The organism is Pseudoalteromonas sp. BZK2, from assembly GCF_014349195.1.
Lineage (GTDB): Bacteria > Pseudomonadota > Gammaproteobacteria > Enterobacterales > Alteromonadaceae > Pseudoalteromonas > Pseudoalteromonas simplex.
Genome location: NZ_JACSOG010000009.1, coordinates 57,672 through 114,784, shown reverse-complemented (window position 1 = coordinate 114,784; position 57,113 = coordinate 57,672). Strand labels below are relative to the sequence as shown.

General features: G+C 40.6%; 56 protein-coding genes (2 of these 56 cut by a window edge). 22 read left to right on the top strand and 34 right to left on the bottom strand.

The genetic code is table 11. From position 1 onward, the window contains the following. Positions 1-699 carry the 3' portion of a hypothetical protein gene (locus tag BIZ38_RS07345; RefSeq protein WP_187489977.1) on the top strand. The gene continues 24 nt to the left of window position 1, outside the view, so the window shows 699 of its 723 coding nt (coding positions 25-723); its start codon lies beyond the left edge, outside the window; its stop codon occupies positions 697-699. A gap of 69 nt (positions 700-768) precedes the next feature. Here BIZ38_RS07345 and BIZ38_RS07340 read toward each other — a convergent pair whose 3' ends face one another. Beyond that, complete coding sequence (locus tag BIZ38_RS07340) at positions 769-1,437, bottom strand: DUF1826 domain-containing protein (protein WP_187489976.1); 669 nt, start codon at positions 1,435-1,437, stop codon at positions 769-771. After that, positions 1,437-2,633, bottom strand: coding sequence for a zinc metallochaperone GTPase ZigA (zigA, locus tag BIZ38_RS07335; RefSeq protein WP_187489975.1), 1,197 nt, complete (start codon positions 2,631-2,633; stop codon positions 1,437-1,439). Before zigA ends, BIZ38_RS07340 begins: the two co-directional genes overlap by 1 nt. 172 nt (positions 2,634-2,805) lie before the next feature. Between zigA and BIZ38_RS07330 the strand changes: the two genes are divergently transcribed. Both BIZ38_RS07330 and BIZ38_RS07325 read left to right on the top strand, forming a co-directional pair. Then, positions 2,806-3,801 carry a Kelch repeat-containing protein gene (locus BIZ38_RS07330; protein ID WP_187489974.1) on the top strand — a complete coding sequence of 332 codons (996 nt, stop codon included), beginning with the start codon at positions 2,806-2,808 and terminating at the stop codon, positions 3,799-3,801. Between the two features lie 90 nt (positions 3,802-3,891). Beyond that, positions 3,892-4,893 (top strand): family 43 glycosylhydrolase, encoded by a 1,002-nt coding sequence (locus BIZ38_RS07325; RefSeq protein WP_138599876.1) that lies wholly within the window; start codon positions 3,892-3,894, stop codon positions 4,891-4,893. A 66-nt stretch (positions 4,894-4,959) separates the two neighbouring features. Here the strand turns inward: BIZ38_RS07325 and BIZ38_RS07320 are convergent, their stop codons facing one another. Continuing rightward, on the bottom strand, positions 4,960-5,769 hold the full coding sequence (locus tag BIZ38_RS07320; RefSeq protein ID WP_187489973.1) for a DUF2306 domain-containing protein: 810 nt from the start codon (positions 5,767-5,769) through the stop codon (positions 4,960-4,962). A 227-nt stretch (positions 5,770-5,996) separates the two neighbouring features. On the opposite strand from BIZ38_RS07320, the gene BIZ38_RS07315 reads away from it, so the two are divergent. Next, complete coding sequence (locus BIZ38_RS07315; protein ID WP_262387570.1) at positions 5,997-7,133, top strand: helix-turn-helix domain-containing protein; 1,137 nt, start codon at positions 5,997-5,999, stop codon at positions 7,131-7,133. A gap of 3 nt (positions 7,134-7,136) precedes the next feature. Here the strand turns inward: BIZ38_RS07315 and BIZ38_RS07310 are convergent, their stop codons facing one another. Both BIZ38_RS07310 and BIZ38_RS07305 read right to left on the bottom strand, forming a co-directional pair. After that, positions 7,137-8,864, bottom strand: coding sequence for a response regulator (locus BIZ38_RS07310; protein ID WP_187489972.1), 1,728 nt, complete (start codon positions 8,862-8,864; stop codon positions 7,137-7,139). Position 8,865: 1 nt separating this feature from the next. Next, positions 8,866-9,405 (bottom strand): heme NO-binding domain-containing protein, encoded by a 540-nt coding sequence (locus tag BIZ38_RS07305; protein WP_138599878.1) that lies wholly within the window; start codon positions 9,403-9,405, stop codon positions 8,866-8,868. A gap of 276 nt (positions 9,406-9,681) precedes the next feature. Between BIZ38_RS07305 and BIZ38_RS07300 the strand changes: the two genes are divergently transcribed. Then, positions 9,682-11,268, top strand: a complete 1,587-nt coding sequence (locus tag BIZ38_RS07300) for an RICIN domain-containing protein (protein ID WP_187489971.1) — start codon at positions 9,682-9,684, stop codon at positions 11,266-11,268. A gap of 57 nt (positions 11,269-11,325) precedes the next feature. Here BIZ38_RS07300 and BIZ38_RS07295 read toward each other — a convergent pair whose 3' ends face one another. After that, positions 11,326-12,474 carry a hypothetical protein gene (locus BIZ38_RS07295; RefSeq protein WP_187489970.1) on the bottom strand — a complete coding sequence of 383 codons (1,149 nt, stop codon included), beginning with the start codon at positions 12,472-12,474 and terminating at the stop codon, positions 11,326-11,328. A 264-nt stretch (positions 12,475-12,738) separates the two neighbouring features. Between BIZ38_RS07295 and BIZ38_RS07290 the strand changes: the two genes are divergently transcribed. Genes BIZ38_RS07290 through BIZ38_RS07280 form a run of 3 tightly spaced genes read left to right on the top strand, consistent with a single transcriptional unit; the run spans position 12,739 to position 14,353 of the window. Next, entirely contained in the window at positions 12,739-13,593 is an 855-nt protein-coding gene (locus BIZ38_RS07290) for an alpha/beta hydrolase (protein ID WP_222938019.1), read from the top strand. Then, on the top strand, positions 13,590-14,147 hold the full coding sequence (locus tag BIZ38_RS07285; protein WP_138599882.1) for a DUF2975 domain-containing protein: 558 nt from the start codon (positions 13,590-13,592) through the stop codon (positions 14,145-14,147). The genes BIZ38_RS07290 and BIZ38_RS07285 overlap by 4 nt, the downstream gene beginning before the upstream one ends. Then, positions 14,147-14,353 (top strand): helix-turn-helix domain-containing protein, encoded by a 207-nt coding sequence (locus BIZ38_RS07280; protein ID WP_054551900.1) that lies wholly within the window; start codon positions 14,147-14,149, stop codon positions 14,351-14,353. Before BIZ38_RS07285 ends, BIZ38_RS07280 begins: the two co-directional genes overlap by 1 nt. Here the strand turns inward: BIZ38_RS07280 and BIZ38_RS07275 are convergent. Both BIZ38_RS07275 and BIZ38_RS07270 read right to left on the bottom strand, forming a co-directional pair. Beyond that, a complete protein-coding gene (locus BIZ38_RS07275) occupies positions 14,350-15,120 on the bottom strand; it encodes an AraC family transcriptional regulator (protein ID WP_187489969.1) in 771 nt (256 codons plus the stop codon). The two genes, BIZ38_RS07280 and BIZ38_RS07275, sit on opposite strands and share 4 nt — an antisense overlap. Next, entirely contained in the window at positions 15,113-15,559 is a 447-nt protein-coding gene (locus tag BIZ38_RS07270) for a carboxymuconolactone decarboxylase family protein (RefSeq protein WP_138599883.1), read from the bottom strand. The genes BIZ38_RS07275 and BIZ38_RS07270 overlap by 8 nt, the downstream gene beginning before the upstream one ends. 157 nt (positions 15,560-15,716) lie before the next feature. On the opposite strand from BIZ38_RS07270, the gene BIZ38_RS07265 reads away from it, so the two are divergent. Then, a complete protein-coding gene (locus BIZ38_RS07265; RefSeq protein ID WP_054551897.1) occupies positions 15,717-15,965 on the top strand; it encodes a hypothetical protein in 249 nt (82 codons plus the stop codon). A 91-nt stretch (positions 15,966-16,056) separates the two neighbouring features. Next, positions 16,057-16,284 carry a hypothetical protein gene (locus BIZ38_RS07260; protein WP_187489968.1) on the top strand — a complete coding sequence of 76 codons (228 nt, stop codon included), beginning with the start codon at positions 16,057-16,059 and terminating at the stop codon, positions 16,282-16,284. Positions 16,285-16,489: 205 nt separating this feature from the next. Here BIZ38_RS07260 and BIZ38_RS07255 read toward each other — a convergent pair whose 3' ends face one another. The 6 genes from BIZ38_RS07255 to BIZ38_RS07230 all read right to left on the bottom strand — a co-directional run bounded on the left by BIZ38_RS07255 (position 16,490) and on the right by BIZ38_RS07230 (position 21,186). Beyond that, on the bottom strand, positions 16,490-17,140 hold the full coding sequence (locus BIZ38_RS07255; RefSeq protein ID WP_187489967.1) for a tellurite resistance TerB family protein: 651 nt from the start codon (positions 17,138-17,140) through the stop codon (positions 16,490-16,492). Positions 17,141-17,356: 216 nt separating this feature from the next. After that, positions 17,357-17,797, bottom strand: a complete 441-nt coding sequence (azu, locus tag BIZ38_RS07250; RefSeq protein WP_054551894.1) for an azurin — start codon at positions 17,795-17,797, stop codon at positions 17,357-17,359. Positions 17,798-17,821: 24 nt separating this feature from the next. Further along, positions 17,822-18,544: a HugZ family protein gene (locus tag BIZ38_RS07245; RefSeq protein WP_138599885.1), complete on the bottom strand. Its 723-nt coding sequence runs from the start codon at positions 18,542-18,544 to the stop codon at positions 17,822-17,824. After that, a complete protein-coding gene (locus tag BIZ38_RS07240) occupies positions 18,541-19,329 on the bottom strand; it encodes a heme ABC transporter ATP-binding protein (protein ID WP_138599886.1) in 789 nt (262 codons plus the stop codon). The genes BIZ38_RS07245 and BIZ38_RS07240 overlap by 4 nt, the downstream gene beginning before the upstream one ends. Further along, positions 19,322-20,380, bottom strand: coding sequence for a FecCD family ABC transporter permease (locus tag BIZ38_RS07235; RefSeq protein ID WP_138599887.1), 1,059 nt, complete (start codon positions 20,378-20,380; stop codon positions 19,322-19,324). The genes BIZ38_RS07240 and BIZ38_RS07235 overlap by 8 nt, the downstream gene beginning before the upstream one ends. Beyond that, entirely contained in the window at positions 20,377-21,186 is an 810-nt protein-coding gene (locus BIZ38_RS07230) for a hemin ABC transporter substrate-binding protein (protein ID WP_054551890.1), read from the bottom strand. The genes BIZ38_RS07235 and BIZ38_RS07230 overlap by 4 nt, the downstream gene beginning before the upstream one ends. A gap of 181 nt (positions 21,187-21,367) precedes the next feature. On the opposite strand from BIZ38_RS07230, the gene BIZ38_RS07225 reads away from it, so the two are divergent. Together BIZ38_RS07225 and corA are read left to right on the top strand one after the other, a co-directional pair. After that, complete coding sequence (locus BIZ38_RS07225) at positions 21,368-22,141, top strand: GGDEF domain-containing protein (RefSeq protein ID WP_138599888.1); 774 nt, start codon at positions 21,368-21,370, stop codon at positions 22,139-22,141. A gap of 86 nt (positions 22,142-22,227) precedes the next feature. Beyond that, entirely contained in the window at positions 22,228-23,184 is a 957-nt protein-coding gene (gene corA / locus BIZ38_RS07220) for a magnesium/cobalt transporter CorA (protein WP_054551888.1), read from the top strand. 60 nt (positions 23,185-23,244) lie between these two features. Here corA and dps read toward each other — a convergent pair whose 3' ends face one another. The 5 genes from dps to BIZ38_RS07195 all read right to left on the bottom strand — a co-directional run bounded on the left by dps (position 23,245) and on the right by BIZ38_RS07195 (position 26,233). Beyond that, positions 23,245-23,763 (bottom strand): DNA starvation/stationary phase protection protein Dps, encoded by a 519-nt coding sequence (gene dps, locus BIZ38_RS07215; protein WP_054551887.1) that lies wholly within the window; start codon positions 23,761-23,763, stop codon positions 23,245-23,247. Between the two features lie 227 nt (positions 23,764-23,990). After that, a complete protein-coding gene (locus BIZ38_RS07210) occupies positions 23,991-24,410 on the bottom strand; it encodes an HPP family protein (RefSeq protein WP_054551886.1) in 420 nt (139 codons plus the stop codon). Positions 24,411-24,576: 166 nt separating this feature from the next. Beyond that, positions 24,577-25,041: a CC0125/CC1285 family lipoprotein gene (locus BIZ38_RS07205; RefSeq protein WP_187489966.1), complete on the bottom strand. Its 465-nt coding sequence runs from the start codon at positions 25,039-25,041 to the stop codon at positions 24,577-24,579. An 11-nt stretch (positions 25,042-25,052) separates the two neighbouring features. Beyond that, positions 25,053-25,745 carry a hypothetical protein gene (locus BIZ38_RS07200; protein ID WP_187489965.1) on the bottom strand — a complete coding sequence of 231 codons (693 nt, stop codon included), beginning with the start codon at positions 25,743-25,745 and terminating at the stop codon, positions 25,053-25,055. Beyond that, on the bottom strand, positions 25,742-26,233 hold the full coding sequence (locus BIZ38_RS07195) for an RNA polymerase sigma factor (RefSeq protein ID WP_187489964.1): 492 nt from the start codon (positions 26,231-26,233) through the stop codon (positions 25,742-25,744). Before BIZ38_RS07195 ends, BIZ38_RS07200 begins: the two co-directional genes overlap by 4 nt. A 170-nt stretch (positions 26,234-26,403) precedes the next feature. On the opposite strand from BIZ38_RS07195, the gene BIZ38_RS07190 reads away from it, so the two are divergent. Beyond that, positions 26,404-27,690, top strand: coding sequence for a S8 family serine peptidase (locus BIZ38_RS07190; RefSeq protein WP_262387569.1), 1,287 nt, complete (start codon positions 26,404-26,406; stop codon positions 27,688-27,690). Here the strand turns inward: BIZ38_RS07190 and BIZ38_RS07185 are convergent. After that, a complete protein-coding gene (locus tag BIZ38_RS07185; protein ID WP_138599893.1) occupies positions 27,687-28,601 on the bottom strand; it encodes a surface lipoprotein assembly modifier in 915 nt (304 codons plus the stop codon). The two genes, BIZ38_RS07190 and BIZ38_RS07185, sit on opposite strands and share 4 nt — an antisense overlap. Positions 28,602-28,648: 47 nt before the next feature. After that, positions 28,649-29,392 (bottom strand): hypothetical protein, encoded by a 744-nt coding sequence (locus tag BIZ38_RS07180; RefSeq protein WP_138599894.1) that lies wholly within the window; start codon positions 29,390-29,392, stop codon positions 28,649-28,651. A gap of 176 nt (positions 29,393-29,568) precedes the next feature. On the opposite strand from BIZ38_RS07180, the gene BIZ38_RS07175 reads away from it, so the two are divergent. Together BIZ38_RS07175 and BIZ38_RS07170 are read left to right on the top strand one after the other, a co-directional pair. Further along, the gene (locus BIZ38_RS07175) at positions 29,569-30,240 is read left to right on the top strand and encodes a penicillin-insensitive murein endopeptidase (protein ID WP_187489962.1); all 672 of its coding nucleotides are present in this window, start codon (positions 29,569-29,571) and stop codon (positions 30,238-30,240) included. Positions 30,241-30,494: 254 nt separating this feature from the next. Beyond that, complete coding sequence (locus BIZ38_RS07170) at positions 30,495-31,676, top strand: hypothetical protein (RefSeq protein WP_187489961.1); 1,182 nt, start codon at positions 30,495-30,497, stop codon at positions 31,674-31,676. Between the two features lie 59 nt (positions 31,677-31,735). Here BIZ38_RS07170 and BIZ38_RS07165 read toward each other — a convergent pair whose 3' ends face one another. Further along, positions 31,736-32,326, bottom strand: coding sequence for a LysE family translocator (locus BIZ38_RS07165; protein ID WP_187489960.1), 591 nt, complete (start codon positions 32,324-32,326; stop codon positions 31,736-31,738). Positions 32,327-32,425: 99 nt separating this feature from the next. On the opposite strand from BIZ38_RS07165, the gene BIZ38_RS07160 reads away from it, so the two are divergent. Beyond that, a complete protein-coding gene (locus BIZ38_RS07160; protein ID WP_054551870.1) occupies positions 32,426-32,875 on the top strand; it encodes an Lrp/AsnC family transcriptional regulator in 450 nt (149 codons plus the stop codon). A 46-nt stretch (positions 32,876-32,921) separates the two neighbouring features. Here the strand turns inward: BIZ38_RS07160 and BIZ38_RS07155 are convergent, their stop codons facing one another. The 9 genes from BIZ38_RS07155 to BIZ38_RS07115 form a co-directional block, all read right to left on the bottom strand. Next, a complete protein-coding gene (locus BIZ38_RS07155; protein ID WP_187489959.1) occupies positions 32,922-33,623 on the bottom strand; it encodes a (2Fe-2S)-binding protein in 702 nt (233 codons plus the stop codon). Continuing rightward, positions 33,598-35,997 carry a GNAT family N-acetyltransferase gene (locus BIZ38_RS07150; RefSeq protein ID WP_187489958.1) on the bottom strand — a complete coding sequence of 800 codons (2,400 nt, stop codon included), beginning with the start codon at positions 35,995-35,997 and terminating at the stop codon, positions 33,598-33,600. The genes BIZ38_RS07155 and BIZ38_RS07150 overlap by 26 nt, the downstream gene beginning before the upstream one ends. A gap of 19 nt (positions 35,998-36,016) precedes the next feature. Beyond that, complete coding sequence (locus tag BIZ38_RS07145) at positions 36,017-37,204, bottom strand: MFS transporter (protein WP_187489957.1); 1,188 nt, start codon at positions 37,202-37,204, stop codon at positions 36,017-36,019. Next, a complete protein-coding gene (locus BIZ38_RS07140) occupies positions 37,201-38,493 on the bottom strand; it encodes a lysine N(6)-hydroxylase/L-ornithine N(5)-oxygenase family protein (RefSeq protein WP_187489956.1) in 1,293 nt (430 codons plus the stop codon). The genes BIZ38_RS07145 and BIZ38_RS07140 overlap by 4 nt, the downstream gene beginning before the upstream one ends. Continuing rightward, positions 38,486-40,030 carry a pyridoxal phosphate-dependent decarboxylase family protein gene (locus BIZ38_RS07135; protein WP_206004100.1) on the bottom strand — a complete coding sequence of 515 codons (1,545 nt, stop codon included), beginning with the start codon at positions 40,028-40,030 and terminating at the stop codon, positions 38,486-38,488. Before BIZ38_RS07135 ends, BIZ38_RS07140 begins: the two co-directional genes overlap by 8 nt. 464 nt (positions 40,031-40,494) lie before the next feature. After that, positions 40,495-41,064: a PepSY-associated TM helix domain-containing protein gene (locus tag BIZ38_RS07130; RefSeq protein WP_187489955.1), complete on the bottom strand. Its 570-nt coding sequence runs from the start codon at positions 41,062-41,064 to the stop codon at positions 40,495-40,497. After that, on the bottom strand, positions 41,057-41,527 hold the full coding sequence (locus BIZ38_RS07125; RefSeq protein ID WP_187489954.1) for a DUF4920 domain-containing protein: 471 nt from the start codon (positions 41,525-41,527) through the stop codon (positions 41,057-41,059). The genes BIZ38_RS07130 and BIZ38_RS07125 overlap by 8 nt, the downstream gene beginning before the upstream one ends. A gap of 89 nt (positions 41,528-41,616) precedes the next feature. After that, positions 41,617-42,252, bottom strand: coding sequence for a response regulator (locus BIZ38_RS07120; RefSeq protein ID WP_054551862.1), 636 nt, complete (start codon positions 42,250-42,252; stop codon positions 41,617-41,619). A gap of 3 nt (positions 42,253-42,255) precedes the next feature. Continuing rightward, the gene (locus tag BIZ38_RS07115) at positions 42,256-43,353 is read right to left on the bottom strand and encodes a sensor histidine kinase (protein WP_187489953.1); all 1,098 of its coding nucleotides are present in this window, start codon (positions 43,351-43,353) and stop codon (positions 42,256-42,258) included. Between the two features lie 203 nt (positions 43,354-43,556). On the opposite strand from BIZ38_RS07115, the gene BIZ38_RS07110 reads away from it, so the two are divergent. From BIZ38_RS07110 to BIZ38_RS07095, 4 genes are all read left to right on the top strand, one after another. Next, positions 43,557-44,369, top strand: coding sequence for a MipA/OmpV family protein (locus BIZ38_RS07110; protein WP_187489952.1), 813 nt, complete (start codon positions 43,557-43,559; stop codon positions 44,367-44,369). 15 nt (positions 44,370-44,384) lie between these two features. Beyond that, positions 44,385-45,038 carry a hypothetical protein gene (locus tag BIZ38_RS07105; RefSeq protein WP_187489951.1) on the top strand — a complete coding sequence of 218 codons (654 nt, stop codon included), beginning with the start codon at positions 44,385-44,387 and terminating at the stop codon, positions 45,036-45,038. 112 nt (positions 45,039-45,150) lie between these two features. After that, complete coding sequence (locus BIZ38_RS07100) at positions 45,151-46,518, top strand: alkaline phosphatase PhoX (RefSeq protein WP_187489950.1); 1,368 nt, start codon at positions 45,151-45,153, stop codon at positions 46,516-46,518. Positions 46,519-46,659: 141 nt separating this feature from the next. Next, positions 46,660-47,736: a hypothetical protein gene (locus BIZ38_RS07095; RefSeq protein WP_187489949.1), complete on the top strand. Its 1,077-nt coding sequence runs from the start codon at positions 46,660-46,662 to the stop codon at positions 47,734-47,736. Here the strand turns inward: BIZ38_RS07095 and BIZ38_RS07090 are convergent. From BIZ38_RS07090 to BIZ38_RS07080, 3 genes are all read right to left on the bottom strand, one after another. Beyond that, entirely contained in the window at positions 47,733-48,428 is a 696-nt protein-coding gene (locus BIZ38_RS07090; protein WP_187489948.1) for an ATP-dependent Clp protease proteolytic subunit, read from the bottom strand. The genes BIZ38_RS07095 and BIZ38_RS07090 overlap by 4 nt on opposite strands. Before the next feature lie 43 nt (positions 48,429-48,471). Next, entirely contained in the window at positions 48,472-49,392 is a 921-nt protein-coding gene (locus BIZ38_RS07085; protein ID WP_054551855.1) for an alpha/beta fold hydrolase, read from the bottom strand. Between the two features lie 170 nt (positions 49,393-49,562). Further along, a complete protein-coding gene (locus tag BIZ38_RS07080) occupies positions 49,563-51,932 on the bottom strand; it encodes a TonB-dependent receptor domain-containing protein (protein ID WP_054551854.1) in 2,370 nt (789 codons plus the stop codon). 251 nt (positions 51,933-52,183) lie between these two features. On the opposite strand from BIZ38_RS07080, the gene BIZ38_RS07075 reads away from it, so the two are divergent. Continuing rightward, positions 52,184-53,434: an MFS transporter gene (locus BIZ38_RS07075; RefSeq protein ID WP_138599911.1), complete on the top strand. Its 1,251-nt coding sequence runs from the start codon at positions 52,184-52,186 to the stop codon at positions 53,432-53,434. 144 nt (positions 53,435-53,578) lie between these two features. Continuing rightward, positions 53,579-57,113, top strand: the 5' portion of a protein-coding gene (locus BIZ38_RS07070; protein WP_187489947.1) for an ImpA family metalloprotease. 23 nt of this gene lie beyond the right edge of the window; the window shows 3,535 of its 3,558 coding nt (coding positions 1-3,535); it begins with the start codon at positions 53,579-53,581; its stop codon lies beyond the right edge, outside the window.

Genomic DNA, 57,113 nt, shown 5'->3' with positions numbered 1-57,113 from the left:
CTGGGACTGGATTTAAATGATAAAAAATGGTTTCGATATGCAGCCTTTAAAGGAAAGTCATCACTAACCGAAGATTCATTAACAGAACTAGAGTCTTTGCCAGGCTTAGCGACGTTATCAGGATGGGCCGAAGTGATTTTTGCGCTTATGGTATGCGCAATTTCACTATCTAGTTTTTATTTAGTAGATGCTGTTAAACCATGGTTGGCTTTTTTAATTTGCCTTACAAGCTTTTTATTGGTGTTTATTACCAAACGCATCATGACTTACAAGAAGTATGGCTTTGGTTCTAAATGGGCAATGAGCATAAGCAAGGATGAGCTTAAAGTTGATAAGTTGACGTTTAAAAAGCACCAAAATCGTCCCATCACAATTGCTAAAAATGAAATCGCAGAGGTGTTATTTCACTATACGATGGATCTAAAACGCAAACGAAAGTTTGGCGAACCCCGAGTTAGATTACCTACTTTGCATGTGTGTGAAATTCACTTAAAAAATGGTGATAGCCATGAAATTGACGGGATGCGGGTAGGGCTTTTTAACGTATTATATTTAATGGTTTTTCATGGCTATCCATTAAGCTTTAAAGGCACTTTTGCTGGTGGTGCAGGGAATGTCTTAATTTTGTTACTAAGGATGTTTGCTCTATCAGCAATTGCAAGTGCGCTTAGTATGCTTTTCGTTAATTTAAAGCCATGAGCAGTTGTTGTGTATTCTTGAATGAAATAGCGCCTATTAAAATCAATAGACGCAACAGGTACGCTCGAATTAAGCAATAAAGTCAAGGGTTACAAGTAGTCGTTTTTCGCCAGCAGCGAGTGCTGGTGAGCGGTGCACAAGGCCTTTGCCTTCGTTATCTTGCCAAGTTTCGCCTTTTAATAAGGCTACATCACCCACATTTAGAGAGTGAATTTTAGCATTTGCTGTCATTAATCCTGATTCTTCATCGCTTAATCCTTGATGACCAGCGCCAAGTTTGGTGCGATCAAGTCCTGCATTTTGCAACCACTGCGAACCACTACCATAATATGTGCTGACTAACCGGCAAGGGACTTTATCAACATGAAAACGTGGGCACATGGCACGTTCAAGTACTCTTAGGCGTAATCCGGAGCGCTTTAACTCAAATAAATAACAAAACATATCAACAAGCTGAGCGAGGTCGGCTTTAAGCTCTTTTGCTTGAGGTAGTTTTTCAAGGGCTTTATCAATGTCAGCCACAATGCTGTTTTGATTGATCACAGCGTTAATACTAAGTTCTGGGTTGGCTGTAATACTCTCAGCTACTTCTGATTGCAGCTGTTCAGTTAAGTTACGCTGCCAAATTGCAATGTTATGCTCAGGTTTATAAATTTGTGAAAACACCACAGGGCTTAGCGCTGTTGCTGCCGCTGATGGTAGGTTATCAGTGTCATGTTCTAATGCGTAGGCTGTCATTATGCTTCCTCCCAGACAGGAAATGGATCGGGCAGGGTTTGCCAAAGCGCTTTGCCTGCTAATAGTTCATCGTCGCTAAGTAAGCAGTTATCGAGAGCTTGAATGATCGCTGCTTGATTGAGGTTTTGACCAATAAAAACCAGCTCTTGGCGCATATCACCAAAGGGCTCTTGCCATACTTGGTTAATTGAATCTAAGTAGTCACTATCAGTTGGCCACTGATCTTGCGGTAAGGCTTTCCAAAAAATTCCGCCAAAACCATAGCGGGCTATGCCGCCAGCTTGATTCCATTGGCAAGCAAATTGTGGTCGAGAGGCTAACCAAAAGTAGCCTTTGGAACGAAGTAATTTGCCTTCGCGCTGATTGTTATGAATAAAGTTATAAAATTTTTCAGGGTGAAAAGGGCGGCGAGCTTGGTAAGTAAAGCTGCTAATACCGTATTCTTCGGTTTCTGGGGTATGTTCGCCGCGCAGTTCTTTTAGCCAGCCAGGTGCTTGCTGAGCTTTTTCAAAGTTAAACAGGCCCGTGCCCAAAATTGTATTGATATCAACTTGGCCATTTTCAATGGCAATCAGTTCTGCTGAGGTATTTAATGAGCTTAAAATGGCTTTTAAGCTCTTGAGTTCATCGGCACTAATTAGGTCTGTTTTACTAATTAAAATGACATCAGCAAACTCAACTTGATCAATAAGTAAGTCGGCTACGCTTCGCTCATCTTCATCACCTAAGTGTTCGTTGGTTTCTTGTAAGAATTTGGCTTCGTTAAAGTCGTTTAAAAAATTAACGGCATCAACGACCGTGACCATGGTATCAAGCCTTGCAACATCAGACAGTGACACGCCATCTTCATCGGCAAAGGTAAATGTTTCGGCAACATGAAGGGGCTCTGAAATACCGGTTGACTCAATAACCAAATAATCAAATTGGCCTGTTTGCGCTAAAGCGCGTACTTCAATGAGTAAGTCTTCACGCAGTGTGCAGCAGATACAGCCATTGCTCATTTCTACTAGTTTTTCTTCGCCGCGGCTAAGCGAAACATCGTTTTTAACTGTTGCTGCATCGATGTTTATTTCGCTCATATCATTGACGATTACAGCCACTTTTTTGTCTTCACGGTTATTTAAAATATGGCTGAGCACAGTGGTTTTACCTGCACCTAAAAAGCCAGAGAGCACGGTGACGGGGAGTTTGCTCATGGTAGTGACCCTTAATAAGATTAAACAAAATACGTTAAATGCTTTGTTATAATATATCAATTTCGTGTCGTTTAGGAATAGTAATCGTTGTTCGAGTAAGACTATTTGGCAGTGTACGAATAGGTACAGCTGGCTTAGTCTTTAGCTAATTAACTGCTTATTAAGGATTTATATGCGTTTAACCAAACTGTTGCCGCTTTTTATGGCGTGTTTGCCTTATACGTTATCGGCAAAAGAGCCGTTAGCACCAAAGCTCCCTGAGGCTATACAAGAAATCTACCCTACAGTCATGAATCAACAGATTTGGGTTGCAGGGGGTATCTCTAACGAGCTGCCAGGATCTGCGGGTAAGATGACCGCAAAAGTTCATTTTTGGTCGCCTGAGTATGCAAGTTGGCAATCGGCCCCGAGTTTGCCTGAAGGGCGTCATCACACGTATTTAATCGCAGTAGAAAACAGACTATTTGCCTTTGGTGGTTTTGTTAATAGCCAAGGCCAATGGACCAATAGCCGTGATGTGCTAATGCTAGATAAAGGTGCTAAAGCATGGCAAAAGGTGGCGAGTTTGCCTTTTGCATTAAGCGAAACGGTGGGCGCCGTGCTTAATGGTAAAGTGCATTTAGCTGGCGGTCGCAGCCCAAGCAGTGAGAAAAATGGACAATGGCAACATAGTTTAGATGTGAGTGCGCATTTAGTCTTTGATCCTAATAGCTTCACATTTACAGAAGCGGCTCCTCTACCTTCGGCTAGAAACAGTGCGGCGAGTGCTCAAGTAAACGGTCGTTGGTTTGTGCTAGGTGGCAGAACCGTTGGCGGTGAGCCTATCACTGACATGCTCGAATACTTACCCAATACAAACAGCTGGCAAGCACACGCAGCACTCCCTAAAGCACGAGCAGGGCATGCGGCAGCGGTTATTGATAATGCTATCACTGTGTTTGGCGGTGAACATAGCAAAGGAGTTGATCGTGAGGTTTTTAGCTATGATTTGTCTAAGCAGCAATGGCGCAAATCTTTCGAGTGGCAAACGCCACGCCACGGTTTAGGGGCTGTTACGTTAAACGGCCAAATTTGGCTAGTGGGTGGCGCCACAAAGGTAGGACTTTCTGAAACGAGCCGTGAAGTGAATAATGCAAATGTGCTGCTTGAAGGTATGAAAGGTTTATGATTACTGTCTGTTAAAAATAATGTTATATTTGTATTCTTACCAAAAAGTAATAAAATAATACAAATTAAAATTTAACGATCAGGTTTCAAGATGACATTACAAACAAATAGTCCGTTAGTAGAGCAGCGTGCCGATCCATTTGTGCATAAGCACAGCGATGGTTTTTATTATTTTACCGGTTCTGTACCAACTTATGATCGCATTGAACTTCGTAGGGCTGCGACATTAGAGGGCCTAAAAGACGCTGAAACCTTTGATATTTGGTTCAAACATGACAGCGGCCCGATGAGTCGTCATATCTGGGCACCTGAAATTCATTACCTCGATGGCAAATGGTACATCTACTTTGCAGCCAGTGAAGAAGATGATATCTGGGCATTACGCCCGTATGTGCTTGAGTGTAAAGGTCAAGATCCGTTAAATGATGAATGGGTTGAGCTTGGCATGATGCAAGCGGCTGAGGGCGATGAAAAGTCATTCACTGATTTTTCTCTAGATGCCACTATTTTTGAAAATAACGGTAAGCGTTACTTCTGCTGGGCAGAGAAAACCGGTGGTCAATTTGCGGCATCCAACCTGTATTTAGCTGAGATGGAATCTCCAATTAAGCTAAAAACAGCACAGTTTATGCTGACGACACCTGATTACGATTGGGAGCGTGTCGACTTTTGGGTAAACGAAGGCCCGGCAGTACTTAAAAATAACGGTAAAATTTTCATTGCTTTCTCTGCAAGTGCAACAGGCGCATGTTATTGCATGGGTTATATGGAAGCCGATGAAAACAGCGATTTACTTGATCGTAATTCGTGGACCAAAACACGTATGCCAGTACTTGAAACAAGTGTTGATAAGAAAATTTTTGGTCCAGGTCATAACTGTTTTACAGTAGCTGAAGATGGTGAAACACCACTGTGTATTTACCATGCCCGAGACTATGAGCACGCAGTTGGTGAACCAAGTGTGGTGCCAAAAACAGACACTCGTCCACTTGAGGAAATAGTAAAGGATCCACTTTACGATCCAAACCGCCACGCTCGTGTGATGGAAGTAAAATACGACGAAAATGGTCGTCCGCTATTTGAATTGTATTAATTTACAGTGATTCAAAATTCGCTTACAAAGCCACCTACTCAGGTGGCTTTATTGTATGAGGTTTAGTTAGCTAACAATAGCTGGGTACCAGTTTGCCATAGTCACCCCAAATAAGCCGATTAAGAACACGATTGATATTAGCGTCATCAAACAGGCGGTGCCGATAGTGATAAAGGTAATATTCGTTCGAGCTGCATAGCGGACAAGTTCGGCTATTAAAAGGGGGACTAAGTAAGAGCAAAGGCTAACAGCAAGCACGGCAGGCCCTGTGAATGTGGCGGTATCGACGCCTAAGGTGCCAAATACTAAAAACCATGCAAATATTAATAATCTAAAAAACAACACACCGTTAGCGGCAAGATATAAGCGTATAGCCCATACTTGATGGGCGTTAAAGTTACGAGCCCTTGCGGTTTTAACCGCAAATAGACTTGATACGATAACCACTAAGCCGCCAAACATTGTCAGCGCATGCATCAAGGTATTACCAACCGTTCCTCTTACTATCATTAAATACATGCCAGCAAATGAAATACAGCAAGCTAAAACAACAAATACACGACCATTGTAGCGATGAAATGCTCTGTATTTTGTTCTCAGTTTTTCAATCAGCTGTAAGCTTCCGCCAAGGATCATCACGACAGCAAATAATACATGCACTGCATACATCAAATTCCCCGTTGCATCATTGGCAACATAAGCGGTGTTATTAAGCTGGTTCCAACCAGAAAGACCTGTAGTTAACCCTGTCACTCCATAACCAAGAATGAGGTAAATCACAAAGCAAGTTTGCGCCATTATCAGGCTAATAAACCAAAGCTTTTTACTGTATTCGAGCGCCTTTAAAGGCGTGAGTTTGCTATTTTTGTTAAACATCATCAAATCCATTATATTTTTCTAATACCGCAAATATAAAGGGCTAGAGAAGAAACTCTTCTCAAATTCGAAATTTGATCAATAAAATATTGTGATTATTTATGAGAACTCACACAGGGTTTGACACATTCACTAACAAACTCTTTTTGCTATGTTGATTTTGAAAAAGTACACTTATCTGATTGGTAAAAAAATCATCAATCACCCAATTTAAGGCATGAAGAGTTATGCAAAATACATCCCCTTATTACTTACTCTTTTTCGTTTGTATGGGGCTCATGCTGCTAAATGGCATGAAAAAAGATAAGCAACTTATTCATTATCTGTTTGCTGTATTTTGTGGCTCGCTTTGCATGGTTGGGGTGCAAAAAATTAGTGCGCCCAGTATTGGTGTTTACAGTTATTTAATTGGCTTATTTACCTGCGCAACTTGTAATATGGCTTGGCTTATCTCACGGACTTTATTTCGAGAGCAAAAGCCTATTTCTAAGGTGCATATTGCAGTGGCAACTGTTATTGCGGGGTTAATTATGTTTAACCAGACGTGGCATTATTTGGTGAGTATTGATGTAAAGCTTTTCCCTGATAGCCAATTTATGTGGCGTTTAAAGCAGGGGATGGCCGAAATAACGGTGTTGCTATCGTCTAGTATTTTGGTGCTCTCTTTTTGGGAAGCATTACGGGGTTATAAAGGTAAAACACAAACGCAAAAGTTGCAGGCAAAGATTTTTGCTAGCTGCTACTTCTTAGCTGTATTTAATGCCAGCATTTTGCCTAAATTTTTATTCAGTGAGAGCGAGTTTCGACAATTTGAGCCGCTTATAATTACCTCATCTGCATTGTTGATTGTATTTGCCATGCAGCTAGTAATGTTCTTGCAAAAACGTGCCCACAACAGCGTGCCTGAAGCTGTTGATAGCAAAGTGGTGAACTCTGAAAAGGTAGTGAAAGCTACCAATCAGGCTGAACAATCTGAAAATAATGAGGTAGAGGCTGAGCTTATTACTGGCATAGAAGCACTCATCAATAAGCAGGTTTATTTGCAAACTAATTTGAAAATTTCTGATTTTGCCCAAGCATTAGCAGTACCTGAGTATAAGATCAGCAGGGCAATTCGTTACCACTTTAAAGCTACAAATTTTAATTTATTTATTAATCAGTACCGAATACAGCATGCGCAAGGGTTGTTACTAAAAGACGAAGCAAGTCATTGGAGTATACTTAGTATTGCAATGGAAAGTGGTTTTTCTTCGCTTGCAACCTTCAACCGTGTTTTTAAAAGCATCGTTGGGGTTAACCCTAACGAGTTTCGTAAGCAGAACAACTCAATAGGTGAACAAAAAATCATAGAGCTTACTGACTAAAAGTTACAGAGGCTTTTGCGTTAAATGCTCAGCAATGACCTCAAACATGGTTTGTACTTCTATTGGCTTGGCGATGTAGCCTTGCATTCCGGATTCTTTTGCTTTTGTTAGGTCGGCTTCCATGGTGTTGGCGGTCATGGCGATGATTGGAATATGCGCAAACTTTGATTGCTGTTTAATTTTATTCGCGGCGGTATAACCATCCATTCTTGGCATTTGACAGTCCATTAAAATGCAATCGAATGTGCCTTTTTCTACTGCTTCAATCGCTGCAACCCCGTCTTCGGCGATATCAACAATAAAGCCATTTGAACGCAATATTTGCGATGCGACTTGTTGGTTTAGCGGGTTGTCTTCAACGAGAAGTATTTTTGAGCCCGCGAGCGTTTTAAAACAGGTGTTATCTACTTTGTTTTCCTTTTTAGTAGCGATCCCCATCACATGCTCAAGGGTTTTTAGTAAGTTTCCTTTTATAATCGGCTTTAAAAGTATTTCTTCAACGGTTTTATCTAGCGTACTTAGCGTGTCTTTAACTTCTTGGTTTTCAAAAGAAGCGAGAATAATGGTTTTTTTAATATCGATAGAAAGCTGCTTTTTGAGGTTTTCTAAAATGTTATTTTGTTCACAGTTTAAGACGTGCCAATCTAAAAAAATAAAGTCGTAACTATGGCTAATATCGACCTCAGAGAGTTTTTCATCCATGCAATCAATAGTTTTTACATTGATGCTTAATGTGTTGAGCATGCTTTGGAGAATAGCTTCAGGTTGGCCGCTTTGCTCAATAATAAGAGCTCGCTTATGTTTGAAAATGTTTGTGTCGTGGCAGCTTTGCATACCCGATAGCGCAAATGACACATCAAAACTAAAGCAACTCCCTTTGTTTAATTGGCTTTTTACCTCAATGTGACCACCCATAAGCTCGATGATCTTTTTACTGATAACAAGACCTAGACCTGTACCGCCAAACTTACGTGTTGTTGAAACATCGGCTTGTGAAAAAGGCTTAAACACACTATTTACTTGCTCTTGAGACATACCAATGCCTTGGTCAATGACCTGAAATTTAATACAAAGAGAGGTATCGGTTTGTGACTCTTTTGTCATTTTTAGCGTGACATTTTGCTGGTTTGAAAACTTAATAGCATTGCTCAGTAAATTTAACAAAACTTGATTGAGCCTAAGTGCATCACCGATTAAAAATTCAGGAATATCATCGTCAATTTCAAAAATGACTTCGATGTTATTTTTCTCAATTAAGCTACTGGCTAAATTAGCTAGGTTAGCGAGAAAGTTGTTTAGATTAAAATCACTGTTTTCAAGTTCGAGCTTATTGGCTTCTATTTTAGAAAAGTCGAGAATGTCATTGATAATACCAAGCAGTGATTTGGCCGAGAGTTGGATTTTTTCAATGTAATCATATTGTTTGTCGGTTAATTCTGTATCAAGGGCGAGGTGGGCCATGCCTAGAATTGCATTCATTGGCGTGCGGATTTCGTGACTCATATTCGCTAAAAACATCGATTTAGCTTGGTTGGCGGCATCGGCTAACTCTTTGGCTTTATTTAAATCCTGGGTGCGAATGATAACTTCTTGTTCTAGATTTTCGGCGGCATGTTTTAGCGTCATATTGGCTTCATATAACTCTAAGGATTTTTGTTCTAAAAGCGCTTCGGCTTCTTTTCGAGCCTGGCGCTCTCGTTCTATTCTACGTTTGTAGAGTTCTTCATCCACATTAAGCTTCTTTTGTTAGAGTAAAAGTGGCAGATTGATAGTTATCCTCAATCTCGCTTTTAACGGTAATAACTTCATTGAAATGTTCGCATGCGCCCTCAATTAAGCCCTCAGCTAGACATGCAAATGGGTTACCAGAGCGATAAAACATTTGCATTTCGTTCTGGCTAATTCGTTTAGTTTCAAAGCTTGGTAATTCAGCGTCGTTGTAGAGCTTTTTAACTTCAATATGTACGTGTTGGTCAATGGTATCAAGGAATTCAAAAGTACTTTCGACACTATCAAAAAAGTGTGGAAATAAAACAAAAAAACGCTTTAACAAATACTTACCATAAGCATGAACTAGTTCATCAACGGGCTTATTTATGTGATTGCTTAATGAGCTGACCAACATTAACAGCTCTTTATTGTCGTAGTTTCCAACGCTGGTGTAAGCGCCGTTTGAAGTAAGTGAGTTTTCTTCAATGATTTTGTCTGCGACCTCATAAGAAAACTCATTTTCGACCATTTCTAAAAACTCGGTAAAGACGATACCTTTCATATAATTGGCCTAATGATTTTTCATACTTAAAGTTTAGATATAAACAAGAGTTTTACAATTTTTATGTATCAAACTTTAGTATGGCTAGCGATAAAATCAGCTATTAAGTTTTTTGCTTTAAATAACACAGACTTTGTCGGGAGTTGTAGCCATGTAGTTTTCAGATGGTTTACTAGTCTCTTTACAAAAAATAAACATTAATTGTGTTTTTGGGTACATGCAGGTAGTCTATCTTTATAGGTAATTTAATATTATAAATAGTTAAGGAAGATAGTCTTGAAGATTTACAGCTCAACTAAGTTGTTAGTGAAAACATTAATAGTACTTTTGTGCTTTACTCAACATACCTTGCAGGCACGAGAATGTAGTGCTATGCCAGAATCTGGCAATGTATACTCTGTAATTAATAGGGGGTCTGGCCTTGCACTTGATGTAAATACCAGTGATTCTAGCTCAGCCCCGAATATTATTAGCTACGAATACTGGGGTGGAAATAACCAAAAGTTTCAACTTATTCAAGAAGCAGATGGCTATTGGATTATTCGCTCTAAATTTAATAATAAAGTTCTTGATGTGTTGAACTCATCGCAATCAAATGGTGCAAATATAATTGCTTATGATGATTGGCAAGGAGCAAATCAACGTTGGTTGTTAAAAGCATCTTCATCGGGCGGCTTCAATATCGTTAATAAGTTAACCGGTAAATCTTTGACAGTTGCAGGCTCAAATAATACTGCAAATGTTTATCAAAATGATGATGCTGGGATCAGTTCACAAAGATGGTTTATTAATCCAGTAAATGGCGACTGTGGGACTACAGGAACCACTCCTAGTGACTTAATAGGCTTTGCATCTCAAGCAGGTCAAGATGGATTGAGCACAACGACCGGTGGTGGTAATAACACTGCCATCACAGTATATAACTGTGATGATTTAAGTACGGCGTTGAGTTCTAGTTCTGCTGCGGTTATTCAGGTTCCAGATAACACCGTGATTGATTGTAGAACCGCCAATAGAACGGTACCGGCTTGTCCACTTGATTGTGGCCAATGGGGAGATTACGGTAAAACGTGGTACAGAATTCCCGTTGGTAATCAAAGCTGTAGTGAGCTGGGGAGCAGCTCAAACTCAACCGTGAATGTTACCCGTAATGATAGACGTATCATTGTGCAATCAAATAAAACACTGCAAGGGTTGGGTAAAAATTCGAAAATAATTGGTGCCAGCCTCGTTATTAGCAAGCAGCGAAATATTATTATTAAGAACATTATGCTTGAGGATATTAACCCTGCGCTTGTTGAAGCTGGTGATGCTATTTCAATAGATGATAGTAGTCATGTATGGGTTGATCACATGGCATTTAATAAAATAAGTGATGGATATATTGATGTAGACAATAGTCAAAACGTTACTTTAAGTTGGAATCGTTTTTACGGGCATAACACGCAAGTTTGCGCTAACCAGCATTGGTATACTCATTTATTCAGAAACTCTCAAATAACAGCGCATCACAATTTTTGGGATACAGCAGCAGGGCGAAATCCTAAAGTCGATGGCTATAATTCACGTGTGCATATGTTTAATAATTACTGGAAGAACATTACTTACTTCTCAATTAGTGCAGGTAATGGCGCTGAGGTTTTAGTAGAAAACAATTACTTTGAAAATTCAGCAAAACCGCACTGGAATCAAGGCTCGGGTTATTTTAGTGCCTCAGGAAATGTTTACACTGGAAGATCAGCAACTGATCAATATCGTGATAGCGGAGCAGCGGTATTTGGTGATGTTCAACTCTATCCATATCGATTAGATGATCCAAATTCTTTGGGCAGTAAAGTGAATGGCGGAACAGGCCCACAATAAATACTTATTGTGAGTTGGAAAAAGCTCAGCTATTACTAAATAGCTGAGCTTAACGTTTTAAATTGCAACTAAGCTTTGCTCCAGCATCGCTTTAATTTGCTTAACAATTTTAGCTTCTGTCTCGGGCTCAAATTGCTGAATACGTGGGGTGTGAATATGCCCTGTAGGGATGTCTGAATTAAGCTCATCACGCAGTCGAATACTACGATACGAAATTTCATTTGATAAGTAGCCGCCACCACCACCTTTGACAGCAATCGCACCTTCTAATTCTTTAAGAGATTGTGGCTCAAATGCTTTTTCAAGCGTAACGACTTTATGATTGTCGTTGATTGGGAATGGCCCTTTGGCTTTTTGCATCTGCTTAACTGGTAAGCTAAAAGTGACAAACTCATTGCCCGGAAGAGGGCGGTCGTTTAGGCTCGAAATTTTCGGTGCAGTGGCTGTGCCGCCATACACAATATTGGCGTTATCGGGTGCCGTTACACTACGGCGTTTACCCGGGAAGCGTTCAAGATCAAAGTCTTTGCTGCCCATACTGATAGTGGCAATCATATCGACATTGTTAAGTGCGTAATAGGGCGCAAGTAATGATTCGATAATACCTTGATCAAAGTCTTCGTAGCGTACTGGCACCATCACCGTATTGATCTCTGCGCTAATGCCATTGTAATTAATCACTTGGCCATCAAGTAATAATGCCGCAACACCTGATGGGTTACTTTGATTAATATTTCTATCTAATAAGAATGGATCAAAACCTGTAATTAAAATGCGTTTATCGGTTTTTTTACTGTAATCAAGGTCGGTACGGCCTCGGCTGCCATTTTCAAGCATGGTTAATAACGCGGTTTGTTCACTATCGGTCATTGCAAACTTAGGTTTGCTGGTGCGAATAATCTTGCTTGAAAGTAAACGTGCCCAATACAGCTCTCGGTCGTCGAAGCTGTTGGTTTTAATTATACGCGCTTTGGCATCGCGCCATAATTGTTTGGCGTAATCATCAATAAGGTCACTTGCTTGCTGATAACTGGTGGCAGCTTGCCATTGTTTTTCAAATTGATTTACTTCATCAGAAAAAGCACTCAACACCTTTGGCATGGCTTTGCTGGCTTTTTCAATACGCAGTTCCTCAACGGTTAAATTGGCTGCAAATACAGTAAATGACGAGGCGATTAAGCTAGTGGCAAGTAAAACTTTTTTCATGATTATCCTATTTAGTTACAGCAGGTTTTGTAGGCTTGAGTTAACTATCCTATGGATAAAAGCTGAGCGCAAATAAAATCGCTCAAAACAGAATTAGAGAAATAATGAATGAACAGAGATAGCGCTTTTGCTCAATACTTTACCTCAAAGGAAGGACTTTAAATGTTCGATATGAGTTAATTGATTATCGTTTTTCGGTAATTTTGGTTTGTTTTTTAACTTTTTCAGTGCCATATTAGTTTTTTTACTAGAAGGATCGTGAAAATGAAATTTGGTTCTATAGCAATCGTTTCGCTGATTGTGTTGTTATTAACTGGTTGTACGACAATTAAAGTTGAGGAGTCTCACTTTTTGTATCCGGATAAAAAAATAACGATGCGGGAAATACAAAATGTTGATGCGACAGCCAAAAAGCAAGAAGTTACTTTATCCACCGATGAAGGCATCACTCTTAAAGGCACCCTAATTAAAGTTGCAGATGCACGCGCAACAGTTATTTACTTTGGTGGCAACCAGTTTCGCGTTAGTGCCGCAGGCGGGGATCCTGCCAAGCTACTTTTACCTTTTCAGGTAAATATTCTAATGATGGACCATCGCGGTTATGGGCTGAGTTCTGGAGTACCCAGTGTGGCTAACCTAAAAGCTGATGCATTACTGGTGTTTGATTATGTGAAAGGCAGAGCTGATCTAAGTACTTTGCCTGTGGTGATCCATGGTCATTCTTTAGGAAGTATGATCGCAGGTTATGTTGCCAGTCAGCGCAACGTCGATGCTCTCGTACTCGAAGGCAGTGTGACAAATGTTGAGCAGATGACAGCAGCACGAATTCCGTGGTTTGCTAAACCGTTTGTTAGTGTTGAATTTAGTGAAGAGATTAATCAAGTTGATAATTTAAAAGTATTACAAGTTTACCAAGCACCGCTATTAATAATCACCGGTGAAAAAGACACACAAACGCCACCTGAGTTAGCGGAAGATTTATATCAACATGCAAAATCTCAGCAAAAGCAGCTTTACATTGCAAAAGGTAAGCATCATTCAAATGCGTTGACAGGTAAGCAGTTAGCGACTCACTATGAGCAACTTTTAAAACAAATAACACTGAGTAAATCGTCATGAAAAAAATAGTGTGGATGAGTACGCTGATCCTAAGCTTGCTACTTTTTACGCTTATTAGTTTGTTAGTAACAAGCATTATTGTCCTTTTCAGTGACAGTGATGTGTTAAGTTTTACGCAAAGTAACGGTGCGCATATGTGGATTGGCCTTGAAGTCAGTGGATCTTGGCAAGGAATCGCTCAGACATTGGGTGAGCATGGCTTTGATAGTGTTTTATGGCTGGGTCTTGTGCAATTGCTGCCGTTTTTTCTTATCAATATAATTTTGATTCGGTTATTTCTGCTTTACCGATGTGGATCTTTTTTCACTATTGAAAATATCCAATGTTTTAAATGGTTAGGTGGCGTATTATTAGCGCAATTTGCACTAGTTGTATGCTATCCATCACTACTTATAACTCTTCTTAATTTTGCAACAGGAACTGATATGGGAAGAGTCGTGACGATACAAGATACTGATATTATAGGTTTAGTGGTGGGGTTGATTATTTATGTTATTGGTTGGATTATGGGCCAAGCACAGCAACTACAAGAAGAGCAAGAGTTAGTGATTTAATGGCGATTATTATTGATTTAGATGTTGTGTTAGCTAAGCGAAAAATGAAATCTACAGAATTAGCTGAAGCGATAGGTATTACGCCACAAAACTTATCCGTTCTTAGGGCTGGGCGAGCTAAAGCTGTACGCTTTACAACCTTAGATGCAATTTGTAAGCACTTAGGTTGTCAGCCAGGTGATATTCTGCGTTTTGAAGATGACTAACGCAAAATGAGTTTTGTTTGTTTAGTTTGAGCGTCTTTTAATAACTTGCGGTATTTTGCCGGGGTGACGTGCATTATTGCTTTGAACTCTTTGATTAAATGGGGCTGATCGGTAAAGCCACACTCTACAGCAATATCTGCAAAGCTTTGCTCAGGGTTTTCCTTAATTGCTTGTTTAGCCAGTTTTACTCGGTAAATACGTTCAAAATATTTAGGTGTGACACCACATTGCTCCTTAACCTGCCTTTCAAGCTGACGTTGACTCAGTGGGGCACGCTGATAAGCCGTTTCGAGAGGCGTTAACTCAATGAGATTACGGATTAAATGTTTTGAGTGTTTATTATGTTGATTTAATCTGTGCTGGCTAGTGAAATACGATTTGACCAAGGTCACAAACTTTTCGAGGTTGGCACTCTGTTGCAAGGTTTTTGCTATAGCATTTAATGAGCTCTTTGCGACGATAGGGTGTGCAGAGCGTTCAAGTTCAGGCAATACGGTCGGGTTAAAACGAATACCACAGAACACAGCATTTTCTGAAAAAGTAAGTTTAGAAGCATGTGTAGATGTTTGTTGGAATGCATAAGGGGGGAGCAACTGATGGTCATCAAGCAGTAGCTCACCTGCAACAGGAAATATAACACCTGTAGCTCCGTCACAAGCAAGCCATTGCTCCCCTTGAAAATTCGCCCTGGCAAACCAAATAGCTTGAATACTTTGGGCAATATCACCTTTAGGGGTCATCAGTTCTAAGGTAAGGTGGTTACTCATTAAACTCCACTTCAGGTTTAAACATTTTCACAATACGGTTCCAACTATTAATGGCATTAATAGCGATTGTGAGAGCGACTAACCCTTCGTCTGTAAATTCTTTAACTAGCGATTGGTAGAAAGTATCATCAATTGGCTGTGCTTGTGTCAATTTTTCTGACAAAGTTAGCGCAAGTTGTTCTTGGTTAGTGTAAAAGGGCATATCTTTCCAAGCACATAAACCAATAATACGGTTCGTAGTTTCACCATAGTCTTTTGCTTGTTGTGTGTGCATCGCAATACAAAAAGCACATTGATTAAGTTGCGACACTCTTAATTTAATAAGCTCCCATGTTTTTAAGCTGAAAGTCGTTTCGGCAGCCTGTTTTATAAGTTGCTCTTGTTCCATTAGGTGCTTTATTAGCAGTGGTTGTAAAGAAAAATAGTTAGCTCGTTTCATAAATGATCCTTAAATAATATTTTCAACGAGCTTAGTGCTTATGCATTGTTTAATATTGCAAAAAAACGACATTTTATAGAGTTTCTTAGACACGCCAATTAGCACCTTATTTTGAATCCTGCTATGCTACGCGCATTTGCAACACTGAGTATTTGAGATGATTAACGATAACGATGTAATTGAAACATTAGATGAGTTAGAAACGTTTTTACGCCTAGTTGAAAATGGCGGTTTAGGGCTTGAGAACGTAGCCGGAGTTGCACTTGCTACAAACAATAGTGATGGTCGCCCATTTGTTGCGGTGCTTGATGATAGTCATAAGCTGCTATTGGGTCGTTACGTAAGTAATGATGTTTATGAAAACGGTAAAGATATGATCCGTTATGGGACTAAAAAAGCACATTAGCGTTTTTCATGTTGATAATGAATTGCTATAGTGGCGGCTCGTTTTCATGATTATCTATTAGTTTTAGTTAGTTTTAAAAGGAAGTTTGTTTATGAGGTTTTTAATGTTGGCCTTGGTTGGTTTAGCTTTATCTGGATGCGCAAACTCAGGTAAAGAACAAGCAAGTAACGATGGCTTAATTTGTAAAATGGAAAAACCGACTGGCAGCAATATTGCTACTCGCGTGTGTCGTACACCTGAACAAATTGCTGCTTTGGAAAAAGAAGGTAAGCAAGGGATTCGTGATATTCAAAGAAATAGCACTAATACAATAAAATGAATTAGTGGCTGCAATAAGCTCTATAGTATTTTAGCGTTTCAATGGCCACATGTTAATTGTGGCCATTTTTTTTTGATTGTATTTTGATATTTTATTTTGTGCGATGACGCTGCTGTACGTCACTTGCAAAATATCCATATAAACAGAACTAAGTTTAATTTTTGCTGGCGTTCTTTTGTATCTAATAACTAATAATGTTAATGGTTTAGCTAATAGTGTTAAGTTCTCTATGAATACTCATTACCAGTTCGCTAGGAATGCATAACTGATTGGCCAATGTGTCTAAGTAGTGTTTAGAAACTGTTTGGTTCAAATCAATTGCACTGGCACTGGCTGCATATACTTCAATACCCATTTGTGCGTTTGGCACAGCGGCAACTAACTCTGATAGTTGCATTGGTTTTCTTAGCTCATCAAACAGCATGGCTTTTTCTTGCACTGACAATTGCATTGTTTCTACTTGTGCGAAGATTTTTTGTCTTTCGGTTTCATCAATGTGGCCATCAGCATAGGCAGCTGCAATCATAGCGCGCATGAGTAATAATTGCCCATCACTGTGATTATCGTCGATTGTATCAGTGAATGACTGCTCAGGCAGCGTGGCGGGAGTAAAATCAAAACCACGTGAACTAGTTTGCTGAACTGGGGCTGATTTTTGCTCTGAATATTGTTTATAGGCTTTCCAGGCAAGACCACCTACAGCAGCCAATGCTCCGTATTTAACGGCTTTTTTACTGCTCTTTTTACTTTTTCCGCCCATCAAGCTCGTTAGCCCACCGCCGGCAACACCACCCAAAAAGCCATTCAGCGCGCCTGATTTATTTAAATTACCCACTAATTTTTGTAAGTCTTTCATTGTTCTCTCCTTGCAGATATGTGCCCAGATTAGGTGATTTAAAATCAAAAGGAAACGAGATAAATGTTACAAAACACATCAGTTAACAATTGGTGGTATATTTTTATTGGGTATTCTATCGGCAATATTAAAACCTGCAATTGGGGTGAATAGCGATTAACTTAAGTCAAGAAAGCCAGCAAACTAGCTGGCTATCTATTGGTGAAAATATAAGGTTTAAATTAAGGTAAACGTCCCTTGCATAATTGCGTAGTGACCAGGGTATGAGCAGAAAAATGCATAATTTTCGCCCTCTTTTAAAAGGTTGCTTGCGAAGGTTACGCTGGTTTGTTCGCCACCCCCTATAATTTTAGTTGCAGCAAGTACACGACTATCACCTTCTTTTAGGTAATTTTTGTCAAGCCCTGCGCCCATGCCATCGCTGGCGATATCTGGAATATCTGCTTGTTTAGAAAGCACCCAGTTATGGCCCATGGCATTTTTTGGTAATTTGCCAGTATGTTTTAGTGTTACCGTCACTTCTTTACAGCTTTTTGGGGCAGTTAATGACTTAGTTGAAAACTGCATCATATCGTTTGATTCAATTGTTAGTTCACATTCATTAGCATTTGCTGAAGCTGCAAGAATAAACAAAATAGAGCCTAAAATTTTCTTCATGGTATTCTCCTTAAATGAACATATTTACACAGTGGCACGTGCATCTTTAGTTAGTTGAACAAGTGCTTTTCGTACTGCTTGAGGGTTATCACATACCTCATTAAAAGGGATGTAGTAGTTCTTGTTATGGCTTCTGATGTAGCAGCCTTGCGGTAGCAAACCATTCATTACTGGTGCTGTGTCGTCAACATGGTAGTGATGATTTAGAATTAAGGACATTGCATCTTTGTGGTCTTCGTTCATATGATTGATCATATGCAGCTCTTGGTTGTCATCCCATGCTTTTTCTGATGTAAGCCATTCATCTTTTTCAATCCAAAAAATCTTGCCAAAGCCGCCTATATAGCGAATGCGAACAGGGTCTAATTGCCATAAGTTAAAGTCATGAGCGCTACGATAAGAGTCAGCTTCTGGGTATAAAGCAATATATTTGTTGAGTAATACTTCAGCATGTTCTGCTGGAACTAATGAGCCATCACCCACGATGGTTACTCGACCATGTTCGTTTTGATCGCCTGTTTGCGCTGCATCAAATATTGTTAGACTCATGCGCTTGTCGTGAACTAGGTTTTTAGTGTGTTGAGCAATATCGCTGATAAAAAAATACAGTTTTCCTTGCTCATCACACATGTAAGGAGTTACAGAGCCAAATGGATAGCCGCGTAAATTATATGAAAGGGTAGACATTACTCCGCTATTTTTTTTGTATACCAATTGCTTGGCGTCGTTGACGGCTTGTGTTCTCATGAAAACTCCTGACGTTGAGAATAAATCATTGGGGCGTCATGCAGTGGATGTGACTTAACATACAAAGGCATGGCGTAAATGTGTTTTAAATTATGTTCAGTGAGGACATCTGATGTTCTGCCAGACGCCAAAATGTGTTTTTGATGCAACATAATAATGTCGCTGGTATAAAGACTTGCTAAATTTAAGTCGTGGATTGCAATAATGGCGGCATTGCCTTGCTCAACAAACTTGTTAACACAACCCAATAAAGCATGCTGGTGGCGCATATCGAGCGCTGAAGTTGGCTCATCTAATAACATGAGCTTCGGCTGAGCATCATCACTAAATGCATCGAGTTGCGCTAAACAACGTGCCATACTCACTCGTTGTAACTCGCCGCCCGATAAAGCCGTGGCACGACGATCTCTCAGGTGTCCCAGCTCCATAAAATCAATGTATTGAGCTACTTTTTTAGCACAGTGCTGCGTTGTTTCTTTGTAAGGGTAGCGCCCCATTGCAACAAGCTCTTGCACTGTGAATGCAAAACCTAGCTGCTGAGACTGCATAACAACGGCACGTTGATGGGCCAGTTTAGCTTGGCTAAATTTTGCTAAGGGGTGGTTGTGGAGCAGTATTTCACCTTGATAAGGATGACTTCCGGCTAGAGTGTGGAGCAAGGTCGATTTTCCAGCTCCATTTTCACCAATTAAGCCCACACATTGACCTGCTTTAATCTCACCAGTTAAATCTTGCAAGATGGCTTTTTCGCCGTAATTAACACTTAAGTTATTAAAACTAAGCAATTGCGCCTCCTTGCTTACTTTTTAAAATAAGGTAGATAAACAAAGGCGCACCAAGTAGGGCGGTGATTATCCCAATAGGAAGTTCTGCTGGCATGACTAATGTGCGTGCGAGCCAATCAGAGAGTAATAAAACGATAATGCCAAGCAACATACACAAAGGCATCATAACCCGTAAATGGGGACCCACCATAAGCCTTGCAATATGCGGAACAACCAAACCAACAAACCCGATTAAGCCTGTCATTGCGACACTTGCTCCCACACCTAATGCAACTAAAATAATGATTTGAAATTTAAGAGTCTGCGTGTTTATTCCTAAATACTGAGCTTGTGATTCACCTAGCAGCAAACAATTCATAGGTTCTTTTAAATACCACAGGCCAATTGCACTGATAAGTAACAGTGGTAATGCTTGATTTAAATTAGTCCACGTAGCACCGCCAAGTGAGCCCATAGTCCAATAGTTTATTAACCTCAGCGCACTGTCATCAGCATAAAAACTTAATAACCCTATTAATGCAAAGGCAAGAGCGTTTACTGCTACACCGACCAAAATCAAGGTCGTCACATTAACTTGACCGGCCTGTTTAGCGATAAGGTAAACAAAAAGCGTGACAGCCAATGCACCTAAAAATGCGGCATAAGGTAAATATTTATCGGCTTGAAAATCAAATTTCGCACCCAGTGCGATAAATGCCACTGCAATAACTGCAGCGCCTGAACTAATACCAATAATAGATGGGTCGGCAAGTGGATTACGGCACAGGGCTTGAGTTGCCGTGCCAGTTTGAGCCAGCACTAAACCAATCATTACTGCTAACATAAAACGTGGTAAACGAATTTGCGTAACAACATTAATTTGTAACGGGTCAAACTGTGTAAAGTGCTCTGGCGCAAGCCAAGCAATAGCTAAACGCCAGTCCCAGCCGGCGGGGCCAAAACCAATACTTAGTAAAGATAAGGCGGCAATACTCAGAACGCAAAGGACTATCCATTTATTAGGAAAAAGCCTTGTTCTTAGCTCTATTGGTAAAGTAATTGAACCGTTCATAGCTTATTGCGATATTCACTAACTTGCTCAATTGCAATCGCTATTCTTGGTGTTAACCCCAATGATAATAAACTATCCATAACCAGTAACTTACAGTTTTGTGCTGCTTTTAATAAAGATAAAGCGGGCAGCTTACAAAATGCATCTTTACCACCTAATGAGTAAACGACATGAGCAGGTGCAATAATAAAATCGGGTTGCTCTACGGCAAGGATCTCTCTATTTAATGGTTTAAAGCCTGAGTGAGTCTGCGCTAAGTTTTTAATTCCAGTATATTCAAACAACATTTGCGGCACGGTATCAGTACCGGCAGCAACTAAGCCTCTATCATTGGCCGATAATAGAAAAAGTGCTTTTTTACCAGTAAGCGAAGATTTTTCAGGTAAGCTATTTTGGATTTTTTGATTTAAAGCACGTGCTTGCTCTTGCGCACCTAATTCATTACCTAAATTAGTAATTAAGCTATTTAGCTCACTGATAGAGTCTGGCTTAGGGTAGGTTTTTAACGTTACACCAGTCGAACTGATTTGTTTCAATACTTCAGGTCTGCCAGTTCCTTCAAGTGCAAAAAGTGCCGTTGGGCGTAAAGAAAGTACACCTTCCGCAGCAAGATCGCGGTAATACCCAACCTGAGGTAACTCTGTGGCCGCTTTTGGATACATACTCGATTGATCAACACCTACTAGCTCTTGCTGCTGACCTAACGCGAATATAATTTCTGTTAATGTTCCTCCGGCACTTACTATTCGTTGCTCAGCGAAGACTGAGCTTGAAAGCAGTAATAACATGACGCTTAAGTATTTCATATTTGCACTCACTTGAATGATAGTAGCCCTATTATAATTAATTAAATGCAAATGAAAATAGTTATCACAATCAATATGTGTTTGAGGGTGTAACTTCGTAGTTCAACTCTTTGTGCTAGTCTTGTTGGATGAAATTTAGATTATACTCGATCATCTATTACTTTGAGGGCGGGAGGCTTGCATGAGGCGTTTTTATGAAACAGAACGAACTTTAATGGATTATCGAGAAAGAGAAAAAAGCCGTTGGCTTAGGATGCTTTTTATTACTGTGATTAGTATTGCAATTTCTTTACTGATTACTTTCTTGATTCTTCTTGCTACAGGGACAGAAATGATGCCTATCATTTTTATTATAGCGACAATTGCTCCTGCAGTTACTGCACCAATCGTTTCATGGTCTATTAGTGGTTTGATGATTAAAGTTCAAAAATTAGAGGAAACACATCGAAAACTAGCAATGTATGATCATTTAACAGGATTGCTATCTCGTCGAGAGTTTCTAGCTCAAGGGAATGAACTATTGCAAATGTGTCAAAGTAATAATCAACCAGTTGTATTTGCTTATTTAGACTTAGATCACTTCAAAAAAATTAATGATACATACGGTCATGCTGCTGGAGATGAGGTATTGGTAAGTTTTGCAAACCTAGTCAAGAAAACTTTAAGGCAAGAGGATTTACTAGGTCGTTTAGGGGGCGAAGAGTTTGCTCTAATTTTGGTAAACACGCGAGTGGTAGAGGCAAAACAGAAGCTAGAATTGCTCCGTAAATCTGTCGCAAAGATGACAATTAATTACGCTGAGCAACCGCTAAAGATTACAGTTAGTTTAGGGGTAGCTGATTGGGACCGTCCTCATAAAGAAAACTTAATATCGTTAATGAAAAGAGCTGATAATGCACTTTATAGTGCTAAATCATCTGGGCGAAACCAGCTTGCATTTGCCAAGCTATTTTAATGGCTTGCTCCATAAAAACACTGATATATTGTTTGTTTTTGAAACATCTAAATTCTTTAAATAATTTTATTTTTTAAGTAGGGCGCATGTTACGATTTTTTTCTATAGACCAAGGTGTGATCACAGAAACAGAGCCAGCTGCTGATATGCCTCTTGCAACCGCTATTAAGAATGCCCATTGGATTGATACTATAAATCCGACTGAAGAAGAACGACAAGCGCTGGCAAGCACCCTTAATATCACCTTACCCGGCGCTGATGATGTTGAAGAAATCGAGGCCTCTTCCCGTTGCTTTATCGACCATGAAGGCTTGCATGTGCATGCGCTTTTCATGTCACCAAACGAAGGGCGCTTTAATACGGTAACCGTAGCTTGTTTGTTACAAGACAACTGTTTGCTGACAATCCGCGATGATGAACTAGCCGATTTTCGTCTATTACGACTACGTGCTCGGAAAGGGCAAGTGGCGTGTGATAATCCAAAGCAACTTTTGGTGACTTTATTTGACCAAAAAGTCGAAAACCACGCTGATATGCTTGAAGACATGCATCATCAGTTAGAAAAACTCAGTGCCTATGTACTTGAAGAGGATGACTCTGACTTAGAAGAAGCCGTTAGCCGAATTTCTCGCCTTGAAGATAATAACGGTAAGGTGCGTTTATGTTTGATGGATACGCGCCGGAATATTTCGTTTTTACTGCGCCACCTTGGAGCGCCGACAGAAGACCGCGAATCACTACGTGAAATTGTACTCGATATTGATACCCTTATGTCTCACTGTACATTTTTGTTTGATAAGGTGAATTTCTTAATGGACTCGACTCAGGGTTTTATTAACATCGAACAAAACCAAATTATCAAAACCTTCTCTATCGCCTCAGTGGTGTTTTTACCTCCAACCGTTGTCGCCAGTATTTATGGGATGAATTTTAACAGTATGCCTGAACTGCAATGGGCATGGGGTTACCCGTTTGCAATTGGCATTATGTTGCTGTCTGGCTTTGCACCTTACTTGTTCTTTAAACATAAAGGTTGGTTGTAACAAAGCATAAAAAAGCCCAGCAAATGCTGGGCAAGGGGTCTTCGGATAGACCTAGGGGGTTTAACCTTTCAATTCGCCGGTAGACGATTCGATATGTGCACGAACAAACCATTGGAATTGTTCTAAATCAGCCAGTTGGCCGGTGATCATATCTTCAGAAACTGGGTCTAGCTCACCAAGCTTATCGATAGCTGCACGGTGGTCTTTATTAACACCGTTATACACTTTATCAAGCGCTGTTAGGTGGTCAGTAACTAAGCCTTTACCAATTGAATAATCTTGCCAAGTACGGCGTTCTACAATTGATTGAGGTGTGCCAACAGGTACGCCGCCCATGGTTGCAATACGCTCTGCAATCGTGTCAGTCATCTCTTGCACTGCGCTTACTTGTGGGTCTAACATTTCGTGTACACCAATAAAATTAGGACCAACAACATTCCAATGAATGTGTTTTAAAGTGAGGTGTAAATCGATTAAAGCGACCATGCGTTGGTCTAGAATAGCAATCGTGTCCGCTGCAGCTTGGTCTTTAACCCCCGGTGCTGTAAATTCTGCGATTTTTGATGATGAATTACTCATTACTCCTCCGAGATTATCTGTAAATTTCCTTTCGCTTTTAATCTAAAAAGCATGTGTAATTACACAGAAGCAAGCGTTGTGCCTAATAATTTTTAAATTATAAGGTTCTGAATTTAATAGATTAATTTTATTTAAGTCTTGAGAGAGGGTGATACTAGCTAAGAAGAAGTATGAAAACTCTGCACACCTTCTGTAAAAAATTCAGTGTGCAGATACAAAGTTACGACTTAAGAAAGTAAAGCCGCCGCTAAACGAACAAAATCAGATGAGGTTAGAATGCCCACTAGGTTGTTATCTTTATCAACCACAGGCATGCAGCCATGACGGTTTTCAACAAAAAACTTAGCAACTTCGTGTAGCGGTTGCTCTGGCGAGATACTGGTAAAATCGGTAGCCATAATATCAACCACTTTAGTTTGCTTTTCCTTGCGTTCGAGGGCGCTGGCACTGTAATTAGCCATGATATTCATTACCTGAGCAATCATGATTTTTTGCGTTAACATGCCCACCAAACCACCATGCTCATTGATCACAGGGATATGACGAACATTTTTCTCTTTCATTAGATTATGAGCATCATGCAGGGTATTTTGCGCGCTAATAGCAAATGGGTCTGGCGTCATTAAATCACTAACTAGGTGTGTCATGGCTACATCCTTACAATTAATCAAGTTGTGGTAAGTTTAGCGCTTATCTAGTTAATTTCACTTAAGTGAGATCAAAGTATTAGTGATTAACGGTGTAATTACTTATGCAGTTCAGCAGTAGGTAAAAAGATGTAATGAGGATAATTTTTACCTTTAAATATTAATTTTATGGATTATTAGCTTGTTCAATTAGCGTATAAGCATCATGCGCTTTTTCACTTGGTTTTATGCCTTTTCCTAAAATGATTGTTAATTGTATGATGATTGTGCGCTCTAATAACGTTGACTCATGCAGTGCTGGCGAAGTTTGACTTGTGCAGGTTAATAAACCGCAGTGTGCTCTTTGCTCAAAACGTGGTTTGTTAGTGGGCTTGGAACGCTCAACATCAACTGCCTGCTCGGCAACGAGAAACCAGTCATAACCGGTGTCTATCGTAATGTTGGCGGCTTGCAGCATACTTTGCTCAAGCGCTGAGCGCTTTGAACCGTGACGAGTCTCGTATCGAAGGATATATTGATTATCTGCAAGCTGCTTAGTTGTTAGGCCAGGAATGTTTTTATCATTCGAATGTTGGCTGCTGGTGCAACCAATTAATACAATGGCAATATAAGCTAATAATACGTGTTTCATGATTGTCTCGCTTATTGCCAATGGTTATTTAGTGCTTGTTGTTCGGCGTTACGATCTAACGGTTGGCCTTGAATGTGCTCGTCGATGTAACTATCAAGCGCAGGTGTTTTATTTGCTAAGCGATAGCTTTGGCTTGACATTGCGCGTTGCTCGCTCGATGCATGAAGCTGCCAAATTCCTTGTTGTTTACAAGCAATATGTGTTTGCTGGGTAGTTTTAGAATACAGCGTGTATTGGCGGCAAAAATCGCCATTAGTATTAACAAAGCTAAGCTGTGCAGTTAGGCTTCTGTTTGTATCTAATAGTGTGTTGTCACCACTCAGTTGTTGATCTAATGCGTTGGCAATGGGTTGTTCCAAACCTTGTTGTTGAACAAAGCTAGCAATAGCGACTGTAAAAAGCACCGCAATACTTGCTGCAACGGCCATTTGTTTGCGACCAGCTAGTTTAATTTGCTGCCATTTAGATAGCGAAACGACATTCTCTTTATTATGTTGCTCGATTGTTTGTGCAAGTTCATCAGACAAGGGCATTGCATCAATCTGTGCTGCGTGTTGTTTAACGAGCATGTCAACTTCAGATAGTTCAGCTAGGCGTAAAGCGAGTTGCTCATCTTCAGCAATTGCATTACGTATTGCGTCCATTTCGTTTGCTGGTAATTCATTGTCTAAAAAAGCACTGAGTGTTTGGTCATCAATCTTCATGCGTTTTCCTTAGTGAAATCAGGCTTAATTAATTGATAAAGTGCAGCTCTGGCTCGTGACAATTTACTCATCACGGTGCCAACAGGTATTTCGAGGGTGTGCGCAACATCTTTGTAAGCCATACCTTGCACTGCCACGAGGGATACAATAGCGCGTTGTTCATCTGGCAAGGTTGTTAAAGCGTTATTTACCCGCTGCAAAGTCTCTTGGGTTGCGAAACTCTCTTGTTCATCGTCACAGATGGGTTCTTGAAGTTCTGTATTTTGAACTGCCTTTAAGCGCACTTTTTGCGAGCGGTATTCGTCGATCCAAACATTGCGACAGATCTTGAAAGCCCATTTTAGTGGTTCAATATCATCGGGCATGCCTTTTTGTAAAAGTTTCTCGATGGTCATTTGTACAATATCATCGGCATCTGCTTGATTGCCGGTAAGCGAAAATGCAAAACGTCGCAGCGCTGGTAATAAACTGGTTACTGTATTTGTCATAGTTTCCCTTATTGGTTAGGGCAAGGGCCGATTAATGAAATAACTCATCAATGATTCAGCCAACTCACACTACTATAACGAGCAAGAAAAAGTTTTATTCCCAATAAATGCAATTTTTCTTTCACTGAAACGTTATAGTAGTACCTAACTAAATGAGAAGTCACTGTAACATGAAATTGAAATCAGTCATTTTAAGTAGTTTGCTGTTTACTTCAAGTACGCTATCAGCTGCGATTATCAAGCCAATAAATGGTGTGATAGAACAGGTAGATCCTGTTATTAATCAACTTGAACCGCGCATAACCAGCCAAGTAGAAAGCATACGCAAACATGAGTTAATCGACGACGCAACAGCCATTGTGACCTCGCTACCCAAAAGGCTAGAGATACTTAATCAGTTGCAGGCTCCTACATTTGTTGAAGTCGATGTTGAGCATGGTTTTCGTGCAGTTGAAAGGCAATGGATAATGCTGGCGAATGAACAGCATCAAGAAAAACTGTTGCAAATTGGCGCGCAAATTATCGTCACTAAACAATACACGTCATTGGGTTTGTCATTAGTGCGGTTTGTTGTCCCGACCAATTACGATTCAAAAGCGCATTTGCAACGTTTACTTTCACTCGATGATGCAGCGTTACTGGACAGAAATCATATTTATCAAGCGCAAAATGGTTCTCAACAAGATGCGTCTACAAAAAAGCTTACAGCAATGTGTGACTGGTCTGTAAAAATTGGCATGATTGATAGTGCGATTGATACGACTCATCCGGGATTTAGTAACACACAGATAAAAATGCAGTCATTTCTTGCAAATGACTTAGTTTCACCCGATTTGCACGGCACTGCGGTTGCTGGCGTTTTGGTAGGTAAGTATGAGCAGCTCATGCCGTTATTAACTGAGGCAACATTATACAGCGCGGCGGTGTTTTATCAGCAGTCTGATTTATCACAAGGGGCGACATTAGCTGCAATAGTTGAAGCACTTGATTGGTTGGTTGCTAACGAGGTGCCTGTTATCAATATGAGTTTTACTGGGCCCGACAACGCTATTTTAGCGGCAGCAATCAATGCTACAGCGGCTAAACAAGTAACTTTAGTGGCGGCTGCAGGCAATGAAGGACCTGCTGCGCTGCCACTTTATCCTGCGGCATACCAACATGTCATTGCTGTCACGGCACTAGATAGCCAAAACCGAATTTATCGCTGGTCAAACAAAGGTAATTATATTGATTTTGCGGCATTAGGCGTCAATGTCATGACGTTAAAAGCTGGGGGGGATCTTGGTCGGGAATCTGGAACCTCTGTTGCCGCGCCGCGTATTTCAGCGGCGGCTGCATGCTTAGCGGCAAAGCCAAATGCTTCTCCTAAAAACATTTACCAGGCGTTACAGCAACAAGCGAATGATTTAGGTGAAGTAGGCAAAGATGCGGTGTTTGGACATGGCGTAATTGATTAAAAGCTGGCTTTTAATGACAGCGAAGCAATACTTTGGGTATAGGTGTTTGCTGCCAGCTTAGATTGATAATCGCCGTACTCTGCTTCAGTAACAATTTGCAAAGAGTCAAAAACAGAAAGCTGCCAAAATGCGCTGACTACACTGCGACTTTCATCCCGAGATGGCTCGCTTTGTGTAAGTGGCTGGTTGATAACTTCTTGGTAGTTTTTATCTTGATAGCGCCAGCTTAATCCTGCTTTATTGCTTATATCAAACGCTTTAAAACGATGAGTGATGCCCGTATTTAAGCCCCAACTTTTAAAGTTAAATTGCTCTGAATCAGCATTTTCTCTATCTAAACTAGCGCCTAAAAGCAGCATCGTTTTACCCTGGTTAATAAAGTAATACAGGTTCGAATCAAGCCCTAACCCTTTTGCATCGCGCATTGACTGTGTGGCGAATTGTTTATCTGAAGCCCTAATCGCAGTGCGCAGATAGGTTGTTGGATTAACGTAATGGCCCACATACAAACTTGCTTGATCCAAGGTTAAAAATGTTTCTTTTGCTACTTTTGCTAAAGCGCCGTCATAACGAATACCTACATCAGTACCAGAAAGGCTATAGCTAGAATCAAGGCTGTATTGATGCAATGCCAAGTCATACTGATCAAGCTGGTGATAATTTGTTTGCTCGTATCGATAACTTGGTGTGAACTTAAGGTTGTCAGTTGCATGTAACTCAGCGCTAACGCCAGCTTTAAGTATTGAACCCGTATCACTTTGTGAAGAAATATCATCTAACTCTTTAATGGCTAAATCGGAGTTAGTCGTTAAGCCAATTTGTGCATCAGCATGAAAAGTTGCATCCGAAGCAAATACTTGAATGCTTGTGGTTAACGCACTTAAGGTGATGAGCTTATTAATTGTACGCATAATAATCTCCTAAAGGAGCGCCGGGGGATAACCCGGCACGCTATTGGTTAAAGGCCTAAGTTCAAGCTGTTTTGAATGTTATTAACGACTTCGGTAGTCGTCGCTGCGGATACTTGCTCAGCAACTTGTTGATTGACGCTGTTGCTAACAGTTGATGAAATGGTTTGCTCAACACTACTTTGTACAGAGCTCATTGCAGCTTGTTGTACATTACTAATCAGTGATGATTGCAGGTCATTAGTGATTTGCGAGGCTTGACTTAGACCAGCAGAGCTTAGCTCACTAGGCTCTAAAGACGCTAATACATCTGTTTGCTGAGTCAATTGATTTTGCATTGCGTTAGTTGTGTTCGAATTTGTGTTCGCGACGGCCACATTACTAACAGCAGTTGTCGCAGTTGACAGCATTGACTCACCTGCTAGCGCTACGGTATTGGCTGCTTGAGAAGCGCTTGATACTGAGTTTGTTAAACCAAGCTCGGGCATAGTTTCCGCAGGCTGCTGCTCATCGTTTTCAAGCGTTGTTTGATTATTTGCTTGTCCGCTATTTGAGCTTTCAGTATTCACACCAGCTGATGAATTTTGTGTTGTTGCCGAGCCCGACACTTGAGTTGATTGTATCAGTGTCGTATTCGACGTTGCTTGGTTTGAATCAGTCGAAACTTGACTATTATTTGCTGTTTGCTGCTCAGATGCTACTGATAGTTGCACGTCAGCTGCTGATGAAGCCGCTGAAAAGCCTGTTGCAGTTACGACACAGATTGCGATAAGTGATTGTTTGAAGTTTGTCATTGTCTCGTCCTTTTTTTGCGAATTGACATAGAGGTAACGAGTGGGTGAAAGGTTTATTCCAAAAAGTTTTTACTTTTTTCAATCAAATTAGCTAACTTATTGAAAGCTAGACAGAGTTTTCACTTTTCGTTCATTCACAGGTCACTAAGCTTTAAATTTTTAAAGAAGCTACTGCAATGAAAACATGTTTAGTTTTAGCCTTATTATTTTGCTCTGGATCGGTTTTGGCTAATAGCGTCTGTGGTGGAACGACTGCCAATGGCTATGTGCGTAATGCAGTAAAACTACCCAGCAAGGGTGATAACTTTACCAGTTACAGCAAAATAGCAGAGCTGGCAGGGCGTACGTATGTTCATTCGCAGGTAAAAAACATCATTGTTGATGCCTACCAAGCGCTCCAGAAATCCCATCCTGATAAACGATACAAATACGCTGAAACGGGCTTAGAAAATGGCGGGAAATTTAGCCCGCATAAAACCCATCAAAATGGCTTGTCGGTTGATTTTATGACGCCGGTTGTTAACGAAAAGGGGCAATCAGTTCATTTGCCTACACATGTGTTTAATCGTTTTGGCTACGATATTGAATTTGATAAACAAGGCCAGTTTGAACAGTTTAAGGTTGATTACACCGCTTTAGCAGCTCATATTGTTGAGCTACATAAATCGGCAACAGCAAAAGGTTACGATCTTTGGCGCGTGATCTTTGCCCCAAGCCTGCAAGCTGGGCTTTATAAAACCAAGTATGCCGATTATTTAAAAGAGCATATTCAGTTTTCGACTAAACCATCCTGGGTGCGACATGATGAGCATTACCATGTCGACTTTTTAGTGCCGTGTGAAAAATAGTCTTCAATTTATTACGGTTAGAATTGTTAATTAGATTATACGGTTTTAGTGAACAAGCAGCTGAAAGCTGATAAAGTACGTTGCGCAAAACATGGATGTTTCAACTTGTGCCACTTTTAAGTAAGTTCCTCACGTTTTCTTTAAGAAAAATAGAATCATGCCTCTGTTTGTATTTAATATGCTTAAAGCCTCACTATGCACATAGCTTAAGCATTTTAATTTAGAATTTACTATTAAATATAGAATTTAAAAATATGAAAAAATTAATACAAATCTTTGCTATTTTATTCTTTGTATCAACTTTATCTGCTTGTATGACAACTTATAACCCTGTTCCTCAAGGATATCAGGGCGAAACAGCAACTATAGATGATACCTTCAGAACCATGGCAACTAGTACAGGTCGCTTCTTTTACTTGAGTAAAGTGAATGGTAAAGATGTCAATAACGCTATTAGGGCAACAAACCAAGCTACTTATGGACAAGGTATGGTTCTGTCACCAGTGGGGTTTAGCCGAAAAGTACCAGCAGAGGAAATGACACTAACACTAGTAGCGCAGGTCCATCATGCCGCACCTATTAACTATATGTTTAATTCAGGAACGAATTACATTGTTACAGGTGATGTATCTTTTATTCCAGAAGCAGGACAAAGCTATCTAGTAAAGGGATATTTGAGTAGTGACTTTTCGTCTGTTTGGCTTACAAATAGCGCTGGTGAGCAAGTATCTGATGCTGTTGTTTTAAAAGGTGATCCTGATAAGAGTACAGCTGTAATCGCCAAATTAGTTAAGGGTAAAGTTGTACTTCCCGAGCCGCCAAAAACGCAAGCGACTATTAAAAAGCAGGTTGATATCACAACAGAGTCATTTGATAACCCATTGTTTTTTCTTGAGCAGGGGCTAAGCGCAGAAGCTATTACTAAGAAGTTAGGTGAGCCTGATCATATTCGTTATATTGAAAAAGGCTTTTTTAATAACAAGCCTGAAATACAAATATTTCATTTTACAGATCTTGGCAGTGTTCAAATGGTTAAGTCACCTGCAGATGGGCAATTTTACTCAAAGTTAACTTATAATGTTAATAGCCAAGAGCATTATCAGTTTGTTGATGTAGTGAACCAAGCTGATGGTACCGAAACTCAAATCCTTGGTAAGAAATTTTATAATATCGGTGTTTATAAAGAGCAATACCTAGACGCATTAGCGAATAAGCTCTGGCAAAATAAATATACTGTCGATGGGCGTATGCTAGATGGTGTCGCGTACTATTGTAAAATTATTGCCAATGCACAAACGATGCGTTATCAAGCTATGCTAAAAAACCTTGTTGCAGATAAAGATGTTCCTTCAAAGTTACGTCGTCATTGTAAAGCGGCCAAAAAAGATATAGACAAATTAAAGCTCGCAACTGTTGAGCAGTTTGAATTTATGTAGTTTAGATCCAAGCCAATTCACTTAATCAAGTGAATTGGTATTTCAATCTTAATAATCATTTAAAACAAACTAAACATCACTGAAGCGATTAATAGAATTGCCATTAGGTAGTTAAATGCTTTTAAGCGCTTTGGGCTGGCGAGCCAGTGTTGTAGCTTTTCGCCAAGTAGAGTCCACGAGCTGACACAAGGTAGGTTAATTAAACCAAATACGAGGCTTACGATTAACACTGAGGTGAGGTTTTTATCTGGGGCATATAAACTAACCGCGCTTAATGCCATTGCCCACGCTTTTGGGTTCACCCATTGAAATAGTGCAGCCTGAATAAAAGTAAACGGCTTATTTTCACTACTGGCTTTTTGTTGTGCGTTACTTGTGGCAATTTTAAACGCCAGATAGAGCAAGTAAACAATGCAAAATACTTTCAATATCAAATAGCTTGGTGGAAACAAGTCAAATAGCTGCATGATGCCAAGGCCCACTAAAACCAGCATCAACATAAAGCCAAGCGTCACGCCAAGTAAATGTGGTGTGGTTCTTTTAAAGCCAAAGTTAGCACCTGAGCTCATCAACATTAAGTTATTTGGCCCTGGGGTGATTGATGATACCAAAGCAAATAATGCCAAGGCTGTTAAAATTTCAAAACTCATCGCTATCTCTCCATTTGAATTAAGATGCAATTATAAGTTGTAATGCGCGCAATTTTTGCGCTTAATGTTGTTGTGTATATTTAAAGTTCACAATCAAAAATGAAAAAAGATAAAATTAACGACAGAATATTGCATGAGCTTAAACGCAATGGCCGAATTGCCAATGCCGAGCTGGCAGATAAAGTGGGTTTATCGCCATCGGCATGTCTTCGTAGAGTACAAGAGCTAGAAAAGCTTGGGGTTATTGCGGGGTATCGGGCGGTTATAAATAATCAGGCTGTTGGCCTAGGATTTATCGCTTATGTAGGGGTTGGTTTAAATGAGCACTCAACCGTCTCTCAGCGAGCATTCGAACACGCTCTTGAGTTTATTGATGAAGTAAAAGAGTGCCACAATGTAACTGGCTCGTTCGAATATTTGTTGAGAGTTGAGACGGCGGATCTCAAGTCCTATAAAGCATTTCATGCTGATGTACTTGGCTCAATCCCACAAGTACGAACCATTACAACTCATGTAGTGATGGAATCGCCGAAGGATGAACGCGCTTAGTAAATAGGTTTAGAGCCTTTATATAGAAAACGTTTGGAAAAAGGCATTAGCAAGCGCTAGTGCCTTTTTTGTTTAACGGGCAGTTAGCGCAATAATCAGCGGCTACAAGTTGGTAGTGTAAGCAGCAGGTTTTACGCATAAATGTCAGCTTATTGTTTTGATCACTAAAGCGATGTTTACCACATAGCTTTTGCCATGGTTGAAAACGCTTTGCTATAAATTTTATCGATTTCTCTGGCCAGCAAGCGATTAACGCTGCGTGGAAAGTATCACTTTGTAAACGTTTTAATAATCCTTTATTTAGCCTGTATTGCAATGGCACGTTATCATACCAAGCTTGCTGGTGGTCAAAAAAATGATTGGCTGCCAGTTCAATCAAATCTGAATTATTAAAAGAGTCTTGTTGAGCCATGATATTTAAATTAGCCAAACCATAAATATGTGAGCCTGTTACCCGCTGCTTAATATTGACCAGATCAGGAATGCAACCAAGCTGCTCTACACAGGCTACTAATAAGTAAATAACTTGCCAGTTCAGTTGTAAGTAGAGATTGATTGCGACATATCCCTCAGTAACATTTGCTCCTCTTAATTTTATAGAGTTAGCTAAATCGGTTAATTGCTTGCTAGTTAAACATTGAATGCTAAACCATTGTTCATCGATTGTTGGAGTTAAGAACGTCAGCAGTGAGCACTGCTGACGTAAGGCTAACTCAAGCTTATTATGCTGTTGTGTTTGCAAGTGCATATTGCGCCAATGGGTTTTGTAAATCACCTGCATACTGCAAGCTTGAAGCTGGGTCGGTAATATCAACCATTTGTTGATTATTACGCAGTTGTAAGCGGTTTAAGCATGACAATGGGAATGACTCAGCAAATAAATCATGCTCAGTAAACTTGTCTTTTAGAGCTGGGTGGCTCGCCTGATACTGAACAATTGTATCGGCGACGGCTTGCCAAAACTGTTGTTCGGTCAGTAGGCCATCAGTTACTAAAATTGCCGAAAGGTAGCGGAAGAAGCAATCGAAAATGTCAGTAAAAATAGACAACACGGCAACGCCTTCTGGAATGGTTACCTTAATCCGCTTTATTTCATCATTCAGCTCGATATTACTATTTAATAAGGCAATTTCTTCACCAATGTCTTTAATGAATACGCCTACCGGCACATGATTATTAAATCGAACGATGAGATTTTCACCATGTGGCATAAAGACTAAATCATACTGGTAAAAACAATGTAGCAATGGTGTCATATAAGCCTGTAAGTAGTGGGCTAGCCACTTATCAGCACTAAGCCCCGATTTGGCAATTTTAGCACTTACAAATGAACGGCCTTCGCTATCGATATGAAGCAGACTTGCCATAGTGGCAAGGCTTTCATTCTCGTCCATATATTGAGCAGGATTTTCACGCCAAAGAGCCGCCATCATTTTCTTATAAGGGTTATCGCCAAGCGCTGGATGAGTGTAATACTGCTCATCAAAGCCAAGGGTTGCGACTTCTCTTAAAGGTTGAAACTTCAGAGATTTTAAATAGCTATCTTGGTTTACTAAGTCGAACAACCATTGATTTATTGCCGGAGTTACTTTCATATAGGCGCTCGATAAGCCCCGCATAAAGCCCATATTTAAAATCGATAAGGCGGTTTTAACATAGCATTTGTGCGGTTTGCTGATGTTATACAGGGTACGAATTGATTGCTGCGGTAAATAACTATCTTGTGAGTAGCCTAAACAGACAATATGTTTTTGCGAGATGTGATAGCTATAAACATGGACTAATTTGTTAAACCATTGCCATGGGTGCATAGGAAATAACAGATAGTCACTTGGCTTTAAACCTTGCTCAGTTAGTGCTTTTTCAAAGCGTAAACGCTCAGCTAAATCAAGCTCATCGGCAATCAAGCTCTCGTATTTATAATCATCGGTACTTTTAAAGGTGGTGTGCTGTTTGTGACAGGCAAGCCATATAATTTGAAATGGGTTTGCGGCTTCTGGGGTATATTGGTGAAAATCTTGTGAGTTAAAACCAATCCGGCCATTGTTGGCAATAAAGCTTGGGTGACCCATGGTCATTTGGGTTTCGATCACTTGAAAATCTGCGTCTGCTAATTGCTGAGCGCTATAGTGATTATTTTTAAATTTAAATGCAAAGCCACTGAGTGTGCTCGCGAGTTCTTCGAGATAGGTGCCAAGCATTGATTTATCTATGTTTAACTTGTCATTACACTCAAGCACAAACGCAATAGCATCTAATGGTTGACTGTGATCAAGTGCCATTTTAGTAATGCTACTTGGCTCAACTTGTAGGTGATTAAGCAGCATTGATTCACCTTTAAACTGATAGCTTTGCCCACCCATGGTATGCAACACGTAATGGTTAGATTTTTCACTGTCGTAGCTAAACAGTCGTTCGTGATAAAACTCACTGAGCATTTTGGCAATCAGTAAACGGTTTGCGTATTGCCAAGCCTGTTGGTCTAGGTGAGAAGTACTGCTAGAGGGCGTGGATTGTTGCACTGCAGGCCCTTGCTGTGAAGTGTCGAAGCGAGACGAAAGATGCTGTAAGTAATTAAAATGATCTTTTTCTAAACTACCAAGTAATGCGGTTTTCTCACCCAATTTGATAACTTTATGATGGCTGAAACCTGCCTTTAAGTTAAGACGATGAATTTTATGATTGGCTACATCTGGCTCCACAATCACTCGCTCACAGGCGAGGGTATTAAACATAAACTCTAACACCGACTGCATAACAGCAAGACTAAACCCTGCCACAGAGAACTGCTTTGGAGCGAGTAAAATATGCATGCCTAAATCGCCGTTTTTAAGCGCTAGGTGGTTCTCAAGTTTTAGTATGTGTGGTTTGTAAATCTCAATTAAAGCAATCGGTGTTTGGTTTATTTCAAGCAAATAGGCTTGTTGAGCCTCATCTTTATTGAGTGTTGTATAAAATTCTAAAATCTCTTCGGGTGAATGTTCCATTGCTCCCCAAAATTGAGCTTGGGGATGTTTAAGCCAAGGGATAATCGTTGTTAGATCGTGTTCAGGGTTTAATGTTCTGATTTTTACATCACCAAGCAAAGCGTGCTTAATATGAGTTTCAGTAATATTTTTCATAGTCGTGTTCTCTTAAAAATTAATAACTGTGAATAGGGTCTGTTGAGGTATGTTTGTTGCGTAAAAAAAGCAGATAAAACAAACATAAAGTGATGGCAAAGCCAACAGAGCCCGTCAGTAATGGGGTGTTTAGTTCAAAGCGAGAGACTAAATCTCCCGCTAAAAATGAGGCGCAGATGACGCCGATATTTTGCATAAAATGAAGCTTGGCAAAGTCGCTTGAGTAAAAGCGTGGTTCGCTCATTGCAAACAACATGACTTGCAGACGCACGGTCAGTAAAAATAGCCCAATAGCAAATACAACACGGCCGAACACAAGCCATTGCCAGTGTGAGCTAAGTTGTATAAATAGGCCGATACTGCTTAACATAAGTGCATAGGCGATTGTTTTACTGTGTTGATTGGTTGCAGGTTTGTTTTTGGTTGTAATCAAAATGACAAGTGCAACCCAAGCAGGGATAGCAAACACAGCGCCAGCTAACAGTGCATTGCTGAAATCACTTACTTGTTGCCAAAGTAGCGTAAAGTATGGCGTTGCTAAGAACATGCTGAAGTACACGCCCATAGATATAACCCCTAAGCGAATAATGTAGCCAGGGAAACGCTGTCGTTTTACTGATGATGCGGTTAATTCCCGTGGCTTGTAGCTTACTTTTAATAAGTAAATTAAATATAAGCAGAGCATAACCTGTAAGCAGTCGCCCGCAGCCATCACTAAATATAAAAAGCGCGGCTCAATACTTTGGATGATCAAGCCACCTAATAAAGCACCGCCAATACCACCAAAGTGTAAAAGCACGCTAAATAAAGCAACGACACCAAGGTGCTGTTGTTTTTCTTCGATACTTAGAACAAAGGGGTAAATAAGCAGGTAACTTGCTTTAAATACCAGCATCAGCTGTGATAACAGCCAAAAGCTCCAAACGTTTTCGCTGTAAAAGCACGCAACACCCAATAGCCCAGCCATTATTTGGGTGATCACCCATAAATACAGCTCGTGCACGTGCTGCGCTATTTTCGCCCATACAGGAAAAGCACACATCACAGTGATGCAGCAAACAGCGATATAGGCACCAATGTGATTACTTGATTGCAAACCAAATTGGGCACTAAAAAACTGCGGGTAAAAGGGCAAAATCATGGTGTCGCAAACAACAGATATAATCGTCAGCAGCACCAAGCTTGACTTTAATGCGGGTTGTTTCATGCTATTTGCTTCTGTTTTTCGTTGACAACACCGGGTAAACCAAACTCTTGAAAGGCAATTTGTGTTTCAACAGGGTAGGGTGCATAACCTAAAATTGAGCGCAAAATATGGCTGTTTCGATAGCAGGCCATGCCCAGATCTGGCGTTACAAATCCATGGCTGTGTAGCTCAGCATTTTGTACAAACAACCTTTGTAGCTTGTCGATACTATAATTTCGCTCAACAGCAAAACACCCGTTATCTAGCCAATTTATTTCGCTCATTAAGCCACTTAGAAAATCGGGTAACTGATAACTAAAGCCTGTTGCCATAATGACCTGATTACTATGCAAGCTAAATTCAGCCTGTTGTTCACTGTGTCTAAAAACTAACTTACTGCCTTGTTTTTTAATGAGCTCGCTGTTGGTCAATAACCTTGCGCGGTTCACACCTTGAATATCAAGTTGATAGAGCTGATCATAAATCTGATTAATTAACTCTGAGTTGATGCCTTTGTATAAATTACGTTGCTTGGCTAGTAACTCCTGTTTGGTGGCCTGTTCTAGGTTATAAAAGTAATCAACATACTCAGGAGAAGTCATTTCAAGCGTGAGTTTCGTGTACTCAAGAGGAAAGAAACGCGGCGCTCGCGTTACCCAATTGAGTTGGTAGTTATGCTGTTTAATGTCACACAACAAATCATAAAATACTTCAGCAGCACTTTGCCCTGAGCCAATCACAGTGATGCTCTTGCTATTTACTAACTCATCCCGTTTATACAGATATTCAGTGGCATGGCAGAGCTGTGTATCTTCAGCCTGAACAGCAGGTGGGTAATAAGGTGAGGGACCTGTGCCCAGTACCAAGTGACGACAATAAAGCGTTTTAGTTTGCTTTGCAGATTCAACAGTGAGTACATAGAGCTGCTTTGTTTGATCAAACTGGCTATGAATGACTTTATGGCCAAACTGTATGTTACTTAATTGGCTTGCTGCCCACTGGCAATACTGGTTGTATTGCTCGCGCAGTAAAAAGAAACTTTCTCGAATATAAAACTGATACAGCTTACCTTGTTGCTTCGCATAGTTTAAAAAGCTGTATGGATTGGTTGGATCTGCCAATGTGACTAAATCCGACATAAACGGTGTTTGTAATGTAACGCCATCGAGCATCAGCCCTGGATGCCAATTAAATTCATCACGTTGTTCTAAAAATAACGAATCAAGTGTTTCAATTGGCTCCGCTAAACATGCCAAACTGAGGTTGAACGGACCAAGACCCACGGCAATTAAATCGTATACTTTATTCATGGCTAGTTTCCTCAACTTTTAGGCGTGCCTTGATGCTGTAGGCGCAGGCTTTAATATCAGCTGCAATACTTTTAATGTCTTCAATCTGTGTGTTTGGATTAAGTAGCGTGAACTTTAAGTAGTTGATACCTCTAAATTTGGTGCGAGCAATGGCACACTCACCTTGTTTGAATAGCTCATCTTTAATTTGATAATTAAGCAGGTTTAGTTGCTCATCACTGAGGTTTTTATCGTTAAAGCGAAACACTAAGGTACTGAGTTCAGGTTGATGAATTAGCTCAAATTCAGGGTCTTGTTTGAGTGCCACATAACTACTACGGGCTAGTGCCATAACAGAAGAAAACACTTTGCCAATCTGTTCGTGGCCCATAATGCGTAAAGTTAGCCAAAGTTTTAAGGCATCAAAACGGCGAGTCGTTTGAATGCTTTTATCAACAAGGTTTGGCGCTGCTTGTGGGTTGTCGTTAAACGGATTTAAATAATCAGCATGATGAGTTAAATGTTTAAATTGTTTTTTATCAGCAACAATAAATGCACTGCTGCTGACAGGTTGTAAGAATGATTTGTGGTAATCTAACGTCACCGAGTCAGCCAGTTCAATGCCATTGAGTAAGTGACGGTGATCATCAGCGGCAAGTAGTCCACAGCCATAAGCGGCATCGACATGAAGCCATAAATTATCAGCTTTGCACCGCGTTTTTAGCTTATCGATAGGGTCTATTGAACCAAAGTCAGTTGTGCCTGCGGTGGCAACAAGTGCTATCGGAATATTGCCTTGTGCTTTACATTCATCAATCGCTGCATCTAGTGCGGCTAGGTCCATTTTAAACTCTTTATCAACTGTAACCGGAACAACCGCGTTATAGCCAAGGCCCAGTAAAGCGGCTGACTTTTGAATACTAAAATGGCTGACTTCAGAGCAAAAAATACGGTAGCGATGAGCATCTGGACCTAAACCAAAATCGCGAATAAGGTGCCCTGATAAGCGCTCTGCTGCATGGTCTCTAGCAAGTAACAATGCCATTAAATTAGATTGACTGCCGCCACTTGTGAATATGCCATCGGCAGTAGCACTTAAGCCAATGCGTTCGATACTCCAGTCAATTATCTTTTGCTCAATGAGCGTCCCGCCAGCACTTTGGTCCCAGGTGTCTAACGAAGAATTTATAGCAGTTAATAACTGTTCGGCTATCACCGCAGGGTAAGCAACGGGGCAGTTTAGATGGGCAACATACTTTGGATGATGAAAATAGACAGCATGATCTAAATACAACGATTTTACTTCATTTAGCGCTTGCTCAACGTTATTGAGAGGTTGATTTAGTTCTACTCTGGCTATTTGTTTACTGAGCTCTTTGTGGCAGACGCCAGAATGAACTTGTTTTGCAGAACGCAGCGCTTGATGGATGAGCGACATTGTTTGCATTGAAGCCATCTCATATTTGAGTAAATTATTTTCGTTAAAAATAAACGCATGGGGCTGTTCATCAACGTTTATTGATGAATGAGCATTAAGCACGGGGGCTAATTGATTCACGACTCAATTCCTTCTTGGTTAATTTGAATCGGGATCGTAATGATAGTGATTATCAATATCAATAATAATAAATCATTAATTTACTTTACAATTTAATTACCTTTAATAAGTTGAAAGTGTTTTGTTTTTAAATTTATCTAGTAATAAATAATTGCAATTTAGTCATAAATTATGACTAAGTTAGTCCCTTTTTTAGGTTCTGTTTGACAGCATTTTTTGCTTTTTCGATGAAAATGCTCACAAATAAAAGCAATAAAGCCATCATTTAAAAAAACAATAATAGGTAGGTGAGAGGTTTTAAGAGCTAAGTAAACACACTTTGAGCTGCTATAAAATGCGTAAGCAAAGGGAGGGTTCTGCGAATAGTTATTTTAAGAAAGACTGTGTTACAAATTTGGTGAGTATTAAATTAATTAAAAAAGTTGCCATCGCTCTTAGCGAGAATGGCAACAGGGAACTTTAGTTTATAAAAACACATAAGCAGCGGGGAGCAACATACCGCTAATGACTAAAACTGAGCGGCTGCCCCATGGGCTATTTTTACCTTTGATCATAAACAAGCCGCTGATCGCTAAAAACAGCAGCAGCCCTGCAAAAATATCAGAAAAAATAACCCACGATTCGTTTGTCTCGTTCAAGTGTAAACGGTTAAATGCTTGAAATACATGACGAGGCTCAATGGCTTCATAGCTTATGATATCTTTATTAAGTTTAAGGCTGAGATTGTTACCGTTTTTTAAAAACACCTTAAACTCTTGCGGCGACACCCAATAAGAGGCCTTTACCGGCTCGCTTACATCAGCATGAGAGATAATTTGTTCAATCAGCAACTCGTCATTATCTAATTGCCAAGTTTCATCGCTCACACTGATTTGCTGGTGGCTTACTTTGTAGTTTGGGTTCCAATCATCTTTGTGGTTCACTGCAATGCCAGAAACCGCAAAGATAATCACTAAACCAACACAAAAATAACCAATATCGCGGTGTAAGTTTCTGTTTAACTTAAACCAGTTGATACCTCGTTTGTTACTCAATGATTTCAACTCCGCTCGGTACGAGCTGATAAATAGCCATTGCTTCAGTCACAGAGTTTACATCAAAGCTTTCGCCGGCTTGCTGCGCTTTGTGAGCAAGTAGCGCTTTAGTGCGGCCAAGGCTAAGCTGAATTTTATCGAGCTTACCGGTTACGATAGCTTTACTGCCTTTAGCCGTCATTGGGAATACCATGTCGCCATCTTCAACTTTGATACGTAAGTTTTCAAAGCGTTTGTCTGATGCGAGCGTCATCCAGCAACCACGTTTTTCGCAAACCCCAGTGATAGTCCCTTCCACGGTAATTGGACTTGCAAGGTAATCGTCTGGTGAGGCCATAACCGTCGAAATTTTAATGAGTTTGTCACTGTCGACTTGATTGCCAAATTGTAAGCTAAAGGCGTGTTGGCTAAAGCTTAAAAGCGCCAATGAAAATGCAATAAATGTTTTTGATTTTAGGAACATAGCGGTTGCTTCTTGAAATAAAATTAAGCCTTAGTTTAAGCGATTTACTTGTATGATAAAAGCTTAATGAGATTAAAAATGATTTGCAATTATATCAAACCTAGATCAATTGCTTTTAATGCTGCACGGGTTCTATCACGTACATCTAGCTTTCTGAGAATAAAAGACACTTGATTACGGATAGTCCCTTCAGACTTATAAAGTGCCTCGGCGATTTCACTATTTGAATAGCCTGCAGCGATTAAATTGAGCACTCTAAGCTCGCTTTTACTTAATTTATCAGGAGTTGCTAAAGAAGTATCGGTTGTTTTAGTGGGCTTATTCAAAATTCGCTCGGTGATCGCAGGAGCTAGCGCTGAGCCACCTTTAGCAAGTGTTTCGATGGCGCTGACCAAGCGCTCTAAATTAATATCTTTTAACGCATAACCCTTAGCGCCATAGCGAATACATTCTAGCACTTGTTCACTATCATCAAAGGTCGTGAGTACCAGTACTGGTTGCCTCAGCTGTTGTGCTTGCATACTTTTCAGTACGCCAATACCGTCTAGAATAGGCATGCGAATATCAAGGAGTACAACATCAATAGAATGTTGCTTGAGCATCTCAAGAGCCGTTTGGCCATTGTCAGCCTCAGCCACGACTTGAATACTTGCTTTAAGAGCGAGTAAGCTTTTTAAGCCTTCTCTTAATAATGTTTGGTCATCAACGAGTAATACCCTAATCATTTTTTACGCCAAAGTATGTGGATTAAGTTTATGAGGTAACGTTGCAGCAATCGTAAACCCATTATTATTTTGTTCAAACTCGATTGCCCCTCGCACTAAAGCTAAGCGCTCTTGCATGCCTGTTAAGCCATTGCCTAAGTTCAGCTTGGGCATTTCGCCGCCGTTATCATAAATAGTGAGATGCACTGAATCAGCTTGGAGGTCTAAGCTTACCGACAGCTCAGTCGCATCACTGTGTTTAATACAATTCGTAATCGCTTCTTGCACAGTATGAAATAACGTTTGTGCCAATAACGTATCACTTATTTTTATATTTTCATCGTAATTGAGTGTGACATTTAAGCCTGTAACATGGCTGCACAGTGAATTAAGCGATGCATGTAAATCAATGGTTTGGTTTTCTCGCATTGACGAGACAGAGTCACGCACATCATTTAATAACAAGCGGGTAATTTGCTGTGCTTTAGTTATGTGTTTTGGTGCTTCATGATTAGCACAGTGATTGGCGACTTCTAAGTGAATACTGAGTCCTGTAAGGTGGTGGCCAAGGGTATCATGTAAATCTCTGGCAATACGAATACGTTCATCGCGAGTTGCGGTATCGTTTAAAAGCGCTTGAGTTGCTTTCAATTCACGTAATAAATGGGCTGCTTGATCTTTGGCTTTACGCTCAGAAATAAGCCGAGTAGCAAAGCGATAGGCAAAGCTATTGTATAAAGTGAAAGCCAACCCGTTGAGCAATACAAATTGCTTATCAAAGCCATAGTGAAGCGTCAGCGCCATCAAAAAGGGCAGGCAAATGAGTAAATAGAGGCTGGCTTTGTTTGGCTCGTAATCGCTGAATTTAACTAAGAAGATGATCAATAGAATTGCAACAAAGCCAATATTAAATAGCCACATCAATAGCACAACATTAGCGATAGTGAAGTTCAAAATACGGGTTTGATAGTGCTTAAATCGTGATCTGAAAAACTCAAAATAAATTAAAAAAGCAAAAAAGCTTATAAATAACACACTGATCAAAAACGTATTTATTGTACTAAAACTTAGCTGCGCCGACTCTGCTCTTTGCGACCAAGCGTGCAGAGTATAAATAAACACAAACCCCCAGGTGATTGCTGAGAGTATAAAATCGCTTCGATGTATCAACGTTTGCAAGAGTTTGTTCATACGCTTAGTTTAATCCGCAATTATTCGTTTATGTATATGACAAATGTCACGATTAAATATGTGACATTTGCAGCAAGTCAGTCCTAATGGTGAGGCGTTAAACTGCATTAAAACACCAATATAGGGACATTATCATGACCAAACATGAATTTCTGCGAAATAGTCTTTTTTCTTATCTGTTGATTGCAACTTATTGTTTAGCAGCATTATTTGTTGATGATGCCAAGGCCGATGAACAATCACAGCAATGGCAAATGGAGGTCGGTGCTGCACAATTGGCTATTGATACAGCATGGCGAGATCACGATATTCAAACCATGGTCTTGCCATACTTCAACGCCCGAAAAGGCAACTGGCGCATAGGGCCTAAATATGGCTTAGTGCAATATGCCTTTTTACAAGGCGCAGAATTTGAAGCGTCAATGGGGCTTAGTCTCCGAGATGAAACCTACGATAGCAGTTTAATCTTTAGTGATGAGTTGTCGGATGATGAGGTTTTCACTGACTATAAAGACGGCAAAGGTGAGCTAACCTTCAGAACTCAGCTGCAATATAAACAGCTTTTTGTTCGTTTAGCGCAAGATATTTCGAATCACTCCGATGGACTTACGTTTCTTGCCCGCTATAACCTACCGATTTATGGCCAAGGATTAGGGTTACAGCTAAGTGCTGATCTCGGTTTTTATTGGCAAGATAAAAAATACACTCAATACCTGTATGGCATAGCTAATGGCAATATCGCCCCTGAGTTTGGCAGATATGAATATCAGCCAAGTGCAGCCCTTAACCCATTTACCTCGCTAAACCTGACTTATGTTTTTAATGAGCAGTGGTCTGTTTTTACGAGCTTTCGGTATGAGCAACTTGACTCAACTATCAAAAAAAGCCCGCTCGTGGGAGAAACTGCCAAGCAGCAATTCACTGCAACTATAAATTATCGTTTTTAGAGAAAGGGATGAGCAATGAATTATCTACTGAGATTATGCATTTTACTCTTACTAACTGGTTGCAATAGCGCTGAAGAGGAAGTGTTTGACGAAGACGATTTATACCAAGGTGTCTATGAAAGTGACTATTATGTTTATAACTTTAGCGAGTACCCGGTTGATTTTTATATGATGAACCTACGAAACAACACACCAACAAGCGCAATTTATAAGGAGCAGAACTTCCAACAATCAATCGATGGCTACGGTGGTTTTGAAAAGCTTAACTTTAAGCGTTCTGTGGTCGGAAAGGTTGGCTTTGCAGCTTTTTATGATGCTGAAATAAAAGCTCATCTACAAAAGTGGGTTGTTAGTGATATAGCTAATTATGTGATCATTTATATGGATGGCGAAACGCTGAAACTGGCTTTTGTAGCACGCACTGAGGCTGTAGATAGTGGTGATTACCCTGTGGTTAGGCTGGTTAGTTTTATCGGCAATACGAACTACAGCTATAAACTTGCTAATAGTGAATTAACTGAAGCAACAGCAACAGCTTATATACCGCTAACTCATTGCGCTAGTGACTTACAAATTGCCGGTTTTGAATTTGATTTTTGTAACTTAGAGCAACGTGGTTACTTAATTGTGCTGCTACCTAATGAGCAACTAGCAATCATCAAAGAGTAGTGCTTTATGACAATTTCGTGAATATTGTGATAATGTAACTTTTTATCGTTTCATTGCTTTATAATGCCTTTTTTATTTGTATGATAAAGCTGGTTTTTAGCTTGGAGTTAGCATGGTTTCACGTCGAGAATTTTTAGTAGGGGCGGGCACATTAGCCTTTTTAGGATTATCAAAAAGTGCCATAGGTAAAGTGTCGTTAGGTGATTTAAAAACATCGGCTGTGGGCTTTGGTCCGTTAATTCCTGATCCAGATAAATTGCTCGACTTACCCGAGGGCTTTAGTTATCAAGTTGTTTCAAGCCTAGGTGAGAAAATGTCTGATGGGTTTACAGTACCGGACAAAGCTGATGGCATGGGCTGTCTAGCGCTTGGTAATGACCGTGTTGCATTAGTGCGAAACCATGAGCTGAAACCAAAAGACTTAGCGAAAGCTGAAGCAAGTATTGCCAATCATAAAACACCTCTGGCTTTTGATACTAACAGTGACGGTGTGGCGTTACCGGGTGGCACAAGTCATATCGTGTATAACTTAAAAACCCATCAAAAAGAGCAAGAGTACTTGTCATTGGTCGGCACTATTCGTAACTGTTCTGGCGGTATCACGCCATGGGGCACCTGGCTTACGTGCGAAGAAACCACCGATACTAAAGCCGATGGATTTAACCAAGATCATGGTTATATTTTTGAAGTACCCGCAAATAGCAAAGGCTTAATTAAACCTGAGCCATTAAAAGCCATGGGTCGATTTAACCACGAAGCGGCTGCCGTTGATCCGCGTACGGGCATTGTTTATTTAACTGAAGATAAAGGTGATAGCGTCTTTTATCGTTTTATTCCAAATGAATATGGCAAGCTGCATAAAGGCGGGCAATTACAAGCTATGGTGGTAAAAGGTAAGCCACAATTCGATAGCCGTAACTGGAATAATAAAGCCATGGGGCTACATCAAGAGCTTGAGGTTGAGTGGGTCAATCTAGATAACCCTGAAAGCCCGAAAGACGACCTACGCCTACGCGGCTACAAACAAGGTGCAGCATTGTTTGCTCGCGGTGAAGGTATTCACTGGGGTGATAAAGAGCTTTATTTTTGCTGTACCAATGGTGGTAAAAAACAACTTGGTCAGGTTATGAAATATCAGCCATCAGAATTTGAAGGAACCGATAAAGAAGCACAGCAACCTGGTAAGATCTCGTTGTTTGTAGAAAGTACTAGCAAAACTCTCTACAACTTTGGCGATAACCTAACCGTGTCACCTAATGGTCACTTAATTGTCTGTGAAGACCAATACACCGATGTGGTTGATAATCATCTTCGTGGTGTGACACCCCAAGGCCAAGTTTATAATTTTGCCCGCTTAGTGGCGCAAACTGAGCTGGCTGGTGCCTGTTTTTCACCCGATGGTAGCACTTTGTTTGTGAACGTTTACTCACCTTCAAAAACACTTGCTATAACAGGCCCATGGCATCAATTTAGTGTTTAATTAAAGTCTATTTTAAATAGCCACTGCGAGGTGGCTTTTTTTGTATCACGAAATTTTTGTTCCTCTTTTTATAATCAGCTGTTCTAGTTAGAATCACTTTGTTTCACAGGAAAATAATAATAAAACGAAAACGGAGTTGATATGTCTGTTACTGAGCAGAGTCGAGAGCAAGTTAAAGCAAAACTAGTTAAGCAAAGTCCACTTGCAGCCGCAATCGGCGTAGCGTGCTGGAGTATCCCAATCATTATTTTATGGATCACAGTATTTTCAATTAAAAGTGCTATTGGGCCAGTAATGTTAGTGATTAGCGGCGTACTCGTTGGCCTAGCCGTTCGTATTCATGGGCGTGGCTATGATCGTATCTTTTCAGTTATTTCACTTATTGCATACCTATCTGTAATCGCTGTTGCGCTCAGTTCAGAGGTTTTGATCAGCGGTACATTGTCTTTATCAATTTATGCTTTGTTATTTGCACTTGGCTCTTGGTCAGCAGCATTTATTGCACGTAAAAGCATTCCATTTATTGACCATAAGTTATTTGCTGAGGTGTATGAATCGGGGGAGCTGGCAGGGTATAAAAAAATTAAAAATCATTGGTTGGTAGTATTACCGAGTACCCTAATTGCTACATCATGTTTGAGTTTTGCAGGCGCCGTTGGTGCATTTGCTCACCAGCAGTATTTGTTTGTTGAAAAACAGGTGGAGCAAGAGCAACATCAAGCAGCTAAGTTTAGAGCAAAACATATTCCAACAGATGATGAGTTTCTTGCAACCTTGTCTGACAAAAAAGCATTTAGCTATGCTTTTGCCTACTATTCGGGTCGTCACTTTGATGAGCGAGGCGTTTATCAGGGGAATTTTCCACAAGATACATTTAAATCAGAAACTATTTTACGTTATCTCGTTGAACATAAAAATGAACCTAGAGCGCAATTTATTCTGGGAAGAATGCTTGCTTTTGAGCGTGGTGAAGCACTCATGGCAAGCTCAAGGCAGAGCGGTGATCAGTTCGCTCGGCTATATGACATTTATCAATTCGGTTGCCATATAGATGCAAAGCAAGGACGTACGCTATTGCAAAGCTTTAAAAAACTCGTAACAGAGCAGTCGGTGATCATCGATATTCAGCAAATGCAGAGTAATGATTTTCGTGATTATTGCGACATTCTAGATGACACCGAATTTGATTACCGTTATATCCGTGATTACAAAAGCTAATCCCCAAGGTCACTAATTATTAGTAACGGAAAGTTCTTTGCTGAGCGGGGCTGCCAATCTGCAAACTTAATATTACTCACATTCAGTGTATTGAGTGCTTTTTTTGAGTAGCTCCAGCCTCTGGCTTTTTGTGCCACAGCTGCACGTTTTAGCTCTTTAGATAAACCAATCGTTAGCAAGTCATGATTAACTCCGCGTTTTGCATAAAAGGCTTTTTCACGAGCCATGGCTTTTGCGATTATTTCATCGTATTGAGTGCGCAAAGCCTGCCACTTGGTTGTTTTTTCTGGCTCTTTTAAATGGCTTACCATGGCATCAATATCGCTATCCCGCCAGCGAGCTGAAGCGGCATCGCCGTGCCAACCGACAATGGCGTTCTTAGCTATGGTGGTAGGGTTTCCTGCAAGTAATACGTAATTAGCACACGACGAAAAGCAAAATTGTTTTACATGAACTTTTAAATTATGCGCCAAAATCAATTCGGCGAGATCCATACCTAAATCAATGTTTCCGCCACCACTGGTGATTTGTATGCTGTTTATGTTTTGCTGCTCAGCCAAAAGCTGTGCAACATGTTGATTGTTTTTGGCATTAATTTCGCCTTGATAAATAATGCGCTGCTCGCTCAGTGACACACCGGCAAAGCTTAACCAAGGGATGATTAAAAATAGACTAAAAAATACACGTAACATAAAACGCTAACCTTATAAATTATATGATAATTCTATCATGCTTTTAGGGTTTTTTAGCGGCTTTTTTGGCGCTGACTTTAGCGGCATGTTTAGCTATCCACTTAGTCATTTTTTTCATTAAAGCGGGCGGAAAATCATGGCCCATTCCGGGCACGACTCTTAACTTACTGCGCTTTATTAACAGGGCGGTGTTGATACCCGCAGACAGCGGCATAACAGGATCAGCACTGCCGTGAATTACTAACGTGGGCGCTTTAATCTTTTTTAGTAATTGCTCGCGATAAGGCGTTGCGGCAATGGCTGCAAGCTGACGTTTAAAGCCTGTTTGATTTGTGTGGGCCCGCTCAATATAGCGTTCAGCGTTGGCGTATAAAGCGTGTTCATCTTGTGGGTAGGCTGGGCTGCCAATGAGTTGGTTGAGCCTAACATTGTAGTCAATAGCGGCTTCTTTATTACTGCTTCGGGGGCGTATTTTTGCGAGCTTTACCAACAGGTTAATGTTTGATCCCGAAAACGATAACGGCGAGCTACTCGACATAATTGAAGTTAAGCTCAGTACACGTTTTTTATACTTTGCCGCGGCAATTTGCGCAATCATGCCACCCATCGACGCCCCCACTAAGTGCGCTTTTTTGATAGCCAGTGCATCCATTAATTCTTTTACATCGCGAGCCATGTCATCGAGCGAATAGGGCAGCTTTGCGCGAATGGGTAATCGGCGGCTAAGCCAATGCTTTACTAGACTCGGCTTGCCTAACTCATCTAACGATGAGGATAGCCCTGCATCACGATTATCAAAACGAATAACCCGAAAGCCTTTTTCGACCAAGCCAAAATATAGCGACTCTGGCCAAACGGTAAATTGAGCACCTAAGCCAATAATTAAGATGATCACCGGCGCATTTTTATCGCCTTCATCTTGATAACTAATACAGATACCGCTGGCTGTAAGGATATGTTCCATAGACTGACAAATAAGCTTACGCAGGTACCATCAGCTTAATGTGTGAAGTTGGCAATTTAGTGACAGTAAAAAGAATACTGATAATAGGAGCAATAACAGGAGCAATAATAGGGACGGTAAGAAAAATAGACAGCATATGACTACATGCTGTCTATTTTCAGGGAGTTTACTTAGAAGTAAGCGGTAACGCCAATCCAGAAGTTACGGCCTTTATCTTTAACGTTGTAGTCGTCTGTGAATGTAACTTCGCTAACTACACCGCGACCTGTTAGGTATTCGTACTCACCATCGCCATTTAGGTCGGTATAGCTAGTACTATATGAGGTGAAATCTTCGTCTAATAGGTTGTTTACACGGGCATTGATTTGCACGTACTCATTTACATAAAACTGCGCACCTAAATTAAGTAGGTTGTAGTTTTTGTAATACAGCGCTTTATCGTGCACGTTATCCCAGCCGCGGTAACGGTCTGAACGATATACACCTTGTAGGTATAGGTTCATAAAGTCAGTCGCTTCCCAGTTTAGGGTAAGGTTTGCCATGTGCTCAGCTGAGTTAGTTAATGGTTGACCTTGTTCAGGACCGCTCTTTTGTTCGCTATCAGTCCAGGTGTAGTTACCGTTAACAGACACTGTTTTAGTGATTGTGTATTGACCAGCAATTTCAACACCTTGAAGGTCTACTTCGTCGATATTGATCTTTTGGCTGTAGCTATCGTAGCCAAGCTGATCGTATTGACCTAAGTTCACACATGGACGTACGTCGTTAGTTTGCTCACAACTTAAAATTGTATCGCCGCTGGCAATTTTGTCTTCAAACTTGGTGTTGTAGTAAGTCACGTTAATGTTGTGATCGCCATCAAGTGAAGTCCAGTAAAGTGCAACTTCTGAGTTAACACTGGTTTCTGGTTCTAATTCAGGGTTACCTGCAAATGGGCTTGTGCCTTGGCCACCAAATCCGGTGATCCCGTCATAAAGGTCAGTTGTTTTTGGTGTTTTGTAACCTGTACTTACACCACCTTTTAAGGTCCAAGTGTCAGATAAGTTATATACACCGTAAACACGAGGTGATACTTGGCTGCCAAATACATCGTGGTCATCGTAACGAGCACCAAGTGTAAAGGTGAAGTTATCAGTTGCCATCCAGTTATCTTCGGCAAAGATTGAGTACATGTTTTGCTCTTGTACTTTGCCAGCTTGATCACTTTCAAGACCAAATACACCGTCTTTTAATTCACCGTCGATAAGCTGGCCACCAATTGCTAGGTTATGGCTACCAAAGCGCCCCTCGATTGGAATATCAAAACGTAAGTCATAGGTATATTGGCTGCTTTCAAGTGGGCGAGCAGGGCGTGGTAAGAATGTTTCTTCAGCTAAGTCTTTACGTGCTTGCTCGTCCATTCCTTCGTATTCGCCAGTACCATCGTACATAGCTTGCAGCTCTAATCGCTCGCTTACACTCAGTGGTAAAGTACGGCCATTGTTTTGCGTATCAACATAAGACACAGAGGCTTTTACCGTTGCCCAGTTAAGATCGCCATCATAACTGAGTGACCACCATTCACGGTCAAACTCTTGGTCTGCGGCGTAACCTGCGCGCGGGTTTACTTGGCCGCGGCGATCTTGCCAAATTGATTCAATGTTATCTTTAGTACCAAGTGGGTAAGTAATGGTGCCTGATTCAATGTCGTAGCTAGGTGTGTTGTCGTACACTTGGCTTGAATTGTCATAATCAAAACGTAAATGATGAGATTCAAACGGGGTATAAGTTAACGTAAAACCATACTGCTCATTTGTGTTATCAACGGTACGACCGCCACTGCCAAAGCCTAATGAACGAGTATGTACAACACCGTTAGGATCGGTCGCAGGTTCAAATGTTGGCGATGATGCTTGTTGTTCGTAAACACTGCCGCGCACACCTAAACTTAATACGTCTTTAATTAGCGGGCCCATCACACTAAAGTCAGTGGTAATGTCATCACCAAAATCATCGTTTTGCTGTAGTGAACGGCTAAAAGATACTGCACCACTCCAGCTGTCAGTGTGCTTTTTAGTGATGATATTGATTACACCACCCAGCGCATCTGCACCATAAAGTGTTGATGCAGGACCGCGAATTACTTCAACTCGCTCAATCGCATCAACCGGTGGTACGTGGTTAAACGCGTTGCCACCAAAATTGTTTGGGTAAATGTCGCCATGGTTATTTTGGCGTTTACCATCAATTAGTAACAGGGTGTATTCACCTGTTAAACCACGCATACTCACACTGCCTTGGCCCGTTTTATCACGAGTTGTGCCAATGTCGATACCTTCTAAATACTGCACAGCATCAAGTACTGAGGTGAAGGCATGAGATTTAATATCTTCATTGGTGATAATTGAAATACTTGCGGGTGCTTCGGTAACTTTTTGTTCAAAACCTGTTGCAGTGATTACTAAGCGTTCCATATCTTGTTTCGGCTTAGCGTCATCAGCAAAGGCTGAAAAATGTGTTGCTATGGCAAGTGCCAGTAAGCTTGGTTTTATTGATTTCATTGTAGGGTTCCAGTTCTTTTTGTAGGTTATCCCTTTGAGGGACGCTGCGTATAGTACAGAAATGAAAAATACAATCAATAATTATTCTTATTTAGATTAATCTTTTTCAAGTTGCATTTACAGTTGTTACAACTTTTTTCTATTTATGCTTTTGTTGATTAGTAAAATAAGGTGATTAAAGCGAAGTCAATTTACAATCTTAAAGCCTGTTAATGTATAGTGCTTCCATCATCACCATAAAAATTAAAATAATGAATTCAGACATCTCTTTAGCGCGCTTTAAGCAGTTTCCTGTGCTTATGTGGATCTTCTTATTTGGCTCGTTTATTACCCGTGGTAGCTATTACATGGTGTGGCCATTTCTTGCGGTAATCTTGTACGAAAAGTTTGCTTTATCGGCAACTGAAGTCGGCTTGGTACTTACCAGTGCCGCCGTGATTTCGGTGTTTACCAGTTTTATTGGTAGCAGCCTCTCAGATAAAGTGGGCCGACATACGCTGATGTACATCACCGGTGTGTTGTATATCATTTCTTTCTCGCTGTTGGCTGAGGTAGAAACCGTGGCCGGTTATGTGATTGTGATGACCTTATGCTCGATTGCGACTGCGCTTTGGCGACCATTAACCAGTGCGGCAATTGGCGATATTATTGATGATGCACAAACTCGTGAGCTGGCCATGCAGTCGCTGTACTTTATTGTTAATGTGGGCTGTGCGGTGGGCCCATTAGCTGGGGTATGGCTAGGTTTAACCGGTGAGCAGTCGAGCTTTTATATTACCGCAGGGGCATTTGCTATTTTATTAGTGCTGCTTGTTTGGGGCTTTAATTTTAGTGATAAAGCCGCCAAAAGTACTGCCGCAATCGACGAGCCTGAAGAGAAAAAACCAGCTGTACAAGGCAAGCAAATCTTACGTATTCTATTTGCAGATAAGCTGCTGCAGTGTTTAATTTTAGCCAATATTATGTGCATGTTTATTTATGCGCAAATGGATAGTTCACTCATACAATACTTAACTCGTGCAGAGGCTCCCGACCTACTTGCATTGATTTCTGCGCTTATTTTTACCAATGCGTTAGTGATCATTTCAAGTCAATTTCTGCTGTTAAAAATGATGGCGCGATTTAGCCTAACGGTGCGCATTCAAATTGGCTTGGTGCTATTGATGGTGTCACAGTTTTGGCTAGCACTTAATCCAATCGATTTATTCTGGGGTTGGATTGGTGCGATAGTGGTGATGAGTTTGGCCGAAACCATTTTGTTTCCGACAATGAACGTTCACCTTGATAGGCTGGCGCCTTCTCATCTTCGTGGTGCCTACTTTGGCGCAGCTTCGTTTTATGATTTAGGGTTTGCTTTAGCGCCACTCGGAGGTGGTTTAATTTTAGATTATTACAATGGCCCAACCTTGTTCTTTGTAGCAGGAGGGCTTTGCGTTGTGGTGATTTATTTATACGCCATACTCGAAAAGTTACCCAGACCCGATTTTGCAAACCCGTCATAACCTTTAAAAAGCCCCTTTATGGGGCTTTTTATGGTTTAAACAATTAATGACAGCGATATCAATTTACGTATTTTTTCCGAGATATTAGTTTGTAGTATCGGCTTATAATGTTAAAAAATTGTTTACCATACCAATAAGAACTCAATGAACGCACTTCACTCTTTGTGCAAACGCTCGCTATTATGCTCGGCTGTATTGCTAACACTTGCTGCTTGCGGCTCAGGCTCAGATGAAAAACAAACAACAACACCGCCTGTAACCGAAACACCACAAAATCAAGCGCCGCAAATCAGCGGTCAATCACAGACTTTACGTGTTGGTGAAACCTTGAGTTTTAGCCCTGAAGTCTCTGATCCAGATAATGACCCTCTTACTTTGTCTGTAACAAACTTACCAAGTTGGCTAAGTTTTAATGAAGCCTCAGCAAGTATCAGTGGCACGCCAGAGCAAGCAGGTAAGTATGCAAACATTGAGTTTACGGTCACTGATGGGCAGCTGTCTGCCCAGCTTTTGATTGATATTAATGTAGAAGCCAAGCTTGTCGAAAATACGCCGCCAATGCTCACGTCTACACCATCGGATAGCAATGAAGGCCAAGCTTATACTTACCAGCTAACATTTACTGATGCACAAAATGACACTGTGGTAATAAGTGAAGTTAGTAAACCTGATTGGCTTAGCTTTGATGCGACTAACCTCAGTTTTAGCGGCACGCCCTTGTTTGCGAATACGGGCGAACAGCAAATTCGTTTTCGTTATTCAGATGGCGAAGTGACGCAGCAGGCAGAGCAAACATTTAACATCGCTGCCAGAGCAAACTCAGAGCCAGTGGTTTCTCCACTGAGTAGTGAAGTGCGTGCTGAGAAGGCATTGAGTGTGCAGTTAATCAGCAACGATGCAGACAACGATGATGTGAGCTTAACCGTAATAGGTTTACCAACGTGGCTAAGTTTTGATGAGCAAACTAGCATCTTATCTGGCACCGCTAGTAATGAAGAACTTGGTGAACATAAATTCACAATCACAGCCTCTGATTCACGTACAGAGACTAGCTTCGAGTTTGTGTTAAACATTACTCAAAGTTATGTGGCCGAGGCACTCGAAACGGGTAATGCGCTGGTTGTGCCAAACAGCGAATTACTTCTTGATGCGACACTTAATGAAATTGATACCCACAAAGCGCGCTTTCAAAGCATTAAAAATAGCTTATTTGGGTTTGGCTCAAGCTCCACCCTTGATGAATTAAGCTGGTATCCAACCTGGGATGCAACGCTATTAAATGCCACGTATCCATTCAATGAGCCGGTACTACTTACCAACAATAGTTGGCAAGATGGCTACGAGACAAAAATTAGAAATCTTGCTGTAGTCGGGACTAGTGATGGTGAGCAAGGCCGTTACTTGGTATTTGGTAGTAATCCTTATCGAAATACCATTAACGAGCAAATGACTCAGTTTTTGAAAAACAGCACCACATGGTTAGCTGGCAGAGAAATAACCGCAGAGCAGCCACTCAAACTTGTATTAGCACAACTAGATCAAAGCTATTACTTTCAAGATAGGATCAAAACGCGAGAGTGGTTTGATAGTCAATATGAAGGCATGGTGAGCTATAACGACAATGCAAGTTGTGACAACGACGCTTTAGCAGCGTGTTTAACATCTGACACGGATATCCTGATTATCTCTCAGCATGAACGTGAAGGATTAAAAATTGATAATGTTGTGGCTGCAGTAAAGCAAGCGCAAGCAAATGATATTGCAGTGATCTATATTCAGCGTGATGGTAGCCAAACGGCACTAGGTAAAGCGCTATTTGAATTACTCCATGTGAGCGTTGCAGGTGATAACTACTGGCACCGGTTAGAACTGGCACAGTGGAACCCAATTGCTATCAACGACAGCTTGCCAACTGATGCGCAAACTATTAAAGACTTACTCAGCCGCTTTAAAAGCAGCGAATTTAGTGTTGATTTAAGTGCTTGCGATAATCGAAGCTGTCCAGCTGAAAGCCAATATCAGCAACAGTTTAGTGATGCGGCAACGATCATTAATTCGGTGTTTAGAGGTTTTGACCAAGCTAAAACAGATATCTTTACTGAGCAAGGTTATCGCTTTTATCAGTTACTGGCGCTGCTTGCAGATCATTATCGCCAAGTAGTGAGCTTCCCGATGGATAAACTAAGCACCGATAATACAAGCTTCTTTCGTGCCCTGTTTACTGATCATGCGGTATTAAATATACGTAAAGTTAACCCACTTCAAGTTGATATGGGGAATTTCAGCCGTAGTGATTTTAGTCATGTAACACCTAAAACCGTCACCGTGAATATGCAGAGTAAGGCGTATTTTCGCTCAACGGGTGTGTATGCCTTGCCGGGTCAAACATTTGCTATCAAACGCACCGATAATCAAGCAGTGAATACCAAGGTGTTTGTTAATACTTTGCGCGATGGCGCAACACATTACATGAGCAGCAATGGCTATAATCGACCCGCTAAATTGCAGTCGGTTCATGTCCCTATAGAGACAAATGAAACGGTCTATTTTACGTCACCTTATGGTGGACCAATTCAAATTGAGTTTGATCAAAATGATTTAGATGTCAGCTTTGAATTTAGCAATGTAGGTGAGCACCCGTATTGGCGTAGCAGCAGTGATGATGAGCGCTTTGCTGAGTTGCTTGAAAAAGGGGATTATGATTGGGCTGAGGTCGCAACCGGTGGTTTTGAGGTGCATTCAAAGCTCGAGAAAATGCGTATTTCAATTAACGATGGTTATTGGCCTGTAGCGTCTGACTTCGCCCATGCTGTAGAGCGTTATACCCATAACTATCCGCATGTACTTGCTGGTTTCAAAGGGCCGGGCATCGATGTGGTTAGCGAAATTCATGACTTTGCGAGTGAACGCAATATTGAAGTACAAACAATTGATATTGTAAAACATATGAATGCTGACCAGCCGACCTGTGGTTGGGGCTGTTCGGGCAATCCGTATGACGCAGGTTGGAATTTTAATCCAACAGGGCATGGCGATATCCATGAGTTAGGGCATGGTCTTGAAAGAGGGCGTTTTCGTATCGAAGGGTTTGGTGGCCATTCAAATACCAACTTTTACTCCTACTACAGTAAGTCGAAGTTTGAAGATGAAACCGGCTTTTCGGCATCGTGCCAAAACTTACCATTCGAGAACTTGTTTGATCATTTGCAAGCCAGTAAACAAAGCGCAGATGCATTTGCTTATATGCAAGCTTTAGCGATGTCAGAGTGGTCGCAAAGCCACGCTATTTATTTACAAATTATGATGGCCGCACAGGCACACAATAAGCTTGAAAACAGCTGGCATTTATACCCTCGCTTACACATTTTGGAGCGTGCGTTTAATCTAGCTGATAACAGCGAGACTAATTGGCAGGCACAAAAAGATGCACTTGGCTTCTCAAGCTACAGCTTGTCGGAGGCACAAAGCATAGGCAACAATGATTGGCTCCTAATCGCACTTTCAGAAGCAACCGAGCTCGATTTGAGCAACTACTTCAGCATGTGGGGTATGGCAACGTCAGACAAAGCAAAACAGCAAGTTAAAGCGAAAAACTACATGGTATTAGGTGATGTTTACTATGCCTCATCTGCCACCGGCTATTGTACGACGTTAAATCAAACAGAAGTTGCAATTAATG

What these genes read in the sequence shown, in the direction of transcription:
- BIZ38_RS07180 (WP_138599894.1), bottom strand. Translation starts at nt 29,392, where the DNA reads ATGACAAACTTCAAACAATCACTTATCGCAATCTGTGTCGTAACTGCA.
- BIZ38_RS07175 (WP_187489962.1), top strand. Translation starts at nt 29,569, where the DNA reads ATGAAAACATGTTTAGTTTTAGCCTTATTATTTTGCTCTGGATCGGTT.
- BIZ38_RS07110 (WP_187489952.1), top strand. Translation starts at nt 43,557, where the DNA reads ATGACCAAACATGAATTTCTGCGAAATAGTCTTTTTTCTTATCTGTTG.
- BIZ38_RS07085 (WP_054551855.1), bottom strand. Translation starts at nt 49,392, where the DNA reads ATGGAACATATCCTTACAGCCAGCGGTATCTGTATTAGTTATCAAGAT.
- BIZ38_RS07095 (WP_187489949.1), top strand. Translation starts at nt 46,660, where the DNA reads ATGTCTGTTACTGAGCAGAGTCGAGAGCAAGTTAAAGCAAAACTAGTT.
- BIZ38_RS07330 (WP_187489974.1), top strand. Translation starts at nt 2,806, where the DNA reads ATGCGTTTAACCAAACTGTTGCCGCTTTTTATGGCGTGTTTGCCTTAT.
- BIZ38_RS07075 (WP_138599911.1), top strand. Translation starts at nt 52,184, where the DNA reads ATGAATTCAGACATCTCTTTAGCGCGCTTTAAGCAGTTTCCTGTGCTT.
- BIZ38_RS07255 (WP_187489967.1), bottom strand. Translation starts at nt 17,140, where the DNA reads ATGAAAGACTTACAAAAATTAGTGGGTAATTTAAATAAATCAGGCGCG.
- BIZ38_RS07200 (WP_187489965.1), bottom strand. Translation starts at nt 25,745, where the DNA reads ATGAAGATTGATGACCAAACACTCAGTGCTTTTTTAGACAATGAATTA.
- BIZ38_RS07280 (WP_054551900.1), top strand. Translation starts at nt 14,147, where the DNA reads ATGGCGATTATTATTGATTTAGATGTTGTGTTAGCTAAGCGAAAAATG.
- BIZ38_RS07270 (WP_138599883.1), bottom strand. Translation starts at nt 15,559, where the DNA reads ATGAAACGAGCTAACTATTTTTCTTTACAACCACTGCTAATAAAGCAC.
- BIZ38_RS07340 (WP_187489976.1), bottom strand. Translation starts at nt 1,437, where the DNA reads ATGACAGCCTACGCATTAGAACATGACACTGATAACCTACCATCAGCG.
- BIZ38_RS07150 (WP_187489958.1), bottom strand. Translation starts at nt 35,997, where the DNA reads ATGAAAAATATTACTGAAACTCATATTAAGCACGCTTTGCTTGGTGAT.
- BIZ38_RS07185 (WP_138599893.1), bottom strand. Translation starts at nt 28,601, where the DNA reads ATGCGTACAATTAATAAGCTCATCACCTTAAGTGCGTTAACCACAAGC.
- BIZ38_RS07225 (WP_138599888.1), top strand. Translation starts at nt 21,368, where the DNA reads ATGAGGCGTTTTTATGAAACAGAACGAACTTTAATGGATTATCGAGAA.
- BIZ38_RS07090 (WP_187489948.1), bottom strand. Translation starts at nt 48,428, where the DNA reads ATGTTACGTGTATTTTTTAGTCTATTTTTAATCATCCCTTGGTTAAGC.
- BIZ38_RS07080 (WP_054551854.1), bottom strand. Translation starts at nt 51,932, where the DNA reads ATGAAATCAATAAAACCAAGCTTACTGGCACTTGCCATAGCAACACAT.
- BIZ38_RS07205 (WP_187489966.1), bottom strand. Translation starts at nt 25,041, where the DNA reads ATGAAACACGTATTATTAGCTTATATTGCCATTGTATTAATTGGTTGC.
- zigA (WP_187489975.1), bottom strand. Translation starts at nt 2,633, where the DNA reads ATGAGCAAACTCCCCGTCACCGTGCTCTCTGGCTTTTTAGGTGCAGGT.
- BIZ38_RS07315 (WP_262387570.1), top strand. Translation starts at nt 5,997, where the DNA reads ATGCAAAATACATCCCCTTATTACTTACTCTTTTTCGTTTGTATGGGG.
- BIZ38_RS07320 (WP_187489973.1), bottom strand. Translation starts at nt 5,769, where the DNA reads ATGTTTAACAAAAATAGCAAACTCACGCCTTTAAAGGCGCTCGAATAC.
- dps (WP_054551887.1), bottom strand. Translation starts at nt 23,763, where the DNA reads ATGAGTAATTCATCATCAAAAATCGCAGAATTTACAGCACCGGGGGTT.
- BIZ38_RS07100 (WP_187489950.1), top strand. Translation starts at nt 45,151, where the DNA reads ATGGTTTCACGTCGAGAATTTTTAGTAGGGGCGGGCACATTAGCCTTT.
- BIZ38_RS07125 (WP_187489954.1), bottom strand. Translation starts at nt 41,527, where the DNA reads ATGTTCCTAAAATCAAAAACATTTATTGCATTTTCATTGGCGCTTTTA.
- BIZ38_RS07325 (WP_138599876.1), top strand. Translation starts at nt 3,892, where the DNA reads ATGACATTACAAACAAATAGTCCGTTAGTAGAGCAGCGTGCCGATCCA.
- BIZ38_RS07170 (WP_187489961.1), top strand. Translation starts at nt 30,495, where the DNA reads ATGAAAAAATTAATACAAATCTTTGCTATTTTATTCTTTGTATCAACT.
- BIZ38_RS07275 (WP_187489969.1), bottom strand. Translation starts at nt 15,120, where the DNA reads ATGAGTAACCACCTTACCTTAGAACTGATGACCCCTAAAGGTGATATT.
- BIZ38_RS07290 (WP_222938019.1), top strand. Translation starts at nt 12,739, where the DNA reads ATGAAATTTGGTTCTATAGCAATCGTTTCGCTGATTGTGTTGTTATTA.
- BIZ38_RS07165 (WP_187489960.1), bottom strand. Translation starts at nt 32,326, where the DNA reads ATGAGTTTTGAAATTTTAACAGCCTTGGCATTATTTGCTTTGGTATCA.
- BIZ38_RS07155 (WP_187489959.1), bottom strand. Translation starts at nt 33,623, where the DNA reads ATGCACTTGCAAACACAACAGCATAATAAGCTTGAGTTAGCCTTACGT.
- BIZ38_RS07105 (WP_187489951.1), top strand. Translation starts at nt 44,385, where the DNA reads ATGAATTATCTACTGAGATTATGCATTTTACTCTTACTAACTGGTTGC.
- BIZ38_RS07145 (WP_187489957.1), bottom strand. Translation starts at nt 37,204, where the DNA reads ATGAAACAACCCGCATTAAAGTCAAGCTTGGTGCTGCTGACGATTATA.
- BIZ38_RS07295 (WP_187489970.1), bottom strand. Translation starts at nt 12,474, where the DNA reads ATGAAAAAAGTTTTACTTGCCACTAGCTTAATCGCCTCGTCATTTACT.
- BIZ38_RS07245 (WP_138599885.1), bottom strand. Translation starts at nt 18,544, where the DNA reads ATGAGAACACAAGCCGTCAACGACGCCAAGCAATTGGTATACAAAAAA.
- corA (WP_054551888.1), top strand. Translation starts at nt 22,228, where the DNA reads ATGTTACGATTTTTTTCTATAGACCAAGGTGTGATCACAGAAACAGAG.
- BIZ38_RS07265 (WP_054551897.1), top strand. Translation starts at nt 15,717, where the DNA reads ATGATTAACGATAACGATGTAATTGAAACATTAGATGAGTTAGAAACG.
- BIZ38_RS07190 (WP_262387569.1), top strand. Translation starts at nt 26,404, where the DNA reads ATGAAATTGAAATCAGTCATTTTAAGTAGTTTGCTGTTTACTTCAAGT.
- BIZ38_RS07285 (WP_138599882.1), top strand. Translation starts at nt 13,590, where the DNA reads ATGAAAAAAATAGTGTGGATGAGTACGCTGATCCTAAGCTTGCTACTT.
- BIZ38_RS07235 (WP_138599887.1), bottom strand. Translation starts at nt 20,380, where the DNA reads ATGAACGGTTCAATTACTTTACCAATAGAGCTAAGAACAAGGCTTTTT.
- BIZ38_RS07195 (WP_187489964.1), bottom strand. Translation starts at nt 26,233, where the DNA reads ATGACAAATACAGTAACCAGTTTATTACCAGCGCTGCGACGTTTTGCA.
- BIZ38_RS07260 (WP_187489968.1), top strand. Translation starts at nt 16,057, where the DNA reads ATGAGGTTTTTAATGTTGGCCTTGGTTGGTTTAGCTTTATCTGGATGC.
- BIZ38_RS07230 (WP_054551890.1), bottom strand. Translation starts at nt 21,186, where the DNA reads ATGAAATACTTAAGCGTCATGTTATTACTGCTTTCAAGCTCAGTCTTC.
- azu (WP_054551894.1), bottom strand. Translation starts at nt 17,797, where the DNA reads ATGAAGAAAATTTTAGGCTCTATTTTGTTTATTCTTGCAGCTTCAGCA.
- BIZ38_RS07120 (WP_054551862.1), bottom strand. Translation starts at nt 42,252, where the DNA reads ATGATTAGGGTATTACTCGTTGATGACCAAACATTATTAAGAGAAGGC.
- BIZ38_RS07210 (WP_054551886.1), bottom strand. Translation starts at nt 24,410, where the DNA reads ATGACACACCTAGTTAGTGATTTAATGACGCCAGACCCATTTGCTATT.
- BIZ38_RS07160 (WP_054551870.1), top strand. Translation starts at nt 32,426, where the DNA reads ATGAAAAAAGATAAAATTAACGACAGAATATTGCATGAGCTTAAACGC.
- BIZ38_RS07140 (WP_187489956.1), bottom strand. Translation starts at nt 38,493, where the DNA reads ATGAATAAAGTATACGATTTAATTGCCGTGGGTCTTGGTCCGTTCAAC.
- BIZ38_RS07305 (WP_138599878.1), bottom strand. Translation starts at nt 9,405, where the DNA reads ATGAAAGGTATCGTCTTTACCGAGTTTTTAGAAATGGTCGAAAATGAG.